Here is a 57671-nt window from a genome sequence, read left to right on the forward strand (position 1 = left end):
CTGTCCTCTGCGGAGCGAAGCCCACAGCACCTTCAGGACGGAGTACGGTTATGGCGTTTTTCACCGCTGCCAGCCAAGCGGATTTCCAACAACAACTCAAGAATGCCCTCGCGACCCATGTCGAAGGGACTACCCTCGGCCAACTGGAGCTTTTCACTGCCCAGTTCTTCGGTATCGTCCCGCTGGAGGAACTGACCCAGCGCCGTCTTTCCGATCTGGTCGGTTGTGTGCTGTCGGCTTGGCGACTGCTGGATGTCTTCGAGCCCCAGGAGCCGCGGGTACAGGTGTTCAATCCGGATTACGAGCGGCATGGTTGGCAATCGAGCCACACCGTGGTCGAGGTGCTGCATGCGGATTCGCCGTTCCTGGTGGATTCGGTGCGCATGGAACTCAATCGTCAGGGCTACAGCGTCCATACCCTACAAAACAGCGTGCTCAGCGTGCGACGGGACGCCGAGGGTCGCCTGGTCGAGTTGCTGCCCAAGGGGCAACACGGCGAGGGAGTCACGCGCGAGGCGCTGATGTTCCTCGAGATCGATCGCTGCGGGACCGCCACTGAGCTGCGCGCACTGGAGGCGGCGCTACGGGAGATCCTCGGCGAGGTAGAGCTGGCGGTGGGAGACTTCGCCGCCATGAAGGCCAAGGTCGCCGACGTGCTGGTCTGGCTGGACGAGCGTCCGGTGGGCGTCGAAGAGGGCGAGCTGGCTGAGGTCAAGGCCTTCCTCGACTGGCTGCGCAACGACCGATTCACCTTTCTCGGCTATGAAGAGTTCACCATTGAAGGGGAGGGCGAGACGGCGGTGCAACGCTATGCCGCCGACTCCCTGCTAGGCCTGTCGCGTCGTCTGCGTGGCCGTCCCGAGACCGCCGCGGTGAGCCTTTCCGGCGAGCCCTTGCGTTACCTGCGCGAGCCGGTGCTGCTGTCCTTCGCCAAGGCCGCCGATCCCAGTCGCGTGCACCGGCCGGCCTATCCCGATTTCGTTTCGCTGCGGGAAGTGGATGCCAGTGGCCGGGTGGTACGCGAGCATCGCTTCATGGGGCTCTATACCTCCAGTGTCTACAACGACAGCGTGCGCGAGATTCCCTACATCCGCCGCAAGGTCGACGAGGTACGGCGCCGCGCCGACTTCGACAGCAGTGCCCACCTGGGCAAGGAGCTGGCCCAGGTTCTCGAAGGCCTGCCCCGGGACGATCTGTTCCAGACCCCGGTGGACGAGCTGTTCAGTACCGCCATGGCCATCGTGCAGATTCAGGAGCGCAGCAAGGTGCGCGTCTTCCTGCGCCGCGATCCCTATGGCCAGTTCTTCTATTGCCTGGCCTATGTGCCACGTGACATCTATTCCACCGAAGTTCGCCAGCGCATGCAGCAGATCCTCATGGATCGCCTGCATGGCACCGACTGCGAGTTCTGGACCTTCTTCTCCGAATCGGTGCTGGCCAGGGTGCAGTTCATCCTGCGCGTTGATCCGCTACAGCCACAGGACGCCGATCCGGCGCGTCTGGAGCAGGAGATGGTGCAGGCCTGCCGCAGCTGGAAGGATGACTTCGCCAGCCTGATGGTGGACAGCTTCGGCGAAGCCCAGGGCACCTCCATCCTGGCCGACTACCCGCTGGGCTTCCCGGCCGGTTATCGCGAGCGCTTCGCCCCGCACCTGGCGGTGGTGGACATGCGCCATCTGCTGGCCCTGAGCGACGAGCGCAGCCTGGCCATGGGCTTTTACCAGCCGCTGACCCAGACCGGCGACAACATCCTGCATTGCAAGCTCTACCACGCCGATACGCCCCTGGCGTTGTCGGATGTGCTGCCGATTCTGGAAAACCTCGGCTTGCGCGTGCTCGGTGAATTCCCCTACGAGCTGCGGCATCGCAACGGTCGCCGCTATTGGATCCATGATTTCGCCTTCACCACCGTGGCAGGTCTGGAGCTGGATCTACAACAGCTCAACGACACCTTCCAGGACGCCTTCGTCCAGGTGGTGGAAGGCCAGGCGGAAAACGATAGCTTCAACCGCCTGGTGCTCACCGCCGGATTGCCTTGGCGTGACGTGGCGGTGCTGCGTGCCTATGCCCGTTATCTGAAGCAGATTCGTATCGGCTTCGACATCGGTTACATCGCCGCCACCCTCAACGCCCACGTCGACATCGCCCGGGAACTGGTGCGGCTGTTCCGCATGAAGTTCTACCTGGCACGGCGCATGACCAGCGAAGACCTGGACGACAAGCAGCAGCGCCTGGAGCAGGCCATCCTCAGCGCGCTCGACGACGTCGCGGTGCTCAACGAGGACCGCATCCTGCGGCGCTACCTGGATCTGATCAAGGCGACCCTGAGGACCAACGTCTTCCAGCCCGACGCCGCCGGCAAGGCCAAGGCCTACTTCAGCTTCAAGCTCGATCCCAAGGCCATTCCCGAGTTGCCGCGGCCAGTGCCGCGCTACGAGATCTTCGTCTACAGCCCGCGGGTGGAAGGGGTGCATCTGAGATTCGGCAACGTCGCCCGCGGTGGCCTGCGCTGGTCGGATCGCGAGGAAGACTACCGCACCGAGGTGCTCGGCCTGGTCAAGGCGCAACAGGTGAAGAACTCGGTGATCGTGCCGGTGGGCGCCAAGGGTGGCTTCGTACCCCGCCGCCTGCCGACGGGCGGCTCGCGCGATGACATCCAGGCCGAGGCCATCGCTTGCTACCGCACCTTCATCAGCGGCCTGCTGGACATCACCGACAACCTGAAGGAGGGGGAGGTAGTACCGCCTGCCGCGGTGGTGCGCTACGACCATGACGATCCCTATCTGGTGGTGGCGGCCGACAAGGGCACCGCGACCTTTTCCGACATCGCCAACGGCATCGCGCGTGACTATGGCTTCTGGCTCGACGACGCCTTCGCGTCCGGTGGCTCGGCGGGTTACGACCACAAGAAGATGGGCATCACCTCCCGTGGCGCCTGGGTCAGCGTGCAGCGCCACTTCCGCGAGCGCGGTATCGATGTGCAGACCGATCCGGTGACGGTGCTGGGCATCGGCGACATGGCCGGCGACGTCTTCGGCAACGGTCTGCTGCGGTCGCGCAGTCTGCAACTGGTGGCGGCCTTCAACCACCTGCACATCTTCATCGATCCTAATCCGGACGCCGAGCGCAGCTATGTCGAACGCGAGAGACTGTTCAACCTGCCGCGCTCCAGCTGGACCGACTACGACGCCAGTCTGATCTCTCAGGGCGGCGGCATCTTCCCGCGCAGCGCCAAGCGCATCGCCATCAGCCCCGAGATGAAGGCGCGCTTCGCTCTGCAGGCCGATCACCTGACGCCCAACGAGTTGATCCATGCGCTGCTCAAGGCGCCCGTGGACCTGATCTGGAATGGCGGCATCGGCACCTATGTCAAGGCCAGCTTCGAAAGCCACGCCGACATCGGCGACAAGGCCAACGACGCCCTGCGGGTGGATGGCTGCGACCTGCGCGCCAAGGTGGTGGGCGAGGGTGGCAACCTGGGCATGAGTCAGCTGGCGCGGGTGGAATTCGGTCTGCATGGCGGTGCCTGCAACACCGACTTCATCGACAACGCCGGCGGCGTGGACTGCTCCGACCATGAGGTCAACATCAAGATCCTGCTGGGCGACGTGGTCTCCGCGGGCGACATGACCGTCAAGCAGCGCAACACCCTGATGGTGGAGATGACCGACGAAGTCGGCGAGCTGGTGGTCGCCAACAACTATATGCAGACCGGTGCGCTGTCCCTCGCCGAATACCGGGCGCGCACCCATCTGGCCGAGTACCAGCGGCTGATCGTGGATCTCGAAGGCCGTGGCAAGTTGGACCGCACCCTCGAATTCCTGCCCAGCGACGAGGTGCTGGCCGAGCGCGCGGCCAAGGAACAGGGCCTGACCCGGGCCGAACTGTCGGTGCTGATCTCCTACAGCAAGATCGATCTCAAGGAGCAGTTGCTCGCCTCCTCGGTACCGGACGACGACTATCTCGCGCGCGATATGCAGGGGGCCTTCCCGAAGCGGCTCACCGAGCAATTCCCCGAGGCGATGGCACGGCATCGCCTCAAGCGCGAGATCGTCGCCAACCAGATCGCCAACGACCTGATCAACCACATGGGCATTACCTTCGTGCAGCGCCTGCGCGAATCCACCGGCATGAGCGCCGCGGATGTCGCCCGGGCCTACGTGGTCATGCGCGATGTCCTGCACCTGCCGCACTGGTGGCGGCAGGTGGAAGCCCTGGATCACCTGGTGCCGGCCGAGTTGCAACTGCGCCTCATGAGCGAGCTGATGCGCCTGGGGCGGCGGGCTACCCGCTGGTTCCTGCGCAGTCACCGCAGCGGCCTGGATGCCGGGGCCGCAGCGGCCTTCTTCGGGCCGCGCATCGCGGCACTGGGGGTGCGCCTGGACGAACTGTTGCAGGGGGAGCCGCGCCAGGACTGGGAAGAGCGCTTCCGGGCCTATACCGAGGCGGGCGTGCCCGAGTTGCTGGCGCGGGTCGTGGCCGGGACCAACCACATCTATACTCTGCTGCCGGTGATCCAGGCGGCGGACGTCACCGCCCAGGATCCGCTGGAAGTAGCCGCCACCTGGTTCGCGGCGGGCGATGTGCTGGATCTGACCTGGTATCAGCAGCAGCTCAACCAGCTGCCGGTCGCCAACGCCTGGCAGGCGCTGGCTCGCGAGGCCTTCCGCGACGAGGTGGACGTACAGCAGCGCTCCATCACCATTGGCATGCTCAATCTGGGCGAAGCCTCCAGCGATCCGGAGGCGCGGCTGTCGCTGTGGCTGGAGCAGCATCGGGCGGCGGTGGAACGCTGGCGTGGTCTGCTGGTGGATCTGCGTAACGCCAGTGGTCAGGACTATGCGATGTACAGCGTTGCCAGTCGTGAACTGGCGGACCTGGCCAGCAGCAGCGCCTGACCTGGGGCGGCGCTATCGCTGGCTATCGATAGCGCCTTAGGTTCTGTACGAAAAGTCGCCGAGCGAAGGTCAGGCGAGGCGAAAAAGGCTGAGGAAGCGGAGTTTACGAGTGGTAAATGAGCATTCCGAAGCCTTTTTCAACGAAGCATCACCGAGCGTAGGCATTTTTCGTACAGAACCTAGCTAGGTGATGAAAGGGCAGCGTACCTGAGGTGCGCTGCCTTTTTCTTTGCGCAAAGGAGAGGGCGCGCTACTTGGCCAGCGCTTGCAAGCCCTGCAACAGTGCCTGATGGAAACGCTCCGGCGCCTGCATCTGGGGGGCGTGGCCGAGGTCGTCGAATTCCACCAGGGTCGCATGGGGAATGCGCTTGGCTGCGGCTCTGCCCAGTTCCGGGTAGTGGCCCAGGCGTGCCTTCACCTCTGGTGGCGCCGCGTCCTTGCCAATGGCGGTGGTGTCGCGCTGGCCGATCAGCAGCAGGGTGGGCATGTGCAGCTGGTCGAATTCGTACACCACTGGCTGGGTGTAGATCATGTCGTAGAGCAGTGCCGAGTTCCAGGCGACCCTTTGCTTGCCCGGGCCTGCATTGAGGCCTGCCAGCATGTCTACCCAACGCTCGTAGCGCGGTGACCATTGGCCCGCATAGTAGGTGGTGCGTTCATAGTCGCGAATGCCCGCCGCCGAGGTTTTCAGTTCCCGTGCGTACCACTGGTCCACGCTGCGATAGGGCACGCCCAGCGCCTTCCAGTCTTCCAGGCCGATGGGATTGACCAGCACCAGTTGTTCGGTGGTATCCGGATAGAGCAGGGCGTAGCGGGTCGCCAACATACCGCCCGTCGAATGGCCGATCAGGGTGACCTTGGCGATACCCAGATGGTCGAGCAGGGCGTGGGTGTTCGCCGCCAATTGCTGGAAGCTGTATTAATAATGCGCCGGCTTGGTGGATTTGCAGAAGCCGATCTGATCGGGCGCGACCACGCGATAGCCGGCGGCGCTCAGCGTGCGAATGCTGTCCGCCCAGGTGCCGGCGCAGAAGTTCTTGCCGTGCAGCAGGACCACTGTACGGCCGTTCGCCCGACCGGTGGGCGCTACGTCAAGATAGGCCATTTCCAGCGGTTGCTGCTGGGACTGGAAGGCGAATTGCCGCACCGGGAAGTCATAGTCGAAACCTTCCAGGCGTTCACCGTAGGCAGTGGCAGCCACGACGAGCGGGCTTGCGAGCAGGGCGGCCAGTGGCAGAGCGAGACGCAGGGACATGGGCGAGATCCGATCCTAAAACAGCTCCGACCGGGTGGCGCCGACGAAGATTCCAGATCGGTCCCGGCCGTTGTGTCGCAGTCGATGTCGAAGCGAGGATTCATGCCGTATCGCTTCGCCTCCCGTGTCGGGTCTGATAGGCTGGCAGGACGCTTTTTCGTTCATGCGCACCTCCTTCATGCGCTTCTTTCCGATTACATGAGGTTTCCGGTTTGGCGCTTGAGTCCCCTTCCACGACGCAGCCCGATGCACTGGCCGACTGCGCCAATGAGCCGATCCATATTCCCGGCAGTATTCAGGAGCATGGCTTCCTGTTCGCCGTGGAAGAGCCGGATCTGCGCATCGTCCAGGCCAGCGCCAACGTGCGCGAGTACCTGGGTGTGGCGGTGGAAGAGGTGCTCGGTCGAACCCTGGGTGAATTGCTGCCGCGTATGGATCTGCCCGCCATGATCGCGGCGCTGGATCAGGAAGAGCAGAACCCTTCCTATCTGGGAGATGTGACCCTCGGTCCGCGGGACCAGGTCTTCGCCCTGTTCATGCACCGCTTCGAAAAGGTGCTGATCGTCGAATTCGAGGCGCCGGTGGACAGCAGTCTGGGCCTCAATACCCTGTATCCCATGGTGCGGGTGTTCATCGAACAACTGCATCAGGCGGAAACGGTCGAGGCCATCGCCAAGCTGGCGGTCCACGAGGCCAAGCGCATCTCTGGCTTCGATCACGCCATGATCTATCGCTTCGACGAAGACGGTCACGGTCAGGTACTGGCCGAGGAGCGTGATCCGGGCGTGCCCAGCTACCTGGGCCTGAGGTTTCCGGCATCGGACATCCCCGCCCAGGCGCGGCGGCTGTATCTGGCCAACCGCATCCGGGTGATCGGTAATGCCTACTACCAGCCCTCGCCGTTGCAGCCGCAAGACAATCCGCTGACAGGCCAGCCATTGGACCTGAGCTTCGCCCACCTGCGCAGCGTATCGCCGGTGCACCTGCAGTACATGAGGAACATGGGGACCCTGGCCTCGATGTCCGTGTCCATTGTGGTCGGCGACCGGCTCTGGGGGCTGGTGCTCTGCCATGATCGCCAGCCGCAGCGAGTGTCCTTCCAGACGCGCACCGCCTGCGAGCTGTTCGGCCGGGTGCTGTCCCTGCAACTTGACGCCGCCGAGACCCATGCCGAGTCCGACCGACGTCTCGCCTTGCGCCAGTCCATGGTGCAACTGCTGTCGAGCATGGCGGATCGCGACAGCGTCTGTCAGGGCCTGCTCGACCTGCCGCAGGTCTATCTGGATTTCGCCAGGGCCCAGGGCGCGGCCATCATTTCCTCGGATGGCACCGAACTGATCGGTCAGACGCCGCCGCGTGAACAGGTAGACGAGTTGATCGAGTGGTTGTCGACCAACGTCAAGGATCACTATGCGACCGACAACGTGGCCAAGGACATCGCCGAGCTGCCCAAGCTGGCCCAGTATGCCGCTGGCGTTCTCGCCGTACCCATCTCCGAGCTGCATTCCCACTACCTGATCTGGTTCCGCGCCGAACTCGTCCAGGTGGTGAACTGGGCTGGGCGCCCAACCAAGCAGGAGAGCGACGACGGCCGGCTCTCGCCGCGGCAGAGTTTCGTGCTCTGGCAGGAGACCGTGCGTGGCTTTTCGCTGCCCTGGTCGGCACTGGAAGTGGAGAGTGCGCTCGAATTACGCAGTGCGGTCCGCGGTATCGTGCTGCGCAAGGCGGAAGAGATGGCCGAGCTGGCCGAAGAACTGCAGCGCAGCAACAAGGAGTTGGCGGCCTTCTCCTACAGCGTGTCCCACGATCTGCGAGCACCGTTGCGTCACATCGCCGGTTATGCCGAGCTGCTCGGCGATATCGAGGGCGGCAAGCTGTCCGAGCGGGGGCGGCGCTTCCTCGAGAACATCGGTTCCTCCGCCCGTTTCGCCGGTAGCCTGGTCGATAACCTGCTGAGTTTCTCGCAGATGGGCCGGGCCGCGATCCGCTATTCCGACGTGAACCTCACGGCGCTGGTGGAGGCCATCCGCGAAGAGATGGCGCCGGACTATGCCGATCGCCAGGTGGAGTGGCGGGTTGGCGATTTACCCGTGGTGATCGCCGATGCGGCCTTCGTCCATCTCGCCTTGCGCAATCTGCTGGCCAATGCCATCAAGTACAGTCGCTACGCGGATCCCGCAGTGATCGAAATCGGCACCCAGCCGAGCGAGTCCGAGGACATCGTCTTCGTGCGTGACAACGGCGTCGGCTTCAATATGGATTACGTGGGCAAGCTGTTCGGGGTCTTCCAGCGTCTGCACCATGTCGACGAATTCGAGGGCGTCGGCATTGGCCTGGCCAGCGTGCGTCGCATCATCGAACGTCATGACGGCCGCGTCTGGGCCGAAGGCGCCGTGGGCGAGGGCGCTACCTTCTATTTCGCCTTACCCAAACAACGACCGTCGCCGGTACACAAAAGGTAGTTTTGTTCATGCTCAAACCCATTGTGCTGGTCGAAGACAATCCGCACGATCTGGAGCTCACCCTGGTGGCTCTGGAACGTAGCCAGTTGGCCAACGATGTCGTGGTGCTGCGTGACGGTGCCGAGGCGGTCGACTACCTGCTACGCCGCGGAGCCTATGCCGGCCGTGAGCCGGGCAATCCCGCCGTGATGCTGCTGGATCTCAAGCTGCCCAAGGTCGATGGCCTCGAAGTGCTCGAATTGGTCCGCGATACCCAGGAGCTGTGCAGCATCCCCGTGGTGATGTTGACCTCTTCACGCGAGGAGCCCGATCTCGAGAAGGCCTACGAACTCGGGGTGAATGCCTACGTGGTCAAGCCGGTCGAATTTCGCGATTTTGTCGCCGCCATCAGCGATCTCGGCGTATTCTGGGCTGTGCTCAACGAGCCGCCGCCAGGGTCGCGACGCGTCACTCGGCGGACTGGCCGCTGACCGGTGAGCGAGATCGCTGCATCCCCAGCCAATGATCCGCGGCAGGTAGACATCCGCGGCCCGGCTCCGCTGAGCGAACAGATTCAAGGCCGACGCCCGTTTATGCCTCTCTGCAAACAGATCAAGATCCTGCTGGTAGAAGACAGCAAGCTCGATGCGGAGCTGATCCTGATCGAGTTGGAGCGCCATGGATTCGAGCTGCAGTCGAAGATCGTCTATGAGCGCACCGGCCTTACCCTGGCCCTGAGCCAACAGACCTACGACATCATCCTCTCGGACATCATCCTGCCCGGATTTTCCGGGGCCGAGGCCCTGCGCGTGGCACGGGCCCTGGCACCGGGAACGCCGTTCATCTTCGTCTCGGGCATCTTCGGCGAGGTGCATGCGGTCGAGATGATGCGGCTGGGCGCCAACGACTACGTGCTCAAGCAGAGCATGGAACTGCTGGCCAAGGCGGTCGAGCGGGCGCTGCTGGTGGTGCACGAGCGCCGCGAGCGGCGCCGTGCGGAAGAAGCGCTGCACAGTCTCGAGGTCCGCTCGCGCCTGGCCATGGACGCCTCCCGACTCGGCATGTGGGAATACCTCCCGGCCAGCCGGACTCTGCTCTGGGATGAGCGTTGCAAAGCCATGTTCGGCTTGCCCGCGGATGCGGTGGTTGACCTGGAGACGTTCGAGCGACTGTGCGGCGCAGAGGGTCTCGCGCGTTTTCTCGATACCGTCCGCCAAGCCGGCTCCGACGAGCGCGACGACGACTACCGCAGCGAGTACCGCATTAGCCTCGACAACGGCACCCAGCGCTGGGTCGAAACCCGCGGTCAACCCTTCTTCGACGCCGGGGTCTGCACGCGCTTCCTGGGCGTCATGCTCGACATCACCCAGCAGCGCGATGCCGCGGAAAAGCTCGAACGCCTCAACGTCAGTCTCGGCGAGCGTGTCGAGGAGCGTACCCGCGAACGGGACCGGACCTGGGATCTCACCCGGGATCTGCTGCTGGTGTGCAAGCCGGACGGCATCCTGATGGCGCTCAATCCCGCCTGGGAGGACAACCTGGGCTGGTCACGGGGAGACCTGCTCAACTCCTCGCTGCTCGAGCTGGTACACCCCGACGAGCGGGGCATGACTGACAACGAGCTCCAGCAACTGGTCAAGCGCGCGGCCAGCCAGCGCTTCATCAACCGCATTCGCCATCGCGATGGCAGCTATCGCTGGATCTCCTGGACGGCGGTGCCGGATGCCGGCATGACCTATTGCTCGGGCCGGGACATCTCCTCCGAAGTCCTGGCGATGGAGGAGCTGGCGGCGGCCAACCGCCAGTTGCGCGAGCAGATCGACGAGCGGGAGCGGGTGGAAGCCACCCTGCAACAGATGCAGCGCCTGGAAGCGGTCGGTCAGCTCACCGCCGGCGTGGCCCATGACTTCAACAATCTACTCACGGTGGTGCTCAGCAGCGCCAGCTTCCTCGAACGCGACTTGGCCCGCCTGGAGGCCAGCGAAAAGACGCAAGGCCGCGTGCAGAACATTCGCGAAGCCGGGGAGCGGGGCGCCAAGCTCACCGCCCAGCTGCTGGCGTTCTCCCGGCGTCAGCGCCTCGCGCCCAAGCCGGTCAAGCTCAACGAGACGGTCGAGGGCATGCTCGAATTGCTGCGCAGCACCATGGGCGGCAGTGTCTGGATCGAGACCCACCTGCGCGCCGATTGCTGGCATGCGTTGGTCGACCCCACGCAGATCGAACTCATCATCCTCAACCTGGCGATCAACGCCCGGGATGCCATGGCCGTGGGCGGTACCCTGCGGCTGAGCACCTCCAATCAGGTCATCAGCGAGCCGCCGGAGCGCCCTGAGGAGCCCGAGCCCGGCGAATACGTACTGCTGGCCGTGCAGGACTCCGGCACGGGCATGAGCGAAGAGGTGTTGGCCAAGGCCTTCGAGCCGTTCTTCACTACCAAGGAAGTCGGCAAGGGTTCGGGCCTGGGGTTGGCCCAGGTATTCGGCTTCGCCAAGCAGTCCGGTGGCGGCGTGCGGATCGAAACCCAGATGGGGACCGGTACGACGGTCATGGTCTATCTGCCGCGCACGGCTGCGGACGATGCTGTGGCTCCCGAGGGTCAGCCGGCTCCGGGACGCGACGAACAGGCCGCCGAGCGGCGCATCCTGCTGGTCGATGACGACCACGCGGTACGCAACGTGACCGCCGCGTTGCTGGCCGACCTGGGCTACCAGGTGGTGGAGGCCAGCAACGGGTTCGCCGCCCTGAGCGCGCTGGAGCGCGATCCGCAGATCGACCTGCTGCTGGCCGACTTCGCGATGCCGGGCATGAATGGCGCCGAGCTGGCCCGGCAGGTGCGCAAGCGGTTGCCGCGCTTGCCCGTCGTCTTCATCACGGGATACGCCGAACTGGGCGAACTCGATCCCGAACAGTCATTCATCGTTCCCAAGCCTTTTCGCGAGGCGGACCTGGCAGCTCGACTGCAGGCCGCGCTGCGTGGCGACAAGCCCCAGCCTTCGCCTGCCTGAAGATGCCTTTCGAGTCGAGGTATTTGCGTGTCCACCATCCGTGAAATGCTGCGCGCCGAAGGCGTCGCCCTCCACCAGCAGGTCGATACGACCTTCGGCCACTACCAGCTCCAGACCAGGCCGCACTACGTCGCCTTCCTGCAGGCACATGCCCAGGCGTTGATGGGGCTGGAGGCACTGCTGGAGCGTTCCGGTATCCAGCGCCTGCTGCCCGACTGGGCGGAGCGCCGGCGGACGGTGGTGCTGGGCGACGATCTGCAGCGCCTGGATGCCGTCCAACCGGCACCCGTAGCGATCAAGCGGACCCTCGACGAGGGCGAGTGCTGGGGCGTCGCCTATGTCCTGGAGGGGTCTCGTCTGGGATCGCGCCTGCTGGATCGGCATGCCGGAGAAAGTACCGACGAGGCCGTGCGCGAGGCGCGTGGCTACCTCGGCCATGTTCCGCCCAAGGCGGCCTGGCCACAGTTTCTGGAACGACTGGATCAGGCTGGAAGCGATCCGGCGCTGCATCCGGGGATGTTGGCCGGCCAGCGGTTGGCCTTCGAGGTCTTTCTGGCGGCGGGACTGCAGCATTCTCCGGTTGCAGCAGGCGCGGTCGCTGCGTCCTGAGTCAGGCTACAGCTTCTCGAGGTAGCCAATGACCTCGGCTGCGCCCAGGCGGCCGAGAATGTCACCGAGGACCCGGGCGCTCGCCACCGTGTTCGGTAGCAGCAGCCACTCCAGATCCTGGCCCGGCGCCGGCAAGGGCAGGCGCGCATAGTCGAGCTTGAGACCCAGCAGCACCTGGATGAAGTCCGGGTGATTCCAGACCGCATTGGGCAAGGCGTACAGAGCGAAGGCAGCCTGTAGGCGATCAATGGCCTGGTGGTCCAGGCGTAGACATTGGACCTGTGCCGGCACCTCGACGGCGATGCCGCGGATGCGCGCATAGGCCACGATGCTGGCCAGGGCGAGGGTAGTGGGCGCTTCGTTCTCGAGGAAGAAGCGGGAGCCACGCCAGCTCGCCTGACGCAGCTTCAGCGGTTGCTCGGCCGACAGTCGCGGCAGCGCCCGGTAAAGCGCCGCCTGGAAATCACGATAGCCGATGATCCGCACCTGCTCCCGGGCGGCGGGTAACGCGGCCAGGTCCTCCAAATGTACCGCCGCCTCCAGCGGCACCTCGGGCAGACGCTGGCAAAGGCCGTCCAGCGCGCGCAGATCGAAGGTGTGCAACGCCAGGGTATCGGCTACCACCAACTGGCTCAGCAGGGCGTGGGCAGTGTCCTTGATCTCCTGCACCGGACCGGACAAGGCGGCGCGGGGCAGGCCATGCAGCAGATGCAGCGGATGGCCGTCATCCCACCAAAGACTGTCTTTTGGTGTGGGTAGCGGCGTGAAGGTGCTGGCCAGGCGTTCGAGATAGCGCTGGATGCGGCGGCTGGCCAGTGAAGGATGCAGGTGCAGGGCCAGTGACGACCAGGGGCTGCCCAGGAGGTTGGCATTGTTGCTCATGGGGTCTCCCGGGCGGATAGGAACTACGGACCGATCTTAACGTGCCAGTGACCGTATTATCGTCAAATGATTCCCGAAAGGTACGATCTCTTGCACGACCGACCGCTCGACTTCGGGAGGAGCGACATATGGCGCGTGGCAAGCCTGTATAATGCGTGCTTTCCGATTTCGCTGTGAGTCCGCCATGTACGACGCGCTCCGTCCTTTGCTTTTCAAGTTGTCCCCGGAGGGTTCTCACGAACTCGCTCTGGACCTGATCGGTGCCGCTGGGCGCCTGGGCCTGACCGGGCTCGGACGGCAGCCGGGACGGCTTCCCGTTCAGGTGATGGGGTTGGAGTTTCCCAATCCGGTAGGGCTGGCGGCCGGCCTCGACAAGAACGGTACCGCCATCGACGGCTTCGCCGGCCTGGGCTTCGGCTTCGTCGAGATAGGTACCGTGACGCCCCGGCCCCAGCCGGGCAATCCCAAGCCGCGCCTGTTCCGCCTCGAGCAGGCCGAAGCCATCATCAACCGCATGGGTTTCAATAATGCGGGTGTGGATGCGCTGATCGAGCGAGTACGGGCTGCGCGTTTCAAGGGCGTGCTGGGCATCAACATCGGCAAGAACGCCGATACCCCGGTCGAACGGGCGGTGGACGACTACCTGATCGGCCTGGACAGGGTCTATGCCCATGCCAGCTACATCACGGTGAACGTGAGTTCGCCCAATACCCCGGGGCTGCGCAGCCTGCAATTCGGCGATGCGCTCAAGAGCCTGCTGGAGTCGCTACGCCAGCGCCAGGAAGACCTGGCGGTGCGCCACGGCCGGCGGGTACCCATCGCGATCAAGATCGCACCCGACATGACCGATGAAGAAATCGTGCTGAGCGCCCAGGCGATCCGCGACGCCGGGATGGACGCCATCATCGCCACCAACACCACCCTGGGCCGTGAGGGGGTGGAAAACCTGCCCTATGCGGCCGAGGCGGGTGGGTTGTCCGGTGCGCCGGTGCGGGAGAAGAGTACCCATGTGGTCCGGGTGTTGGCGGGCGAGTTGGGTGGACGCTTGCCGATCATCGCCGCCGGCGGAATCCTGTCGGGCGAGGATGCCGCCGAGAAGATTGCCGCAGGTGCCAGCCTGGTACAGATCTACAGTGGCTTCATCTACCGCGGGCCGGCGTTGATACGCGAGGCGGTGGACGCCATAGCTGCAGCGCGGCCCTGAAGGGGTAGGGGGCTCTTCGCGAGCCCCCGAGGGTGATGATCCCAGATCCCGGAGCAGGATCTAACTGGAATAGCCAGAACACGGTGGAAGCCTCGGGCTTCCGCTAGTGAAATCGAATTAGCCTGCGGCTTGCAGTTGATTCATGCGTTGAAGACCGGCGGTGCCCACGTAGCCGTCCCATTGATCGCTACGGCCCTCGCGCCAGCCACTGAGCCAGGCCTGCCGGACGGCGTCCTGAGTGAAGGGACAGAGATCCCGGGATTTGCCCACAATGCCGTGCTGATAACCACGTTGGAAAGCTCGTTCCATTGGATCACGCTTGAGTCTTCTCATAGGGTAGTGCCCTCGTAGGTTGACTTGCAGATTGTCCATGGCCCGTTGCAGGCCTGGATGCCAGAGCCGGCGTTCTGACATCCGCCCCTCACCTTCGCGGTGCGGGTGGTCAATTACTAACCAATGGGCCGCTGACTGGGAACGACCATTTAGCTATAAGCCGTAACCTAATCGAAATGAAAAGGCGATATATCGCCGCCGAGATACCGCCACTGCGGCTTGTTGAGACGCAGTCAAACTTTCTCCGAAGCGGATATTCTGCCGGGTGATCCGACCAAAGGCAGGAAAGTTCCTTCGTGCAACCTATGGATTCAACGATGTCCGCGATGCAACAACTCATCCTCACCTGTCCCAAGGGCCTCGAGACCCTGCTGCTGGAAGAGGCCCAGGGCCTCGGCTTGCAGGAGGCGCGCAGCCAGACCGCGGCGGTGCGCGGCGAGGCGAGTCTGGCGGATGCCTATCGCCTGTGCCTCTGGTCGCGACTGGCCAACCGGGTACTGCTGGTACTGGCGCGCTTCCCGGTGGAAGACCCCCAGGCACTCTACCTGGGCGTACACGGCGTGGAGTGGGAAGAGCACCTGGCACCCAGCGGCACCCTGGCAGTGGGCTTCAGCGGCCAGGGCGCGGGCATCGATAACACCCATTTCGGTGCGCTCAAGGTCAAGGATGCCATCGTCGACCGCCTGCGCGAGCGTACCGGCCAACGGCCGACGGTGGACAAGGTCGCCCCTGACCTGCGCGTGCACCTGCACCTGGAGCGCGGCCAGGCGATCCTGTCGCTGGATCTCTCCGGCCAGAGCCTGCACCAGCGCGGCTATCGCCTACAGCAGGGCGCCGCGCCCCTCAAGGAAAACCTCGCCGCCGCGGTGCTGATCCGCGCGGGCTGGCCGGCGCTGGCAGCCGCGGGTGGCGCCCTTGCCGACCCCATGTGCGGGGTGGGTACCTTCCTGGTCGAGGCGGGCCTGATGGCGGCGGACATCGCCCCCAATCTGCGCCGCGAGCGCTGGGGGTTCTCCGGCTGGCTGGGTCATGTGCCCGCGCTCTGGCAGCAATTGCACCAGGAGGCCGAAGACCGCGCCGCGGCAGGTCTGGCCAAGACCCCGGCCTGGATCCGCGGCTACGAGGCCGATCCGCGGCTGATCCAGCCGGCGCGCAACAATATCGAGCGGGCGGGGCTGTCCGAGTGGATCAAGGTCTATCAGGGCGAGGTGGCCAGCTTCGAGCCGCGCCCGGACAAGGGCCAGACCGGCCTGGTGATCTGCAACCCGCCCTATGGCGAGCGCCTGGGCGATGAAGCCAGCTTGCTCTATCTCTACCAGAATCTCGGTGAGCGCCTGCGCCAGGCCTGCCTGGGCTGGCGTGCGGGGGTGTTCACCGGTGCCCCCGAGCTGGGCAAGCGCATGGGCATTCGCAGCCACAAGCAATACGCCTTCTGGAACGGTGCCTTGCCCTGCAAGCTGCTGATGTTCGAGATCGAGCCCCGCCAGTTCGTCACCGGCAGTCGCAGCGGCGAGCGCCCGGCCACTCCCCAGGCCACGGAACCGGCCAAGCTCAGCGAAGGCGGACAGATGTTCGCCAATCGCCTGCAGAAGAATCTCAAGCAACTGGGCAAATGGGCACGCGCCCAGGGCGTGCAGTGCTATCGCCTCTATGACGCCGACATGCCCGAATATGCCGTGGCTGTGGATCTCTACGGCGACCGGGTGCACGTGCAGGAGTACGCGGCGCCGCGCTCCATCGATCCGGAAAAGGCCCAGGCCCGGTTGCTCGATGCCCTGGCGGTCATTCCCCAGGCGCTCGGCGTCGATCCGTCCCTGGTGGTGGTCAAGCGGCGCGAACGGCAGAGCGGCACCAAGCAATACGAACGCCAGGCCGCCCAGGGCGAATTCCTGCAGGTGGACGAGGCGGGCGCCAAGCTGCTGGTCAACCTGACCGACTACCTCGACACCGGCCTGTTCCTGGACCACCGCCCCCTGCGCCTGCGGCTGCGCCAGGAAGCCCAGGGCAAGAGATTCCTCAATCTGTTCTGCTACACCGGCGCGGCCACGGTACAGGCCGCGGTGGGTGGGGCGCGCAGCACCACCAGCGTCGATCTCTCGCGGACCTATCTGGACTGGGCGCGGCGCAACCTGGCACTCAACGGTTTCTCCGAGCGCCATCGCCTGGAACAGGGCGACGTGCTGCACTGGCTGGAGAACGATCGTGGCGAATACGATCTGATCTTCGTCGATCCGCCGACCTTCTCAAACTCCAAGCGCCTGGAAGGAGTATTCGATGTCCAGCGTGACCACGTCGGTCTCATCGATTCGGCCATGGCTCATTTGAGCCGCAACGGCGTGCTTTACTTCTCCAACAACTTCCGCAAGTTCGAACTCGACGAAGGCCTGACCCAGCGCTACCGCGTCGAAGAGATCACTGCCAGCACCCTGGATCCCGACTTCGCCCGTAATCCCAAGATCCACCGTGCCTGGCGCTTCAGTCTGCAGTGATGCCGGGCTGAACTGGCGCTGAACGAGTCCGGCATCGGATTGCGCAGGGTGTGACCCGGCGCAATCCAGTCGTCCCCCATGGGTTTCTGGCCTGGCCACGCCGTCCACAATGACGGCTCGGCGCTTGGCCGTTACCTAGCGGGGCGAGGAGGGACGCGTTTTTCAATGCTGGTTTCATTGCAGGCACTCAGGGCCCTGGCCGCCTGGCTGGTGGTCTTCCATCACTTCATGCAGGTGTTCTTCGATTTCCACGCCGATAGCCTCGGCGGGCATCTGCTATCCACGCGGGGGCAAGTCGGGGTCGACATCTTCTTCGTGCTCAGCGGTTTCGTGATCCACCTGTCCACCGCGGGCCGGCCACTCAAGCGCAGCACCTTCCTCTGGCAGCGCATCGCCCGTATCGTGCCGGCCTATTGGCTGTACACCGCGGTGACGGCGCTGATCCTCTACCGGGCCAGCGACGTGATGCCGATCTACGGCGTGGCTGCCCGGGAATTGCTGCTCTCGCTGTTCTTCATTCCCAGCGAAAATCCCGGCGGCTTCGGCCATTATCCGATCCTGCCGGTGGGCTGGACGCTGAATTTCGAGATGCTGTTCTATCTGCTCTTCGCGCTGTCCTTCGGTGTGGCCGAGCGCTGGCGGATCGGGGTGGTCAGCCTGCTGGTGATCCTGGTCAGCCTGGTGCTGGCGCGCGAGTCCTTCGTCAGCAGCTTCTACCGCAATCCGATCATCTTCGAGTTCCTGCTCGGGGTCGGTCTGGCGGCGCTGTATCGGCGCGGTGCGCTGCAAGGAGCCAAGCCCCTGGCGCTGCTGGCTGCCCTGGCGGCCGTGGCCTGCCTGATGGCCTTCCCAGCGGATCATCCTTACCGCCTGCTGACCTGGGGCGTACCCAGCGCGGTACTGGTTGGCGCCTGCGTGATTCTCGAACCCTGGTTCGCCGGCTCCCGTCTGTGCAAGGCCTTGGGGGACTGGTCCTACTCGGTCTACCTGGTGCACGTCATCGTGCTCTGGCTCGGCGATTACTGGCTGCACCAGCAGTGGGGCTTCACGCCCTACCAAACCCTGGCGGTCTGCCTGCCGGTCATCCTGCTGCTGGCCTGGGCCAGCTACGAGTGGGTCGAACGGCGCCTGTCGCGCACGCTACGCCGGCTCGGCGAACACCTGGCCGACCGGCGTGCGCCCTGGGCGGCCGGTCAGTAGGCGTTACGCTCGGCAGCCGTCAGCTCGGGAACGATGGCGCAGCCTTCGCGCGAGGCGCGTTGCGCCGCTTCCAGCAGCGCCATGAGCGCGCAGGCCTGGTCAGGCGAGACCGGATTGGCGGCACGCCCGGCGAGCGCCTCGACCAAGGCCAGGTAGTAGCGCCGATGATCGCCCGCCGGGCTCGGCAGGGCCTGGCGCTCGCCGTCGCCGGTGAGGAGCCAGCCGGGCTCCGGATCCACCCCCCAGTCGGGTCCGCCCGGAATGACGCCGGCCTTGAGCGCATCCTCCTGGCGATCCGCGCCCTGCTTGATCCAGCTACCCGCCGTACCCTGGGCCAGGAAGCGTGGTACGCCACCCGCGGCCAGCATGCCGGCTTTCAAGGTCACCTGGCGAGCGCCGTAGTCCAGCTGTACCTGGAACCAGTCGTCAGTGTGCGCCCCCGGGCGCTGGCGGACCAGGCTGGCCTGTAGCCGCTGTGGCAGGCCGAACAGGCAGAGCGCCTGATCCAGCAGATGGGGGCCGAGGTCGAACCAGAGGCCGCTGCCGGGTAGGTCCGCCTCGCGCCAGCGATCCCTTACCTGGGGCCGAAAGCGCTCGATACGCGATTCCAGGCTGGTCAATTCGCCCAAGGCGCCGCTGGCCATGACCTCTTGCAGAGCGAGGAAGTCGCTGTCCCAGCGGCGATTCTGGAACACCGACAAGAGCCGACCGGCACGCTTGGCTTCCTGCGCCAATTGGCGGGCTTCGGCGAGGGTGACGGTGAAGGGTTTGTCGACCACGACGTGCTTGCCGGCGGCCAGGGCGGCACTGGCGAGCGGCGCGTGGGTCTGGTTGGGCGAGGCGATGACCACCAGGTCGATGGCCGGATCATGGACGGCCGCCAGGTAATCCGGGGTGACGCGTACAGCGGGCAGGTCGGCGTGGACGCGCGCGGCATCGCGCGAGGCGACCAGTTCCAGGGCGAGTCCGGGAATCGAACGCAGCAGCGGTCCATGGAAGGTCTGGCCGACGAAGCCATAGCCGATCAGGGCGACACGAAGAGGCGAGGGCATGGAGGCATCCTTTTGCCGGCAGTGAAAACACCGAGGCCGCTCCATGAGCGGCCTCGGGGCAAAACCTAAACTTAGTCCAGCATCACTTCAACTGATGGTCGTGGGCCAGTTGTTCCCGTTCGAGGAATTCATCCTGGCGCAAGGAATCCTTGAATTCCTCGGAGTCTTCCAGGGCGATGGGGTCGTTGAGTTCACCACCGGACAGACGCTTTTTCTCCAGCTTGCCGGACAGGTTGCTGATGGCCCGCAGCAGCTTGTCGGCCGCGCCGTCCACCGCCAAGTCGAGGGATTCGGCCTTGTGGGTCACCGACAGGGGTTGATGGCCCTTGATGCGCGCTTCCATCTGGCAGCGCTTGTCCTGGGCGCCCGACTTGCCGGCGTTCTCGTCGTTCAAATGTACTTCGACCCGGGTCAGGAGTTCGTCGAAGCGGTCCAGGCGGTCCTCCACCACGGATGCCACCCAATTCTGCAAACCGGCGCTGCTATCGATGTTGTGATCACTGTTGACTTGAACTTGCATGCGGCTTCCTCTTTTTGACGGGCCTGCTAATTGGATGAGGCCAGTCACACCGAGGTTCAAGGCTGTTCGTCTGCTGGGCGTGTCACCCGATGTTTCTATCTGGCAGTGTCTGATGACGTCGTACTAGACTGAATTACGGCGTGCAGGTCGCGGATCGCTGGCGTTTTGCTCTTATCCCCTGATAATGGTGCGCGACCTGAATCATCCGTCGCAGTGGGGATCGTCAATGCCAGATATCCAGGCGCGTGGCCGCAGTTTCGCCCGACGGCTCTGGCTTCCCCGTGCCGTTGGTCTGCTCCTGAGTTTCGGTTGTATCTCCTCGGTCCAGATCACCCAGCAGGTGTCCGCCCTGCTGTGGCTATTGCTGCTGGCCAACGCTCTGCTGTGGTCGCCGGTGGCTTATTGGTGGGCGGTACGCGCCAAGAATTCCTATCGGGCGGAGCTGCGCAATCTGTTGCTGGACTGCGTGTCCGCCGGCTTCTGGACCGCCAGCATGGCGTTCAATGTATTGCCGAGCGTGGTGTTGCTGGCCATGACCAGCATGAATACCCTGGGGGCCGGTGGCATGCGGCTGTGGCGCCGTGGGTTGCTGGCCCAGGCCGCCGGGATCCTGATCGGTGTGGTGCTGTTGCGCCACGGCTTCGCGCCGCAGACCTCTGGCTGGCAGGTCTACGCCTGCCTACCGATGATCGTCCTCTATCCCGCGGCCCTCGGGCTGGTCAGCTATCGCCTGGCGCAACAGCTCTCCCGGCGCAAGAAGGAACTGGAACTGCTCAATAAGCAGGACGGCATGACGGGGCTGCACAACCGCACGCACTGGGATCTGCTGTTGCAGCGCGAATTCGCCCGCTGCAAGCGCAGTGGCGCCAGCGCTAGCCTGGTGATGATCGACCTGGACAACTTCAAGCAGGTCAACGACCGCTTCGGGCATCAGGCCGGCGATGAGATGCTGCGCCAGTTCTCCGCACTGCTGGCGCGCACCATCCGCACCAGTGATCTCGCGGGTCGTTTCGGGGGGGATGAGTTCGGTATCCTGTTGCCCGATACCTCCCCCGCACAGGCGCTCGAGCTGGTGCGTCGCCTGCAGGAGCGCCTGCAGGCCATGCAATCGGGTGGGCCTAGCAGTGTCCGCGTAGGGCTCAGCTGTGGCATCGCCGGGTTCGACAGCGCCTACGATGACGTTGCCCATTGGCTGCAGGCGGCCGACTTCGCCCTGTACCGGGCGAAGGCGCAGGGTCGCGGTCGGGCGGAGGTGGCCGATCCCCAAGGAGTGCTGGCATGACCCCCGCGATAGACTTACTCAAGAAGACCAAGGTGCCCCATGAGGTGCTGAGCTACCACCACGATCCCAAGGCGGCCTCCTATGGCCTGGAGGCGGCGGAAAAGCTTGGCTTGGCCCCGGCAACGGTCTTCAAGACGCTGCTGGCGGCGAGCGAGAAGCAGGAGTTGCTGGTAGCCATCGTGCCGGTCGCCGGCACCCTGGATCTCAAGGCCTTGGCGCAGGCCGCCGGGGTGAAGAAGCTGGAGATGGCCAAGCCCGACCAGGCTCAGCGCAGCACCGGCTACTTGGTGGGCGGCATCAGCCCGCTGGGGCAGAAGAAGCGGCTGCGCACCTTCATCGACGACTCCGCGGCGGCGTTGCCGAGCATTCATGTCAGTGCCGGGCGCCGGGGGCTGGAAGTCGCCCTGGCACCGGCGGACCTCGCCCGTTTGCTGGATGCGCCCTTCGTACCGATCGGCAAGGCCTGAGCGCCTGTCTATCGGGTAGGGTGGAAAACCGCGTAGCGTTTTCCACGCGCGATCAGGCTGATGGTGGACAAGGCTGCGCCGTTGTCCACCCTATGACGGGTTGGTTGCCGAATTTTAGTAGGGTGGAAAACCGCATGGCGTTTTCCACCCCCTCTATCCGCTAGGCGATCCCGTAGCTATCACGCAGTTGCTGCCGATAGCGCTGGTAGGCCGCCTCGTACTCGGCGACCCGCGCAGGATCCGGCTCGGCACGGCTGGCCGGGTCCAGGTGCACGCAGCGTTCGGTGAGGCTGTCCAGGGATTCCGGGCGATCCTGCTCCCGGCTCCAACACCAGGCCGCCTGCAGGGCGCCGCCCAGGGCCGCGGCTTCGCCGTGCACCGGGCAGACCACCGGGGTGTTCATCAGATCGGCGATCAGTTGGCGCCAGACCGGACTCTTGGCCCCACCGCCGATCAGCCTCAAGGTATCGCCCGGCATGCCCAGCTCGCGCAGCAGGTCGAAGCCGTATCTCAGGGCGAAGCTCACCCCCTCGACCACCGCCCGGCACAGATTGGCGCGGGTCAGGTTGGTGGCGGTCAGGCCATGCAGGCTGGCGGTGGCGGTGGGCAGCGCCGGTACCCGCTCACCATTGAGGAAGGGCAGCATCAGCACCCCTTCGGCGCCGACCGGCGACTCCGCCACCAGGCGGGTGAATTCCGCCAGGTCCAGGCCGAGCAACTCGCGGATCTGGCCGCTGGCGTTGGTCAGGTTCATGGTGCAGATCAGCGGCAGCCAACCGCCAGTGGACGAGCAGAAGCCGGCCACGGCGGGGTGCTCGCTGATGCGCGGTTCGGCGGAATAGCCATAGAGAGTGCCCGAGGTACCCAGGCTCAGGGTGATCTGGCCGGCGCGGCTGTTGCCGGTGCCCAGGGCGCCCATCATGTTGTCGCCACCACCGCTGGAGACCAGCGCCTGGGGGTTGATACCCAGCTGGGCGGCGATCTCCGGGCGCAGGCGACCGACCGGCTGGTCGGCCTCGATCAACTCGGGCAGGGCGCGCTCCAGGCGCCCGCTGGGGTCGATATGGCGCAGCAGCTCCAGATCGTAGCGGCGGTTGCGCACGTCGAAATAGCCGGTGCCCGAGGCATCGCCGTATTCCGCCACGGCGCGGCCGGTCAGCCAGAAGTTGAGATAGTCGTGGGGCAGCAGGACGTGGGCGATGCGGGCGAACACCTCGGGGTGTTGCTCCTTGGTCCATAGCAGCTTGGAGACGGTATAGCCCGGCGCTATGGCCAGGCCCAGGCGGGCGAGGGAGCCCTCGATGCCACCCAAATAGTCCAGCAAACGCTGGTTCTCGGGCGTGGATTCGGTGTCGCACCAGAGCTTGGCCGGGCGCAGTACCTGGCCGCTCTCGTCGAGCAGTACCAGGCCGTGCTGCTGGCCGGAGACGCCGATGCCGAGGATGTCCTGGCCATCGCTGCCGGCCTGGGCTAGGGCGGTACGGGTGGCGCTCACCAGGGCGGCGATCCAGTCCGCCGGCTCCTGTTCGCGCCGGCCGTTGGCGCCTTCGGTCAGCCGGTGGGGCGCACTGCCCTCACCGAGTACGCTACCGCGCTGCGCATCCAGAACCACCACCTTGGTGCCCTGGGTGCCGCAGTCTATCCCGAGAAATCTCATGCCTGGCCGCTCCTTATTGTTGTTGGGCTTGGCGGAAAAGTTGCTGATGCCGGCCGTTTTCGGCCGCAGCCTAGTCGCCGAGCAGGGTCTGCAAGGTGGCGCTGACCCCATGGGTACGCAAGTTGTACAGCTGTCTTTCGAAGGCGGCAACGAAGGCAGCGGATTTCGGGATGTGCTTGCCGAAGATTTCCTCGGCGCCGAGCAGGCGTTCGGTCAGGTGCTTGGGATCCTGTACCAGTTCCTCGCAATAGTTGGCGCGCGGATCGGGAATGCGATAGGTCGCCCCGGTCTCGTCCACGCCCCGCAGATAGACCGCCCAGGCGGCCACCACCAAGGCAGCGCGATCCAGGTCCTTGCCGTCCTCGATCAGACGGTTGATGGTCGGCACGGTGAACTTGGGAAACTTCGACGAACCGTCGGAGCAGACCCGCTCCAGCTGGTCGGCGATGGCGCGGTTGGAGAAGCGCTCGATCAGGGTGTCCTTGTAGTCGCCGAGGTCGATGCCGGGCACCGGCGCCAGCTGGGGCGTGACGTCTTCGTCCATGTAGGTGCGGATGTAGCGCACGAACAGCGGATCGGCCATGGTCTCGTGGACGAATCTATAGCCCTTGAGGAAGCCCAGGTAGGTGAGGGCTAGGTGGCTGCCGTTGAGCAGCTTGATCTTCATCTCCTCGTAGGGGGTGACGTCATCGGTGAATTGCACGCCGACCTCCTCCCAGGCCGGGCGGCCGGCGACGAACTTGTCTTCCAGCACCCATTGCAGGAAGGGCTCGCAGACCACCGGCCAGGCATCCTCGACGCCATGTTCCGCCAGCAGCGCCGCGCGATGGGCCGTGCTGGTCATGGGGGTGATGCGGTCGACCATGGCGTTGGGGAAGCTGACCTGCTCGGCGATCCAGCCATGCAGTTCTTCGTCCACCAGGGCGGCATAGGCCAGCAGGGCCTTGCGGGTGACCTGGCCATTGTGCGGAAGGTTGTCGCAAGACATCACGGTGAAGGGGCCGGTGCCCGCGGCACGGCGCTTGGCCAGGGCCGCCAGCAGGAAGCCGAAGACGCTGCGTGGATCGCCGGGATGCTGGAGGTCGTGCTGGATCAGCGGCAGCTTGAAGTTGAACTCGCCGGTGCTGTCGTCCATGCAGTAACCGCCCTCGGTGATGGTGAGGGAGACGATGCGGGTGCTGGGATGGGCCAGCTTGTCGATCAGGGTCTGGGTGCCGTCCTCGGCCAGCAGCATGCCGCTGATGGCGCCCACCACCCGCACCTCGGTGTCCGGCTCGTCGGCCAGCACCACCTGGGTGTAGAGATAGTCCTGGCCAGCCAGGGCATCGCGCATGGCGCGGTCTTCGGCGCGCAAGCCGACGCCGCAGATGCTCCAGTCCAGGTCACGGCCCTGGTTGAGCAGGGCCTCGGTGTAGATGGCCTGGTGCGCGCGGTGGAAGCCGCCGACGCCGATATGGACGATGCCCTGGCGCAGCTCGCAGGCGGCGTAGCTGGGCTTGGCGATGTAGTCGGGGAACTGGTCGAGATTCTGGCGATTGAGTTTCATGACGACGATCCTGGAAGGCGGCGTCCCTGCCGCCGAGGACGGGCAGGGACGAAAAAGAGAGATGAAGGGCGGGTGGCCTGGGTTCAGGCGGCCTGCCGCAGCAGTGGTGCCACGGCGCGGCCCTGCTCATCGAACAGGTGGCAGAACTCCACATCCAGCGCCAGGCGCTGGCGTTCGCCATAGGCCACGGCGCAGTCGCCGGGCACCCGCACGGTCAGGGCTTCCTCGGCCTCGGTGACCATGTGGCAATAGGTGTCGCTGCCCAGGCGCTCGGCCACGTCGGTGATCACCGGTAGCTGGCCATCGGCGGCCAGGCGCAGGTGTTCCGGGCGGATACCCAGGGTCACGGGGCTGCCGACCGCCAGGCCATCGCCGCGGCGCGGCAGGCGCAGGCGCGGACCGGCGTCCAGCGCCACCTCGACGCCCTGGGCGTCGGTGGCCACCACCTTGCCCTTGAGGAAGGCCATCTTCGGCGTGCCGAGAAAGCCGGCGACGAAGAGGTTGGCCGGATGGTGATAGAGCTCCAGCGGCGAGCCGACCTGCTCGATGCGGCCGCCGTTGAGCACCACTACCTTGGTGGCCAGGGTCATGGCTTCCACCTGGTCGTGGGTGACGTAGATCATGGTCGCCTGCAGCTCCTGATGCAGCCGCGCCAGCTCCAGGCGCATCTGCACCCGCAGGGCGGCGTCCAGGTTGGACAGGGGTTCGTCGAACAGGAAGATCTTCGGTTGGCGCACGATGGCGCGGCCGATGGCCACCCGCTGGCGCTGGCCGCCGGAGAGCTGGCGCGGCTTGCGTTCCAGCAGCGGCGTCAATTCCAGGATGCGTGCGGCATCGCTGACCTTACGCTCCACCTCCTGCTTGTCGACCTTGGCCAGGTCCAGGGCGAAGGACAGATTCTTGCGCACGCTCATGTGCGGATAGAGGGCGTAGGTCTGGAACACCATGGCCAGGTCGCGCTTGGCCGGCGAGACCTCGGTGATGTCGCGGCCGTCCAGCTCCAGGGTGCCACTGGTGACCTCTTCGAGGCCGGCGATGAGCCGCAGCAGGGTGGACTTGCCGCAGCCCGAGGGGCCGACGAAGACCACGAATTCGCGGTCGTTGATGTCCAGGTCGACGCCCTTGATGATCTCGATGGAATCGAAGCCTTTGCGCAGGCTGCGGATTTTCAGATTGGCCATAGGGGAATCCTCTTGTTATTTGACGGCGCCGAAGGACAGACCGCGCACCAGCTGCTTCTGGCTGATCCAGCCGAAGATCAGGATGGGCGCGCAGGCCAGGGTCGAGACGGCCGAGAGCTTGGCCCAGAACAACCCCTGGGGGCTTGAGTAGGAGGCGATCAGGGCGGTGAGCGGGGCGGCGTTGGAGGAGGTCAGGTTCAACGACCAGAAGGCCTCGTTCCAGCACAGGATCAGCGACAGCAGCACGGTGGAGGCGATGCCGCCCTTGCTGATCGGCAGCAGCACCCGGACGATTTCCTGGAAGGTGGTGGCACCATCCAGGCGCGCGGCCTCGAGGATGTCCTTGGGGATGTCCTTGAAGTAGGTGTAGATCATCCAGACCACGATGGGCAGGTTGATCAGGGTGTAGATGACGATCAACAGCAGCTTGCTGTCCAGCACCTCGAGCTGCTTGGCCAGCAGGTAGATGGGCACCAGTACGCCCACCGCCGGCAGCATCTTGGTGGAGAGCATCCACAGCAGCAGGCGCTGGGTGTGGCGGGTCTCGTGGAAGGCCATGGAGTAGGCCGCCGGCAAGGCCAGCAAAAGGCTGAAGAGGGTGGCGCCAAAGGAGATCACCACCGAGTTCAGGGCGAAGTGGAAGTAGTCGCTGCGCGCCTGGATGGTCAGGTAATTCTCCAGCGTGGGCATGAAGAAGAACTGCGGCGGGGTGGCGAAGGCGTCGATCTCGGTCTTGAAGCTGGTCAGCACCATCCAGAAGATCGGGAAGAACAGCAGCAGTGCCACCAGCCAGGCGAGCAGGCCCAGCAGCAGGCTCTGCAGGCGCCGGGATTGCTTGAGCGTCAGCATGTCGGGGTCCTCACTGTTGGGTCAGGTTCTTGCCGAGCATCCGTACCAGGATGATGGCGGCGATGTTGGCGATGAGCACGGCGATCAGGCCGCCGGCGGAGGCCAGGCCCACATCGAATTGCAGCAACGCCTGGTTGTAGATCAGGTACGCCAGGTTGGTGGAAGCGAAGCCCGGCCCGCCGCTGGTGGTGGTGTAGATCTCGGCGAACACCGAGAGCAGGAAGATGGTTTCGATCATCACTACCACGGCGATGGGCCGGGCCAGGTGTGGCAGGGTCAGGTGCCAGAAGATCGCCAGGGGGCCGGCGCCGTCGAGGCGAGCGGCTTCCTTCTGCTCCTGGTCCAGCGACTGCATGGCGGTCATCAGGATGAGGATGGCGAAGGGCAGCCACTGCCAGGAGACGATCAGGATGATCGACAGCAATGGATGGGCAGCCAACCAGTCCACCGGGGTGGCGCCGAACACTTTCCAGACCGCGGCGAGGATGCCGGAGACCGGGTGGAAGATCAGGTTCTTCCAGATCAGCGCGCTGACCGTGGGCATGATGAAGAAGGGCGAGATCAAGAGCACCCGGACGATGCCGCGGCCGAAGAATTCGCTGGCCTCCAGCAGCGCCGAGATCAGCACGCCGAAGACCACGCTGATCGCCAGTACGCTGCCCACCAGCAGCAGGGTGTTGGTCATGCCGGGCCAGAAGCCGGCATCGGTGACGAAGTATTCGAAGTTCTCCAGGCCGACGAAGCCGTGCTCGCCGGGGTAGAGCAGGTTGTAGCGAATCAGCGAGAACCAGATGGTCATGCCCAGCGGTACCAGCATCCACACCAGCAGTAGGGCGACGGAGGGGCTGATCAGGAACCAGCCCGGACCGCCGCGACGGCGGCGGGTGCGGCGCACGGGAGCGGCGGTGGTATCGACGGCGGGCGTCTTGAGGGTGGAAGTCTGCATGGCGATACTCCGCAAGGCAGGGGGCCGTGACGGGTCGCCGACGTCTCGCGACGTCAGCGATGTAGGGGCGGTTAAACCGCTAGGCCGGGGTCCGCATGGCGCGAACCCCGCTATCCCGCACTACTTGGGATAACCAGCGCGCTTCATTTCCCGTGCGGTGGATTGCTGCGCCGCCTGCAGGGCCTGCTCGACGCTCATCTGCCCGGTGAGGGCGGCGGCGAATAGCTTGCCCACCGAGGTGCCGATGGCCTGGAACTCGGGAATGGTCACGTACTGGATGCCCACGTAGGGCACCGGCTTGGCCGAGGGGTGGGCCGGGTCGGCATGCTGCAGCATTTCCAGCGAGACCTTGGCGAAGGGCGCCGCATCCATGTAGGCCTGGCTGTAGGTGGACTTGCGGGTGCCCGGCGGTACGTTGGCGATGCCGTCCTTGTCCGCCACCAGCTTGGCGTAGTCCTTGGAGGTGGCCCAGGTCACGAAGGTCTTGGCCGCGTCCTTGTGCTTGGAGGTGGCCGGAATGCCCAGCGACCAGGCATACAGCCAGGACGAGCCCTTGTCGGTGACCTCGCGCGGCGAGGCGGCGAAGCCGACGCTGTCGGCGACCTTGCTCTGGCTCTTGTCGATGGTGAAGGAGCCGGCCACGCTGGCGTCGACCCAGATGGCGCACTTGCCACTGTTGAACAGCGCCAGGTTCTCGTTGAAGCCGTTGCTGGAGGCGCCGGGCGGGCCGTACTTCTTCAGATTGGTCACGTAGTAGTTGGCGGCGGCGGTCCACTCCGGACCAGCGAATTCCGGTTGCCACTTCTCGTCGAACCAGCGCGCGCCGAAGGCGTTGGCCATGGTGGTGACCAGGGCCATGTTCTCGCCCCAGCCAGCCTTGCCTCTCAGGCACAGGCCATACTGGTCCTTGTCCGGCTGATTGAGCTTGCCGGCGAATTCGGCGATCTGCGTCCAGGTCGGCTGGGCGGGCATGGTCAAGCCGGCCTGCTGGAACAGATCCTTGCGGTAATAGGTGATGGAGCTTTCGGCGTAGAAGGGCAGGGCATAGAGGGTACCCTTGACCGACAGGCCTTCGCGTACCGACGGAAAGAGGTCTTCCAGGTCGTAGTTGGCCGGCAGGTCCTGCATCGGCTCCAGCCAGTGCTGGGCGCCCCAGAGGCCGGTCTCGTACATGCCGATGGTGAGGACGTCGAACTGGCCGCCTTGGGTCGCGATGTCGGTGGTCAGGCGCTGGCGCAGGACGTTCTCTTCGAGCACTACCCAGTTGAGTTTGATATCGGGATGCTGCTCTTCGAAGGTCTTCGACAACCGCTGCATGCGGATCATGTCGCTGTTGTTGACGGTGGCGATGGTGACCGTCTCGGCCGCTTGCAGCGACAGGGACAGGGTCATGCCGGCAGAGAGGATGACGGCGGACACCAAGGGCGCTTTTGGTATTGTTTTCATCGTGCACTCCGCGTCCTGTGCAATAGCAACGGACGCCTTTCTTGTTGTTGTAACCCACCACGCGACCAGTCATTCCGGCCTTTGCAGCGGAAGCCATGCATCGATTACAGCCCGTTGGCGGTTGGGAAACAAATGCTCGAAGACACAAAAAGCTATACTTTTTTGCACTTCGAGCAAGACGCTCAGAGACTTTCCGCGCGCACCTTGGTGATGCCGTCTTCGCGGTAGAGCTGCAAGGTGCCCGGCGTGGATTCGATCACTCGCTCGTTTTCGATGAGGAAGGAATAGGTCGCCACCGGGCTGCCCGAAGCCCGCAGATTGCGGTACTCGTAGACCACCAGAGAATCCAGCTGCGAGATATGTTGCGGGGTGCCGAAACTTTGTTTCACCTGCTCCTGCGTGTGGCCACCGAATTGCGACGGGTCGGCCGGGGGCGTGGAGGGGGGCGAACTGCAACCCGACAGGCCGACGAGCAGGAGAACAAAGGATAGGCGTTTCATGGTGGCTCCGCGGGAACGTCAAATAGACAGTCAAATGAGCTGTCGTACAGAAGCAGACGGACCCGTAAAACCCTGAATCATTCCCAGGCTGCGGCGAAAAAGCGCCTGAGTAGCCAGTCGTTCGTCGGTAACCTTGTCACCCTTAGAAGACCCAGCGCTGCTTCGACATCAGCGGCCGTTTTTCGTCGTGCCAGTAGTCGCTGCCGGTGGCATGTCGATCGCCATTGCTGCGAGTCTTGCTCGCTGAAATCAGCGTGCCGGCAGTGACCGAGGTGACAGATAACGTCAGATCGGCGAGTTTGAGCGGGGGGACTTGCGGCAGGGTGGCTGCCTGGATATTACAGGCGGCAAGGGTTGCCAGAGCACTGGCCAGAAGACGAATTCCCATTCCTTGGGTCTCCCACTAGATCCGAGCCATGACTGTACCACCCGGTATGCCCGGGAGTTCCGATGTTAGAATTTGTAAGCTTTTCTCTGTGAGCTGGTTCCGACTGGAAAGTGCCAGGGCATCACACCCTGACCAATCCAGCCGGTCGGAGGTCTGGCGCTTCAGCAGGTAGAGGCAGTGGTGGTCTGTTGCGCGGCGAGATAGTCGAAGAGGGCCGGGCAATCCGAGACCAGGCTCAGCAGCGTCTGGCCGGACATCGGCTCCTGGCGCAGCAGCACCTTCTCTCCGCGGGCGTTCAGGTAGAGGGTGTATTCCGGCGTGCTGGATTGAGCGATGAAGCCTTCGCCCATCAGCGCGCTGCCGAGGGCCATCCGCTGGGGCAGGTCGCAGCTGCTCTGCCACTGGCAGGCGCGAATGCCGAGATTGTCCAGGGACTCCGCGACAGGACTGTCGATGAGGAGCGGTGGATGATCGAACAGCGGAAATTCGCGCGACAGCAGCTCGAGATATCGCTCCAGACCTTCGAAATGCTGCCTGGGAATCAACCGACGCAGTTGCTGCAGTTGGCTGTTGCCTTGGAATAGCGAAGTTTGTGCGGTCATGGCGTCCTCCCGGTACATCGAGCGATCAATGGTTCTGACCGGCTGCCAGCGGATTTGGTGCGGCCCGCCCTAACATTTCGCCGTATCGACTGCCCGAACAGACTGCAACAGGCAAATGACGTGCGAGTGACCGACCAGGTGAGCAGCACCTGCAGGCGCCCGGGCGTGAAAGCCCTGGTCCCAGAGTGAAGGGGATTCTTTTCCTGCAGCAGGGGTGGCAACCTGGCGCCTTTCTTCGAGAGGAGCGCCCATGACTGCCATCGAACCTGCTATCGCCGAACGCTACCTCGCTGTACAAGAGATCGCCCGGGAAGCGGCCCAACGCGGCCTGGAGTTCTATCGCCAACGCGGCGCGCTGCAGGTGGATCACAAGGGCGAAGACCTGCAAGATGTGGTCAGTATCGCTGACAAGACGCTGGAAGACCTGATTCGGCAACGGCTGAGCGAGCGCTTCCCCGAAGATGGTTTGCTGGGCGAGGAGGGTGGCGCCACCGACCTGGCCGCCGCCTATCTGTGGGTCATAGATCCCATCGACGGTACCGCGCCCTTTCTCAACGGACTGCACAACTGGTGCGTCTCCATCGGCTTGATGCACCAAGGCAAGCCCTTGCTCGGCGCGATCATGGATCCGAATCACGATGAGCTCTTTCACGGTCTCAGTGGGCACGGCGCCTTCGTCAACGATCAGCCGCTACGTGTCCATGCGGCCACCGACGTCCGCCACGGACTCACCGGGCTGGGTACCACTCATCGTCGCGGCAAGGAGCATTTCCTGCCCTTCGTGACCGGACTGCTGGCCGAGGGTGGTCAATTCTTCCGCAACGGCTCTGGCGCGCTGATGACCGCCTATGTCGCCGCCGGACGCCTGATCGGCTACTACGAAACCCTGATCCACGGCTGGGACTGCCTGGCTGGACTGGTGCTGATCCAGGAGGTCGGCGGGCGCCATAACGACTTCCTGCGTAACGATGGCCTGGTCAATGGCAACCCCTTGCTGGTCGCGGCGCCCGGTGTCTATGACCAACTCGCCGCCCTGGTGGGCCCTTCGCTGGACGGCTGAGCGGGTCGGCGGGCTAGGAATAGCAAGCCCTGAGCTGCTTCAGCGCTGCTCTTTGCGGTAGATGCTGGGTTTCCAGTAATCCTTGAGCAACAGATGCAGCGGGCCGCGCCAGCCGCGCTTGCGCAATTGCCAGGCGATCAACACGTTCATGATCCCGTGACCCATCAGCAGCACCGAGCCGTGACGCTCGGCCAGTTCGATCAATTTCTCGGCCGCCTGGCTGGCGCGGACGGACGATGAGCCGATGGATTCGGTATGGGCCGCGAAGCCCAGGAACCAGGCCGAGCGGAACAGCAGCCGCCAGGCCTTGACCGGCAGCCGGGGTGCGTCCAGCTCCAGATAGGGCAGGTGCGCCTCCGCATAGAGTTCGTTAGTGGGGCTATCCGCGTGGCCCATCAGGTATTCCAACGAGCGCACGCAGCGGCTGATCGGGCTGCTCACCAGCGCCCCCGCCTCCCGGGCCAGCCGTCGCGTCTGCGCGGGAATCCGCTCGCCCGGTACCGGAGCCTTCTGGTAGCGGGCTACCCAGTCCTTCATCTCCCGCGGAGTGCAGAGAGCCTTGCTGGAAAGATCGGGTTTGCCATGACGAACCAGGATGATGTGCATGAAAGGTGACCTGTGAAAGATGGTCACTAGACCGCAGGGCTTGCCGTTCGTCTCGCCTCGACATCATCTTGGCTAGTGATATCAAAGTGCCATTCATACGGTTCGTCAGGCCGCTTGGCTTGTTTAGCTTTAAAAGGTGATCTCATTCAAGAAAATGGCGCCAGAAAATCTGCCGATGAACGGCGAGCCTGGCCAGACTCAGGGATTCTGACGCGTCTGCCGCTAGCCTGTAGTGCCATTGAGAGCCGCTTTGTCTGAGACCGGGACGCTATGAAGAGAGCTTTGTGGGGGTTGCTGCTGTTCGGTGTGCTGTTCAGGGCACCCGGGGTCTTTGCCGATGATGCCCATGTGGCCTTGATCAAGAGCGTGTCGGGCAGCGTCAAGATCCTGCGCCAGGCTGCCATCCTGGACGCCAAGGTCGGTACGACCTTGCAGGTAGCGGATCGTCTGCAAGTGGGGCCGGAAGCCACGGCGGCCATCGTCTTTCTCGATGGCACCCTGCTCACCCTGGGCAGCGGCGCCGATGTGCAAGTGCGTGACTATCTGTTCGAGCCCAAGAACAGCCACTATGGCTTTTCGCTGTATCTGAACAAGGGCTCGGCGATCTACGCCTCCGGCAAGATCGGCAAGGTCTCTCCCGAGTCGGTGAAGATCGAAACGCCGTCCGCCATCATCGGGGTGCGTGGCACCCGCTTCCTGGTGCAGGCGCAATGAAATCCATGTTCGGAGCTTGCCGTCGTCCTTCGCTGAGCGCTCTGCTGTTTACCCTCTTGGTGCTGGGCGGCTGCGCCAGCCCGCCGCAAACCAGTGTGGTGCTGATGCCCGACGAAGACGGCCATGTCGGCGCGGTCTCGATTGCCAACCCTGGCGGGCGGCAAACCCTGGACCAGGGCTACGCTCAGGTCACCGTGGCGCAACCCGGTCAGGCACCCACGCCTTCGCAGGCGGTGAATCAAGCGGTCTTCGAACAGCAGCATCGCCAGATCCTCGCGGCTCAGCCTTCGCCTCCCAAGACCTTCACGCTCAATTTCCTCTCCGACAGCATGGAGCTCACGCCCCAGTCCAAGGCGCTGCTGCCGGAGGTGCTGGAAACGGCGCGTCAGCGCCTGCCGACCGAGATCTCGGTATTCGGGCACGCCGATGCCTCCGGTACCCCGGCCTACAATCTCGACCTCTCGGCCCAGCGCGCGCACAAGGTCGCCGCGCTGTTGCAGCGACTCGATCCTCATCTGGTCGTCAACGTCGATTTCTTCGGCGACAAGGTTCCGCTGGTGCCGTCCCGTCCCGGAAAGTCCGAACCGCGTAACCGACGTGTCGAAATCCTGATCCTCTAAGTAGAGCCTGGTTCATGAACGCCATTGCCACAGCGCTGCGCCGTCGCGCGCCCTGGATGTTTCTGGTCAGCCTCGGGCTCTCGCTGGCCTTCGGCCTGAGCGCCATGCTGCACTGGGCGCCGCTGGAATACCTTGATCGCGTCGCTTACGATCAGCTCAACAGAGTCTTCGCCAACACCGGGGAAGCCCCGGATGTCCAGGTGGTCAGCATCGACGAGGCCAGCCTCGCTGCCCTCGGCCAATGGCCCTGGCCACGTTACCGGATCGCCGAACTGCTCTCCCGTATCGCCGAAGCCCAGCCGGCGGCGATTGCCGTCGACATCCTTTTCAGCGAACCGGACCGCACTTCGCTCAGGGCGCTGCAAAACACCTTCAAAGCCGATCTCGGTCTGGACCTGAGCGTGGCGGGGATACCGCCAGAATTGCAGGACAACGATGGCTATCTCGGCCAGGTGATGGGCCAGACTGGCGCGGTGGGCGCCCGCTTCCTGAGCCAGGGGGCGGAGCTGGCGCCGGCCACCGGTCTGCGGGCCGGCGTGGGCTTCGAGGGGGCCCTGGATACCCTGCAACTGCCCAAGGCGAGTAGCGTGTTGAACAGCGTGCCGCCGATCGCCAGCCAGACGCGCTTCAGCGGTTTCATCAACAGTCAGCCGGACAGCGATGGCGTCCTGCGTCGCGTCCCGTTGCTGATGACCTATCAGGGCATCGTCCATCCCAGTCTGGCGTTGGCCGCGGTCATGCGCGCGTTGAACATGACCAGCGCTACGGTGACGTCAGGCTTCTTCGGGCCGACGCTGCGCCTGGGGACTCATCAGGTAGCGCTCGACGATCAAGGCCGGGCGCTGCTACGGCTGAACGCCGGTCCCGAGCGCTATTCGCAATTGTCGGCGCTGGACGTGCTCAGAGGCGAGGTGCCCAAGGCGTCGTTCAAGGGGCGCGTCGTCTTCGTCGGCGTTTCGGCCGTCGGCTTGAACGACAGCTATGTCACGGCACTGGGCCAGAACTTCTCCGGCGTCAGACTGCAGGCGGCCCTGGCGCAGGATCTGCTCGACGCTACCCTGGTCCGCGTTCCACCCTTCGCGGGCCCCTTGCAGCTGGCGCTCTGCCTACTAGGCGGTCTGCTGCTGTCGGTGGGTTTCTTCACCCAGCGTAGCGACCGACCTTTCGGCCTGCTGGTGGCGGCGCTCCTGATCGTTCCCTTGGGGGGCGGTGCCTGGCTGTTCGCCCGCCACGGCGTCTTCATACCCCTGGCGGCGCCGTTGTTGCTGGTGATGATCCTAGCGGGAATGGCGATGATGACGCGCGTAATGGTCGCGCGGCACCATGAGCGCCTCTGGCGTCGACAACTCGAGCGCTCCCGGCAGGTCACCATCGAGTCCATGGCTGCGGTGGCCGAAACGCGTGATCCGGAGACCGGGGCCCACATCAAGCGTACCCAGCATTACGTGCGCGCCATCGCCGAACAGCTGCAGCGAAGCGGTCAGGCAGGGGATGTCCTCACGCCGGAATACATCCAGTTGTTGTACCTCTCCGCGCCCTTGCACGACATCGGCAAGGTCGGCGTGCCCGACGCCATCCTGCTCAAACCCGGCCGCCTCACGCCGGACGAGATGGCCATCATGCAGCGCCACGCCGAATTCGGTCGGCAGATCATCCTGAATACCGCCAGTCATCTTGAGGAAGAGGACAACTTCCTCGCCCTGGCTGCCGACATCGCCGCCACCCATCATGAAAAATGGGACGGCAGCGGCTATCCGAATGGCCTGAGCGGCACGGCCATTCCCCTGGCCGGACGCATCATGGCGGTGGCCGACATCTACGACGCCCTGATCAGCCGGCGGTGCTACAAGGAGCCCTTCAGCCACGAGCACTCGTTGGAGCTGATGCGTGAGATGCGCGGGACCACCTTCGATCCGCTGATACTGGACGCCTTCCTGGCTATCGAGCCGCAGATCCTCGCCATCGCCGAGCGCTTTCACGATGAAGGCGCCGACGCTTCTCGCCGTCTGCTCTGAGCAATGCCAGTTCAGATCACGTGCGGTCCAGTCGTCCCGGTCAGCCGTTCGTTCGGGTCTTGGCTGCCAGGGCGTCCTCTCTCAATAGTCGGCTCATAGAGAATAACTGGCGGCCTACACAGAAGGGCTGCCAGATCCCCCTAATGCGACGATTGCTGCCCCGTTTTCGGCTTGCAGAAACATTTTCATCGAAAATAGCCTGAAAATTTTCTCAGATCGCGGCTTTGGCAAAGACGCCTCCTTGAGGGCTTCGTTCGCAGAAGGCGTACATGTGATGTTATTTATGATACTAATTTGCATTTACAGTTGAGGTTGATTTGCATAGCCTGCGTCCCGCCGCGCAAGACGGCACCGGATGCCGGTCCCTGGAGAGTTTCCAGCGAGTCCTTACGTAGGGTACGGACGGGTCGGTGTCTTCCTAGAGGACGACCCACGACATGCAACTCTTCTCCCTTCGCCTTCTCGCGCTTTCCGTTTCCCTGAGCGTGGCGGCCCTGGCCCAGGCCGCGCCTGTCTCGTTGGCGCAACCCGCGCAGCCGCTCGCCGCTGCCTTGCAAAGCTTCGCGCGCGCCAGTGGTTTCGAGGTGAACTACGATCCCGCGACCCTGGCCGGCAAACGCGCGCCGGCGCTGGCCGGGCGCCTGGAGCCGGACGTCGCCCTCCAGCGCCTGCTGGCGGGCAGTGGCCTGGCAGCCTCGGTCAGCGGTAACGTCGTGACCATCGTGCCCGTGGCGACCCAGGCCGCAACCGGCAGCGTGGCGCTGGATGCCACCACCATCACGGCGGACGACGGCTCCCTGGTGGGCCGCGCGACCACCGAGGGCACCCACTCCTACACCACGGGGGCGATGAGCACCTCCACCGGCCTCCCCCTGTCGATCCGCGAGACGCCCCAGTCGGTGAGCGTCATCACCCGGCAGCGCATGGAAGACCAAGGCATGACCGACCTGAACGACGTGGTCAGATATGCCCCTGGCGTGACGCTCAACAGGTTCGGCGGCGACCGTCAGGAGTTCCTCGCGCGCGGCTTCCGTATCGACAACATCATGTACGACGGTCTGCCCACCACCGCCGGTACCTTCACCCTCGACACCCTGTCCTCAGCGGACCTGGCCCTCTACGACCGCGTCGAGGTGGTCCGCGGTGCCACCGGCCTGATGACCGGCGCCGGCGACCCCTCCGCGACCCTCAACCTGGTGCGCAAGCGGCCCACGGCCTTTCCCCAGGTCAGCATCACCACCAGCGCCGGCAACTGGGATCGCTACCGCACCGAAGTCGACGCCTCCAACAAGCTCAACGAGGCCGGCACCCTGCGTGGCCGTGCGGTCGCCGCCTACGAGGATGGCAACAGCTTCCAGGACGTTCGCGAGCGCAAGCGCCAGACCTTCTACGGCGTGCTCGAAGCGGACCTGAGTGATGCCACTACCTGGACCCTCGGTGCCTCCAAGCAGCGCGAAGACAAGACTTCCGACTGGGGCAGCCTGCCCAGTGGCCCCAATGGCGAAGACCTGCACCTGCCGCGCTCCACCTTCCTGAGCGGCGACTGGTCCTACTGGGATCAGGACACCTACACCCTGTTCTCCGACATCACCCACACCTTCGCCAACGGCTGGAAAGCCAAGCTGGCGGCGCAGCAGGTCTGGGCGAATTCCGATACCTACTCCAACTACCTGACGTCCGTGGCGCCGGACTACAGCTACACCTCCGTCAGCGATCTCGGTACCGCCTCCGGCGCCTATCGCACCGACTCCGATCAGCTCAACCTCGACGCCTCGGTCAACGGCCCCTTCCAACTGCTGGGTCGGGAGCACGAGTTGATGGCCGGGATCAGTCGGCGCCAGGAGAAGTTCTATCAGCGCGGTGGCTATTCGGCGCCCACCCCGGTCGACATCTTCGACTTCCGCCCCAGCAGCATCGCCAAGCCGGCCAAGGGCAGCCTGTCACCCTATGCCAGCAAGAACACCACCACCGAAGAGGCGGTATACGCCGCGGCGCGCTTCAATCCCGCGGATCCCCTGCACATCATCGTGGGCGGCCGCGTCAGCTGGTACGACTTCGACAATCTGTACAGTGACAACGACTACAAGGCCACGCGCGAAGTCACGCCCTATGCCGGCATCATTTACGACCTGAACGACACCTATTCGGTCTACGCCAGCTACACCGAGATCTTCAAGCCACAAAGCGAGCAAGACTCGGGCGGTTCGGTCCTGCAGCCCATGACCGGCAAGAGCTACGAGATCGGCCTCAAGGGCGCCTATTTCGACGGTGCCCTGAACGCCTCCATCGCGCTGTTCGATACCCTCCAGGAGAACCGCGCCTATCTGCCGGCCAACCAGGCCACCTTCTGCCCGGGCTATCCGGCGCGCAGTTGCTACGATGCGGCCGGCGAAGTGCGCAGCCGTGGTATCGACGCGGAAATCTCCGGTCAGTTGACGCCCCAGTGGCAGGCCTCTGCGGCCTACACCCTGCTGGTGAGCGAATACACCAAGGACGTTCAATACCAGGGTCGCCGCTTCGCGCCCGATCAGCCCAAGCACCTGTTCAAGGCAGCCACCAGCTACCAACTGACCGGTGCCTTGAGCAACTGGCGCATCGGTGGAGACGTCCAGGCGCAGAGTGAAACCTTCCAACGGGTCGGCAACGGCGCAGCCAAGCAGAACAGCTATGCCCTGGTAGGCCTGATGGCGGGCTATCGCTTCAACGAGCACTGGGATGGCCGCGTCAACGTCAACAACCTCTTCGATGAGAAGTACTGGCAGGGTATCCCGGAAGGGACGGGGCAGGGCGTTTACGGCGATCCCCGCAATGTCATGTTCAGCCTGAAGTGGACGCTCTGATCCCCTGACGGCTCGCGGCGCCCTTGTCCGCGTCCCCGGACCTGGGCGAAGCTGCGGACTCCCCACTTGGAGTCCAGCCCATGTCCATCCAGTTGGAGCGCTTCGCCGAATGCCATGCCGAAGGGCTGGCCGCCCTCTATGGCGATCCGGCGGTGGCTCGGCAAGTCCTGCAGCTGCCCTACCAGACCGCCGAGCAGTGGCGGCAGCGTATGAGTGGCGATCGTGAAGGGCGGGTGGCTCTGGTCGCCTTGCAGCAGGGCCGGGTGGTGGGCAGCGCCAGCCTCGAACAGCAGCCACGCATTCGTCGCCAGCATTGCGGCGCGATCGGCATGGGCGTCGCTCGGGATTGCCAGGGGCAGGGCATCGGTAGCCAACTGCTGGCCGCCTTGCTCGATCTCGCCGACAACTGGATGAACCTGCAGCGAGTGGAGCTGACCGTGTACAGCGATAACGAGCCGGCCCTGGCGCTGTACCGCAAATTCGGTTTCGAAGAGGAAGGGCTACTGCGTCGCTATGCGGTGCGCGACGGGGTTCTCGTCGATGTCTACAGCATGGCCCGCTTCAAGCCCTGATGGCGTGTATGAGGAAAACTTGAGTTCTACACAAGAAACCTGAGTTTGTCTCATGCAGTCCTGGGTAGGACAATCTCTACTCTGTTCAGGTGGAGGTGTGCAATGGTCAAGATTCATTCCCAGGGTTCTTCGTGTAGCGAGCGACACCAGGATTCGGCCTTGGCGAACAGTCTTGAGTCTGGCGCCATCGCCGCGTTCAGCGCCGGGCAGCAAAGACGTCAGGAACACTGGCGTACTCAGCAGGCGGCAGGTATCGAGCTGCTGGCCGTGGGCGACTTCACCTGGGGCGACCGGGTCCTGGCGCACTCCTTCCTGGTAGGCCTGACCTCTGGCCAATCCTCCGTCGCCACCCGACAGGGTCAAGGCGCCCGGGCACGCTGGTTCGCTAGCGAACAGTCCTACCAGGTCCCTGAATTCGCTCGCGATCAAGCGTTCGCCATCGGTTGGGAGCAGCTGTTCGACGAGGTAACCAAGGCCCGGGCACTCGGCCTGGCCGTCAAACCCATCATCCTGGGGCCGCTGAGTTACCTCTGGCTCGGTCGCGCCCGCGACACCGACGCGGATCGACTCGATCTCCTGGAGCGCCTGCTGCCGGTCTATGGCGAGATTTTCGCCCGGTTGGCCGCTCAAGGCGTGGAGTGGATTCAGATCGATGAACCCATCCTCACTCTCGAACTGCCCCTGGCGTGGCGCAATGCCTTCGAGCGGGCCTACAACCTGCTGCAGCGCGAGCCGCTCAAGAAGCTCCTGGCCGTGAGCCACGGCGAATTGCTGGACAATCTGGGGCTGGCCACTGGCTTGCCGGTGGAGGGGCTGCACGTCGACGTGCCGCGCACGGCCCAAGCGCAACAGGCGCTGCTCGACCGCCTGCCTGCCTACAAGACACTCTCGCTTGGCCAGGTCGAGCGAGAGCCGGGGCAGCAAGAGCCTCGCCTGACCTTCATTCGCCAGGCGAGCGAGCGACTCAAGGAGCGCCTCTGGTTGGCGCCCGCCCGTACACACTCAGCCGCCGCGGACGCCGAGTTCGCGCTATGGGTACGGGCCGCCCGCGAAGCCGCAGCAGCCAAGCCAGTCCCAGCCGCGGGCAAACCTTGGTCGGCGATAGAGGCGGCCTTGGCGAAACTGGGGGCTGCCCAGGCGGGGCTGGTGTCGCGCTGATCGGCGCCGCACTAGCGGTGGGCGGTCAGCAGCAACCCGCCGGCACCGGCGAAGAAGGCGCCCGTGGCCTTATTGAGCCGGCGCACGCCGCGTGGCCCGCGGATGAAGCGCCGAATCTGCCGGCCGAAGAGGCCATAGATGAAAGCAGCGACCATTTCCGCGAACAGGTGCGTGCCGCCCAGGTAGGCGAATTGCTGCGCCGTGGGCCGATTGGGATCGATGAACTGCGGAAAGATCGCGGCGAACAGCAGGATCGCCTTGGGATTGCTGATGCCGATCAGGAACTCCTGCAGCATCAAGCGGTGTAGCGCGCGCGGCTGCACCGTGCTCGTCTCGGCCAGGTCCAGCCCTTCGAAGGCTCGGCTGCGCCAACTTTTCACGCCCAGATAGAGCAGGTAGAGCGCGCCGATCCACTTGATGACGGTGAAGGCCAGCTCCGAAGCCAGCAGCATGGCGCCCAGGCCCACCGCCGAAATCACCAGGAAGACCGTGAAGGCCACGTTGCGACCCAAGGCGGCCAGCCCCGCCGTGACCGCGCCATAGCGGATGCCATTGCTCAGCGAGCAGAAGTTGTTGGGTCCCGGTGTCAGGGCGATGAGCAGGGCGACTGGAAAGAACAGCAGGGCATCGATGAGATTCATGGCGATCGCCTGGGGCGCGGCCAGGCCGCGCGGGAGAAGGAGGGGCTATTTGAACCGTCTTTCCACGCCTTTCTCCACCAGAATCTTCGCCGAGATCTCTTCCACGGAAAAATGCGTGGTGTTGATGAAGGAAATATTCTCGCGGCGGAACAGACTCTCCACCTCGCGCAACTCGAATTCGCACTGGGCGAAGCTGGCATAGCGGCTGTTCGGTCGGCGTTCATGGCGGATCGCCGCCAGGCGCTCCGAGTCGATGGTCAAGCCGAACAGCTTGTCGCGGTAGGTCTTGAGCGAGGCGGGGAGCTGCAGGCGCTCCATGTCCTCTTCGGTCAGCGGATAGTTGGCGGCGCGGATGCCATATTGCAGGGCCATGTAGAGGCAGGTCGGCGTCTTGCCGCACCGCGAGACCCCCACCAGGATGAGATCGGCCTGGGCATAGTGGGTCGTGCGGGCACCGTCGTCGTTTTCGAGTGCGAAATTGACGGCCTCGATGCGCTCCATGTAGTGGCTGTTGTGCATGATCGAATGTGACTTCCCTACCGAATACGAAGATTCGGCGGAAAGTTCCCGTTCGAGCGGGGATAAAAAGGTGGAGAAGATGTCGATCATGAACCCGTTCGACTGGTCCAGAATGGCCCGGATGTCACGGTTGACGATGGTGTCGAAGATGATCGGCCGGGCGCCGTCCTGAACGGCGGCGGCATTGATCTGCTGTACCATGGCCCTGGCCTTGTCCAGCGTATCCACGTAGGGGCGGGTGACCTTCCTGAAGGTGATGTCCCCGAACTGGGCCAGGAGGCTTTGACCGAGGGTTTCGGCCGTGATGCCGGTACCGTCGGAGATGAAAAAGGCGGTTCGTTGCATGGCATGGACGTCCTGGTGGCGTACGGAGCAGGGATCGCTGCACTGTAACCCACCGCCGTCCACTGTCCATGGGGCGAGCGCCCAGGCGTACTGCTTTCCCACAAAGACACAAGATGGAGAGAAGACCTTGGACGAGTATGTAATTTCACTGGAGCAGCTCGGCGTACATGACGTCGAGCGCGTGGGCGGCAAGAACGCATCCCTCGGCGAGATGATCGCCAATCTGGCCGGTGCGGGCGTCTCCGTACCGGGCGGGTTCGCCACCACGGCCCAGGCCTACCGCGATTTCCTCGAGCAGAGCGGGCTGAACGATCGCATTCATGCCGCCCTCGATGCGTTGGACGTCGACGACGTCAACGCCCTGGCCAAGACCGGCGCCCAGATTCGCCAATGGGTCATGGACGCGCCTTTCCCGGAGCGCCTGGACAGCGAAATCCGCAAGGCCTTCGCCCAGCTCTCGGCGGGCAACGCCAATCTGGCCGTTGCCGTACGCTCCTCGGCCACCGCCGAAGACCTGCCGGATGCCTCCTTCGCCGGCCAGCAGGAAACCTTCCTCAACATCCGTGGCGTCGACAACGTCATCCGCGCCGCCAAGGAAGTCTTCGCCTCCCTCTTCAATGACCGCGCCATCGCCTACCGTGTGCACCAGGGCTTCGATCACAAGCTGGTCGCCCTGTCCGCCGGCGTGCAGCGCATGGTCCGCTCCGAGACCGGCGCCGCCGGCGTGCTCTTCACCCTGGATACCGAGTCGGGTTTCCGCGATGCGGTCTTCGTCACCGCCGCCTATGGCCTGGGCGAGACCGTGGTGCAGGGCGCCGTCAACCCGGATGAGTTCTACGTTCACAAACCCACCCTGGAAGCCGGCCGCCCGGCCATCCTCAGGCGCAACCTGGGCAGCAAGGCCATTAAGATGGTCTACGGCGAAGAAGCCAAGGCCGGTCGCTCCGTCCGTACCGTCGACGTCGAGCCCGCCGACCGCGCTCGCTTCTCGATTTCCGACGCCGAGGTCACCGAGCTGGCCAAGCAGGCATTGATCATCGAGCGCCACTACGGTCGTCCGATGGACATCGAATGGGCCAAGGACGGTGATGACGGCAAGCTCTACATCGTCCAGGCCCGCCCCGAGACGGTGAAGAGCCGCGCCAGCGCCACCGTCATGGAGCGCTACCTGCTCAAGGAAAAAGGCCAGGTGCTGGTCGAAGGCCGCGCCATCGGTCAGCGCATCGGCGCCGGCAAGGTCAAGATCATCCGCGACGTCAGTGAGATGGATCGCGTCCAGCCCGGCGACGTCCTGGTGTCCGACATGACCGACCCCGATTGGGAACCGGTGATGAAGCGCGCCAGCGCCATCGTCACCAACCGCGGCGGTCGTACCTGCCACGCCGCCATCATCGCCCGCGAGCTGGGCATCCCGGCGGTCGTCGGTTGCGGTAATGCCACCAGCCTGCTCAAGGATGGCCAGACCGTCACCGTCTCTTGCGCCGAAGGCGATACCGGCCTGATCTACGAAGGCGAACTGGGCTTCGATATTCGCCAGAGCTCGGTGGATGCCATGCCCGAACTGCCGTTCAAGATCATGATGAACGTCGGCAACCCCGACCGCGCCTTCGACTTCGCCCAATTGCCCAATGCCGGCGTGGGCCTGGCGCGGCTCGAATTCATCATCAACCGCATGATCGGCGTGCACCCCAAGGCCCTGCTCAACTACCACAGCCTGCCGCTGGACGTAAAAGAGAGCGTCGACAAGCGTATCGCCGGCTATCCCGATCCGGTCGGCTTCTATGTCGAGAAGCTGGTGGAGGGCGTGTCCACCCTGGCTGCCGCCTTCTGGCCGAAGAAGGTCATCGTGCGGCTGTCGGACTTCAAGTCCAACGAATACGCCAACCTCATCGGCGGCAAGCTCTACGAGCCCGAGGAAGAGAACCCCATGCTGGGCTTCCGCGGCGCTTCGCGCTACATCAGCGAAAACTTCCGCGACTGCTTCGAGCTGGAATGCCGCGCCATGAAGAAGGTGCGCGAAGAGATGGGTCTGACCAACGTCGAACTCATGGTGCCCTTCGTGCGGACCCTGGACGAGGCGGCGCGCGTGGTCGAGTTGCTAGGCGAGAATGGCCTCAAGCGTGGTGAGAACGACCTGCGTGTCATCATGATGTGCGAGCTGCCTTCCAACGCGCTGCTGGCGGACGAATTCCTCGAACACTTCGACGGCTTCTCCATCGGCTCCAACGACCTGACCCAGCTCACCCTGGGCCTGGACCGCGATTCCGGCATCATCGCCCACCTGTTCGACGAGCGGAATCCGGCGGTCAAGAAGCTGCTGGCCAATGCCATCGCCGCCTGTAACCGGGCCGGCAAGTACATCGGCATCTGCGGTCAGGGTCCCTCGGACCATCCCGATCTGGCCAAGTGGCTGATGGAGCAGGGTATCGAGAGCGTTTCCCTCAACCCCGACTCCGTCCTCGACACCTGGTTCTTCCTGGCCGAAGGCAACGCCTGATCCAGCGGCTCGCCCCGTCGCCCAGGTGGCGGGGTGAGCCTAGCCCGGAAGCAAGCCTACTCCCACGATCGCCTCTCCCGTTCCAATCCCAGGGTGTACAGCCTTCGCCGGATCGCTATACCGTATCGTCGTGATCCTCGCACGAGACGATAGATGCAGCAGTACGACAGCGATGTGGAGCAGGGCCTCATCTATGGCTATCTACTCGATGGCCGCGGCGGCGGACGACGACTGAGCCGTCGAGAGCTGGAAGACGTCGAGCCGTCGCCCAACGAGGTGCTGTGGCTCCATTGGGATCGCAGCGTTCCGGAAGCCCAGGCCTGGCTGCGCCAGTCCAGTGGCCTGAGCGAGTTCGCCTGCGACCTGTTGCTCGAAGAGGCGACGCGTCCGCGCCTGGTCACTCAGCCCGACGACAGCCTGTTGCTGTTCCTGCGCGGGGTGAATCTCAACCCCGGTGCCGTTCCTGAAGACATGGTCTCGCTCCGCGTATTCGTCGAAAAGCGGCGGGTCATCTCCCTGCGCATGAGACCCATGAAAGCCGCCGCCGAGGTCCAGGAAGATATCGAGGCGGGTATCGGCGCCCAGAGTGCCGAAGATCTGGTTCTCTACCTGGCGAGCTACATGACCAGCCGGGTGGACGACCTGGTTCGCGACCTTTCCGAGCATCTCGACAGCCTCGAAGAGCAGAGCGATCAGGACGACAAGACGCTACCCGATCACGGTCGGGTGCTCGCCCTCAGGCGTCGTGCCACGGGCTTGCGGCGCTACCTCGCTCCCCAGCGCGACATCTATGCGGATCTATCACGCGGCAAACCCGCCTGGTTCGTCGCCACGGCAAGCCAGGGTTATTGGAGCGAATTGCACAACAGCCTGGTCCGTAACCTGGAAGAGCTGGAGCTGATGCGTGAGCGCGTCGCCTTGCTGCAGGAGGCTGAGCAACGGGCGACCACCGAGCGCACCAACCGCACCCTCTATCTGCTCGCCATCATCACCGGGTTCTTCCTGCCCATCAGCTTCATCACCGGTCTGCTCGGAATGAACATGGGCGGGCTGCCGGGTTCTTCCTCGCCCTTCGGCTTCCTGGCGGCTTGCCTGTTGATCGGCGCTGTGGCGGTATTCCAGGTCTGGCTGTTCCGTCGGCTGCGCTGGCTGTGACCCGTCTCCACCTCGTTGCGTCAAGAGACAATGACCAGCGAGGTGCTCATGCACGATCCCTTCGAAGCGTCCCTCAAGGCGCTGCTCAATACCCCGGCTCGGCCGCAAGACGAGGAGGGCGATGACCAGGCCCGCTTGCATCGGGTACTCAAGACGGCCAACCGCCAGGTCGGTGCCGGCGCGCTCTTCGATCTGATCGGACGGCACTGGGTATCCGCGCTGCTGGTGGCGCTGGGCAATGGGGCGCCTCATCTGAAGCCGCGGTCACGCCGCTCCGGGCGTACCGGTCCTTCTTCGCGGAGATCTTGAACTAGATGGAATTCGATATCTGGACCCAGAGCCTGCTATCCGCCATGACCACCCTGTGGAGCAAGGTAGCCGGCTTCATTCCCAACGTCTTCGGTGCCCTGGTGGTGATCCTGGCTGGCTTCGCGGTCGCCAAGATCCTCGATACGGTGCTGTCCAAGGTGCTGGCCAAGCTCGGCCTGGACCGGGTGCTCGCAGGCGCGGGAGTCACCAAGCAACTGGCCAAGATCGGTATCCGCATGCCGGTCACCACCCTGATCGGCCGGATCGTCTACTGGTTCGTCCTGCTGGTGTTCCTGGTCTCGGCGGCCGAGTCCCTGGGCCTGCAGCGGGTGTCGTCCACGCTGGACGTCATGGCCCTGTACGTGCCGAAGATCTTCGGCGCTGCGCTGGTCCTCATCGTCGGCGTGCTGCTGGCGCAACTGGTCAGCGGGCTGGTCCATGGCGCAGCCGAGAGCGTCGGCCTGGACTACGCAGCCGGCCTTGGACGTCTGGCCCAAGGCCTGGTCATCATCATCTCGATTTCGGTCGCCGTCGGTCAGCTGGAGATCAAGACCGAACTGCTCAATATGGTCATCGCCATCGTCCTCACCGCCTTCGCCCTGGCTGCGGCGCTGGCGCTGGGGCTTGGTAGCCGTGGGCTGGTTGCGCAAATTCTGGCCGGCATCTACGTACGTGAGCTCTATGAAGTGGGTCAGTGGGTGACCTTGGCCGAGGTCGAGGGCGAAATCGAGGAGATCGGTACTGCTAAGACCCTCATCCTGACCGAGGAGGGTGATATCGTATCGGTACCGAATCGTCTATTGCTGGAGGCGCAGGTTCGCAGTCGCTGACAGGGGGCGCGGAGATGGCTATCATGCCCGCCAATTTTTGGTAGCCATCTTCCGACTTGAATAAGCCCGCCCCCCATGCCTACGACCCGACTGCGCTCAGCGATGAAGAGCTGGTGCAGCGTGCGCATGGCGAACTCTTCCATGTGACGCGGGCCTACGAGGAACTGATGCGCCGTTACCAGCGCACCCTGTTCAACGTCTGTGCGCGTTACCTGGGGAACGACCGGGATGCGGACGATGTCTGCCAGGAGATCATGCTGAAGGTGCTTTACGGTTTGAAGAATTTCGAAGGCAAATCGAAATTCAAGACCTGGTTGTACAGCATTACCTACAATGAGTGCATCACCCAGTACCGCAAGGAGCGCCGCAAGCGGCGCCTGGTGGAGGCATTAAGCCTGGATCCGATGGAAGAAGCCTCGGAAGAGCGGGCGCCGAAGCTGGAGGAGAAGGGAGGAATGGATCGCTGGTTGATCCATGTGGGGCAGATCGATCGGGAGATCCTGGTACTGCGTTTCGTCGCGGAACTGGAGTTCCAGGAGATTGCCGACATCATGCACATGGGGCTCAGCGCCACCAAGATGCGCTACAAGCGGGCACTCGACAAACTGCGTGACAAGTTCGCAGCTGAAGTTGAGGGTTGACGGAATGAGTCTGCCGTAAGTTTTTGAACTTCACGAAAACTTGTTGTCGAAGCCTCCGGAGATTGCCGGAATTAGTACCACTAAAATGGGGATACAAAGGATGAAACTGAAGAGCACCTTGGGCGTCGTGATCGGCTCCCTGCTGGCAAGCGCCTCGCTGAGCGCCCTGGCACAAGGTCAAGGCGCCGTCGAGACCGAACTGTTCGGTAGCCGTCTGTTCACTGACAGCCAGCGCAACATGACCAACGCTGACCTGTACGGTGGCTCCGTTGGCTACTTCCTGACCGATGACGTTGAGCTGGCGCTGTCCTACGGCGAGTACCACAACGCTCGTGGCGACCACGACCTGGGCCACAAGAACATCAAGGGTAGCCTGGCTGCGCTGGATGCCTACTACCACTTCGGTCAGCCCGGCGTTGGCCTGCGTCCGTACGTGTCCGGTGGCTTCGCTCACCAGTCCATCAGCAACCGCGACATCAACCAGGGTGGCCGTGACCGTTCCACCTACGCTAACGTTGGTGCCGGCCTGAAGTACTACTTCACCGAGAACCTGTATGCCCGTACCGGCGTACAAGCCAACTACAACATCGACTACGGCGATACCGAGTGGAGCGCTGCTGTTGGTGTGGGTCTGAACTTCGGTGGTTCCACCAAGAAAGCTGTTGCCCCGGCTCCGGCCCCGGCTCCCGTTGCCGACGTCTGCACCGACTCCGACAACGATGGCGTCTGCGACAACGTCGACAAGTGCCCGAACACCCCGGCCAACGTCACCGTTGACGCCAATGGCTGCCCGGCTGCCGCCGAAACCGTTCGCGTCGAGCTGGACGTGAAGTTCGATTTCGACAAGGCCGTTGTTAAGCCCAACAGCTATGCCGACATCAAGAACCTGGCTGATTTCATGCAGCAGTACCCGCAGACCTCGACCACTGTTGAAGGCTACACCGACTCCGTCGGCACCGAAGCCTACAACCAGAAGCTGTCCGAGCGTCGTGCTAACGCCGTGCGTAACGTGCTGGTCAACCAGTACGGCGTGCAGGGCAGCCGCGTGAACGCCGTTGGTTACGGTGAGGCCCATCCGGTTGCTGACAACGCCACCGAAGCCGGTCGCGCTGTCAACCGTCGCGTAGAGGCCTCGGTCGAAGCTCAGGCCAAGTAATTCGCCTGATCCAGACACAAAGAAGCCCGCCTAGTGCGGGCTTTTTTGTGTCTGGGGTATTTAGGGGGGGTGTCAGGCGGGTATTAAAAAAACCCCGCCGAGGCGGGGCTTTCAATAAGAGCGGGATCAGCCGCGATCGTCTGGAATGTCGCGCTGAGTCACGCCGGTGTACAGCTGACGCGGACGGCCGATCTTGTAGGGGCCGGACAGCATTTCCTGCCAGTGCGAGATCCAGCCAACGGTACGGGCCATGGCGAAGATCACGGTGAACATGCTGGTCGGAATGCCAATGGCCTTGAGGATGATGCCGGAGTAGAAGTCCACGTTCGGGTAGAGGTTGCGCTCGACGAAGTAGGAATCCTTGCGTGCCAGTTCTTCCAGGCGCATGGCCAGTTCCAGCTGCGGATCGTTGATGCCGAGTTCGACCAATACCTCGTCGCAGGTCTTCTTCATCACCGTGGCGCGCGGATCGAAGTTCTTGTACACGCGATGGCCGAAGCCCATCAGCTTGAAGGGGTCGTTCTTGTCCTTGGCCTTGGCGACGAACTTGTCGATGTTGGAGACATCGCCAATCTCGTCCAGCATCTTCAGCACGGCTTCGTTGGCACCGCCGTGGGCCGGGCCCCAGAGTGCGGCGATACCGGCAGCGATACAGGCGAAGGGGTTGGCGCCCGAAGAACCGGCCAGGCGGACGGTGGAGGTGGAGGCGTTCTGCTCATGGTCCGCATGCAGGATGAAGATGCGGTCCATGGCACGGGCCAGCACCGGGCTGATCGGCTTTTCCTCACATGGCGTGTTGAACATCATGTGCAGGAAGTTTTCCGCGTACCCCAGGTTGTTGCGGGGATACATCATCGGCTGGCCCATGGAGTACTTGTGCACCATCGCTGCCAGGGTCGGCATCTTGGCGATCAGGCGCATCGCCGAGATCTCGCGGTGCTGCGGATCGGTGATGTCCAGGGAGTCATGATAGAAGGCCGAAAGGGCACCGACCACGCCGCACATGATGGCCATGGGGTGGGCGTCGCGACGGAAGCCGTTGAAGAAGTTCTTCAGTTGCTCATGAACCATGGTGTGGTTCTTGATGGTGTCAACGAACTGCGTCTTTTCTTGCGCGTTCGGCAACTCACCCTTGAGCAGCAGGTAACAGGTCTCGAGATAGTCGGATTTTTCCGCCAGTTGCTCGATGGGATAGCCGCGGTGCAGCAGGATGCCCTTGTCACCATCGATGTAGGTGATCTTGGACTCGCACGAGGCAGTGGACATAAAGCCCGGGTCGAAGGTGAACACACCAGTGGAGGTGAGGTTGCGAACATCGATCACGTCCGGGCCGAGGGTGCCGGACATAACGGGCAGGTCAACCGGATCCGCTCCCGAGATGATCAACTGCGCTTTCTTGTCAGCCATTAGGCCTCCTTATTTTGCTTTGAAATCATCAATAAACCCTCCACTCAGGGCCTCGCCCACTATAGAGGGATAAATTTGAAAGTCAATTTACGAAAATATCACCCTAAAGGCTCTTTCTGGGCGGATTGTGCGGCGAAAAGACATTAACACGCAGGCTTCTGAATATCAGCTGGCGACGTCGGAATCGGGCATCCACGTTTGTCATGAGTAGGCTAACTGTCTATAATTCCCGCCCGACCGTACCGGGTCGGCGAGCCTGATGCCGAGCGGTCGCCGCTTCGATCCAGAAGCGTGTAGCAGATGTGGGATCTCCTATAACTAGCCCGACCGCAATTGGGCCCTCAGTGTGAAAGAAGCCGTGAATAGCAAACGACCTGTAAACCTAGATCTCAGGACCATAAAACTTCCTATCACAGCTTATACCTCGATCCTTCACCGTATCTCCGGCGTCATCCTGTTTCTCGGCATCGCGGTAATGCTCTATGGGCTGCACCTGTCGCTGGGTAGCGAGGAAGGCTTCGGTCAGGTGAAAGCTTTTCTGGCCTATCCGCTGGTCAAGCTGGTGATCTGGGGTCTGCTGTCCGCGTTGCTCTACCACCTGGTCGCCGGCATCCGGCACCTGATCATGGACGGCGGCGCCGGCGAAACCCTGCAGGGCGGCAAGCTGGGTGCGCAGCTAGTGCTGGTCATTTCCGCAGTTCTGATCATTCTGGCAGGGGTTTGGGTATGGTAACCAACGTCACCAATCTTTCGCGTTCCGGTCTCTACGACTGGATGGCTCAACGGGTTTCGGCAGTCGTTCTCGCGGCTTATTTCCTCTTCCTGATCGGCTTCCTGATCCTTCACCCAGGGCTCACCTTCGAGCAATGGCACGGCCTGTTCTCCCACACCCTGATGCGCATCTTTAGCCTGTTGGCGCTGGTGTCCATCTGCGTTCATGCGTGGGTCGGTATGTGGACCATCTCCACCGACTACCTGACCACCATGGCGCTCGGTAAGGGTGCCACCGCCGTGCGTTTCCTCTTCCAGGCGGTATGCGGGTTCGCGATGTTCGCGTTCTTCGTCTGGGGCGTGCAGATCTTCTGGGGTGTTTGATCAATGTCCACAATTCGTCATATTTCGTTTGATGCCATCATCGTAGGTGGCGGCGGCGCCGGTATGCGCGCGGCCCTGCAACTGGCCCAGTCCGGTCACAAGACCGCGGTGATCACCAAGGTTTTCCCGACCCGTTCCCACACCGTGTCCGCCCAGGGCGGCATCACCTGCGCCATCGCTTCGGCCGACCCGAACGATGATTGGCGCTGGCACATGTACGACACCGTCAAGGGGTCGGACTACATCGGTGACCAGGACGCCATCGAATACATGTGCTCCGTCGGCCCGGAAGCGGTCTTCGAACTCGAGCACATGGGGCTGCCGTTCTCTCGTACCGAGCAGGGCCGTATCTATCAGCGCCCCTTCGGCGGTCAGTCCAAGGACTACGGCAAGGGCGGCCAGGCCGCGCGTACCTGTGCCGCAGCCGACCGTACCGGTCACGCCCTGCTGCACACCCTCTATCAGGGCAACCTGAAGAACAACACGGTGTTCCTCAACGAGTGGTACGCCGTGGACCTGGTCAAGAACCAGGATGGCGTCGTGGTCGGCGTCATCGCCATCTGCATCGAGACCGGCGAAACCGTCTACGTCAAATCCAAGGCGACCGTGCTGGCTACCGGCGGTGCCGGTCGTATCTATGCCTCCACCACCAATGCCCTGATCAATACCGGTGACGGCGTGGGCATGGCCCTGCGCGCCGGCGTGCCGGTGCAGGACATCGAAATGTGGCAGTTCCACCCGACCGGCATCGCCGGCGCCGGGGTACTGGTCACCGAGGGTTGCCGCGGTGAAGGTGGCTATCTGATCAACAAGCACGGCGAGCGCTTCATGGAGCGTTATGCGCCCAACGCCAAGGATCTGGCTGGCCGCGACGTGGTCGCCCGTTCCATGGTCAAGGAAGTACTGGCCGGCAACGGTTGCGGCCCCAATGGCGACCACGTGCTGCTGAAGCTGGACCACCTCGGCGAAGAGGTGCTGCACAGCCGCCTGCCTGGCATTTGCGAGCTATCCAAGACCTTCGCCCACGTCGATCCGGTCGTCGCTCCGGTCCCCGTGATCCCCACCTGCCACTATATGATGGGCGGCATTGCCACCAACATCCATGGTCAGGCCATCACTCAGGACGCCAACGGTAACGACAAGATCATCGAAGGCCTGTTCGCCGTCGGCGAAGTGGCTTGCGTGTCCGTGCATGGCGCCAACCGCCTGGGCGGCAACTCGCTGCTGGACCTGGTGGTCTTCGGTCGTGCGGCTGGCCTGCACCTGGAAAAGGCCCTGAAGGACGGTATCGAGCACCGTGGTGCTTCGGAAACCGATCTGGAGGCCTCGCTGCAGCGGCTGTCGGGCGTCAACGAACGCACCACCGGCGAAGACGTCGCTACCCTGCGCAAGCAGCTGCAGACCTGCATGCAGAACTACTTCGGTGTATTCCGTACCGGCGAATACATGCAGAAGGGCATTGCCGAGCTGGCACAGCTGCGCGAGCGTATCGCCAAGGTCAAGATCAACGACAAGAGCCAGGGCTTCAACACCGCCCGTATCGAAGCGCTCGAGCTGCAGAACCTGCTCGAGGTGGCCGAAGCGACCGCCATCGCCGCCGAGAACCGCAAGGAGTCCCGTGGTGCTCACGCTCGCGAAGACTTCGAAGAGCGTGACGACGAGAACTGGCTGTGCCACACCCTCTATTTCCCCGGTGAAAAGCGGGTCAGTAAGCGTGGAGTCAACTTCGCGCCCAAGACCGTACCGATGTTCGAACCCAAGGTTCGGACTTACTAAAGGTGACCACCATGTTGAAAGTCAGCGTATATCGTTACAACCCGGATCAGGACGGCCTGCCGTCCATGCAGGAGTTCCAGGTCGATACCGGTGGGAAGGACCTCATGGTGTTGGACGTCCTGGCTCTGATCAAAGAGCAGGATGAAGGCTTCTCCTACCGTCGTTCCTGCCGCGAAGGCGTCTGCGGCTCCGACGGTATGAACATCAATGGCAAGAACGGCCTGGCGTGTATCACCCCGCTGTCGTCCGTGGTCAAGAACGGCAAGCTGGTCGTGCGTCCGCTGCCCGGTCTGCCGGTCATCCGTGACCTCGTCGTCGACATGAGCATCTTCTACAAGCAATACGAGAAGGTGAAACCGTTCCTGCAGAACGAGACGCCGGCACCGGCCATCGAGCGTCTGCAGAGCCCGGAAGATCGCGAGAAGATCGACGGCCTGTACGAGTGCATCCTGTGTGCCTGCTGCTCGACGTCCTGCCCGTCCTTCTGGTGGAACCCCGACAAGTTCCTCGGTCCGGCCGCGTTGCTGCAAGCCTATCGTTTCCTGGCTGACAGCCGCGATACCAAGACCCAGGAGCGCCTGGCTGCCATGGACGATCCGTTCAGCGTGTTCCGCTGCCGTTCGATCATGAACTGCGTGGCGGTCTGTCCCAAGGGGCTGAACCCGACCAAGGCCATTGGCCATGTGCGGGCGATGCTGCTGCAGAGCGGTACCTGATCCACGTCCCGCCCGGCCAGTTGTGCCGGGCGGGTTCGTTAGCGACCTTGATAGCTTGATTCAACCAACGTCCATTCAGGGATACCCGGAACAGCATCCGGGCATCGGCGCAGCCGCAGTGAGGCCGGGTTCCACGCAGGAACCGGCCATCGGCTGACGTTATCTCTGCCGAAGGGGTGATCTAGATGCACGAAAGTCAGATGCAGCAACTGTGGGACAGCGCTCACCTGTCCGGCGGCAACGCTGCTTACGTGGAAGAGCTCTATGAGCTGTTTCTGCACGATGCGAATGCCGTTCCGGAAGAGTGGCGCACCTACTTCCAGAAGTTGCCCGCGGTAACCGGTAACTCGCCGGACGTCGCGCATTCCGCGATTCGCGATCACTTCGTCCTGCTGGGCAAGAACCAGCGCCGAGCTCAACCGGTCTCTGCCGGTACCGTCAGCTCTGAACACGAGAAGAAGCAGGTCGAAGTCCTGCGTCTGATCCAGGCGTTCCGTCTGCAAGGCCATCAGGCGGCCCAACTCGACCCGCTGGGTCTGTGGAAGCGTCAGCCGCCTGCCGATCTGCTGCTGAACCACTACGGCTTGACCGATGCCGACCTGGATACCACCTTCCGTACCGGTGAATTGTTCATCGGCAAAGAGGAAGCAACTCTCCGCGAAATCCGGGATGCGCTGCAAGAGACATATTGCCGCACAGTGGGTGCGGAGTTCATGCACATCGTCGATTCCGAAGAGCGTCGCTGGTTCCTCCAGCGCCTCGAAAGCGTCCGCGGTCGTCCCCAGTATTCCGCCGAAGTGCGCACCCATCTGCTGGAGCGTCTGACCGCCGCCGAGGGCCTGGAAAAGTACCTGGGCACCAAGTACCCGGGCACCAAGAGGTTCGGTCTGGAAGGCGGCGAGAGTCTGATCCCGCTGATCGACGAGATCATCCAGCGTTCCGGTTCCTATGGCGTGAAGGAGCTGGTGATCGGCATGGCCCACCGTGGCCGCCTCAACGTCCTGGTCAACACCCTGGGCAAGAACCCGCGCGACCTGTTCGACGAGTTCGAAGGCAAGAAGCTCGTCGAGCTGGGCTCGGGTGACGTGAAGTATCACCAGGGCTTCTCGTCCAACGTCATGACCCAGGGCGGTGAAGTCCACCTGGCGCTGGCGTTCAACCCCTCGCACCTGGAGATCGTCTCTCCGGTGGTGGAGGGTTCGGTGCGGGCACGTCAGGATCGTCGTGGCGATCGTACGGGTGACAAGGTCGTGCCCATCGCCATCCACGGCGACGCCGCCTTCGCTGGCCAAGGCGTGGTCATGGAAACCTTCCAGATGTCGCAGACCCGTGCCTACAAGACCGGTGGCACCCTGCACATCATCATCAACAACCAGGTGGGCTTCACCACCAACCGCCAGGAAGACGCGCGCTCCACCGAGTACGCCACCGACGTCGCCAAGATGATCCAGGCGCCGATCTTCCACGTGAATGGCGACGATCCCGAAGCGGTGCTGTTCGTCACCCAACTGGCGGTCGACTACCGCATGCAGTTCAAGCGTGACGTGGTCATCGACCTGGTGTGCTACCGCCGCCGTGGTCACAACGAGGCCGATGAGCCGAGCGGCACCCAGCCGCTGATGTACCAGCAGATCGCCAAGCAGCGCACCACCCGCGACCTCTACGCCGATGCCCTGACCCAGGCTGGCGTCGTGTCCAGCGAGCAGGTTCAAGAGCAGTTCGAAGCCTACCGCGGCGCGCTGGACGAAGGTCGCCACGTGGTGGCCAGCCTGGTCAAGGAGCCCAATCGCGATCTGTTCGTCGACTGGAAACCCTATCTGGGCCACGCCTGGACCGCGCGCCACGACACCCGCTTCGACCTGAAGACCCTGCAGGAGCTGGCCAACAAGCTGCTGCAGATTCCAGAAGGCGTCGTGGTACAGCGCCAGGTCGGCAAGATCCTCGAGGATCGGCAGAAGATGACCGCTGGCGGCCTGCCGCTGAACTGGGGCTTCGCCGAGACCATGGCTTACGCCACCCTGCTGCACGAAGGCCATCCGATCCGTATCACCGGTCAGGACGTTGGTCGTGGCACCTTCTCCCACCGTCATGCGGTGCTGCACAACCAGAAGGACGCCGTGCCTTATGTGCCCCTGCAACATCTGACGGATAACCAGCCTTCGTTCGAAATCTACGACTCCTTCCTCTCCGAGGAAGCGGTGCTGGGCTTCGAATACGGCTACGCCACCACCACGCCCAATGCGCTGGTGATCTGGGAAGCCCAGTTCGGTGACTTCGCCAACGGTGCCCAGGTCGTCATCGACCAGTTCATCACCAGCGGCGAAATCAAGTGGGGCCGCCTGTGTGGCCTGACCATGCTGCTGCCCCACGGCTACGAGGGCCAGGGCCCGGAACACTCCTCGGCGCGCCTGGAGCGTTACCTGCAACTCTGTGCCGAGCAGAACATCCAGGTGTGTGTGCCGACCACCCCGGCGCAGATCTACCACCTGCTGCGTCGCCAGGTGATCCGCCCGCTGCGCAAGCCGCTGGTGGTGCTCACGCCCAAGTCGCTGCTGCGTCACAAGCTGGCCATCTCGACCCTGGAAGACCTGGCCCATGGCTCCTTCCAGACCGTGATCAACGAGCTGGACCCCATCGATGCCCAGCAGGTCAAGCGCCTGGTGCTGTGCAGCGGCAAGGTCTACTACGACCTGCTGGAAAAGCGCCGCAGCGAGAATCGCCAGGACATCGCCATCGTCCGTCTGGAACAGCTCTACCCGTTCCCGGAAGACGACCTGGCCGAAGTCCTGGCTGGCTATCCGAACCTCGAGCGCGTGGTCTGGTGCCAGGAAGAGCCGATGAACCAGGGCGCCTGGTACTGCAGCCAGCATCACATGCGCCGCGCCGTCTCCGCCTACAAGGCCGGTCTCGGCCTGGAGTACGCCGGTCGCGATGCCTCGGCAGCCCCGGCTTGCGGCTATGCCTCCATGCACGCCGAACAGCAGGAAAAGCTGCTGTCGGATGCCTTCACCGTTTGATTCGCCACGCGACTACCACAGATCACTAAGGAAATTCATAGAATGGCTATCGAGATCAAAGCCCCTACCTTCCCTGAATCGGTCGCCGATGGCACCGTCGCCACCTGGCACAAGAAGCCGGGCGAGGCCGTCAAGCGTGACGAGCTGCTGGTGGACATCGAGACCGACAAGGTCGTCCTGGAAGTAGTGGCTCCTGCCGATGGTGTCCTGGCCGAAGTCATCAAGAACGAAGGCGATACCGTGCTGAGCGAAGAAGTCATCGCTCGCATCCAGGAGGGCGCCGCTGCTGCCGCCCCGGCCGCTCAGCCGGCGGCTGCCAGTGCCCCGGCAGCCGCTCCGGCGGCCGCTGGTAGCGACGAGGATCCGATCCTGGCCCCTGCCGCGCGCAAGATCGCCGAAGAGAACGGCATCGATCCGGCCACCCTGGTCGGTACCGGCAAGGGTGGTCGCGTCACCAAGGAAGACGCCGTCGCCGCTGTCGAGGCCAAGAAGTCCGGCGCTGCCGCTCCGGCTGCCAAGCCTGCCGCTGCCGCCGCTCCGGTGGTGACCGCTGCGGGCGACCGCACCGAGAAGCGCGTGCCCATGACCCGTCTGCGGGCCAAGGTCGCCGAGCGCCTGGTTGAAGCCCAGTCCAGCATGGCCATGCTGACCACCTTCAACGAAGTCAACATGAAGCCGATCATGGACCTGCGTTCCAAGTACAAGGACATGTTCGAGAAGAAGCACAATGGCGTGCGTCTGGGCTTCATGTCCTTCTTCGTCAAGGCCGCTACCGAGGCGCTCAAGCGTCAGCCGGGCGTCAATGCCTCCATCGACGGCAACGACATCGTCTACCACGGCTACCAGGACATCGGCGTGGCCGTGTCCAGCGACCGTGGCCTGGTGGTTCCGGTGCTGCGCAACGCCGAGTTCATGAGCCTGGCGGAAGTGGAAGGCACCATCGCCGACTTCGGCAAGAAGGCCAAGGCCGGCAAGCTGACCATGGAAGACATGCAGGGCGGTACCTTCACCATCTCCAACGGTGGTGTCTTCGGTTCGTTGCTGTCCACCCCCATCGTCAACCCGCCGCAGACCGCGATCCTGGGCATGCACAAGATCCAGGAACGCCCCATGGCGGTGAACGGCCAGGTCGTCATCCTGCCGATGATGTATCTTGCCCTGTCTTATGATCATCGCCTGATCGATGGCAAGGAAGCCGTGACCTTCCTGGTCACCATGAAGGACCTGCTG

The 57671-nt window shown here is 63.8% G+C and carries 46 protein-coding genes and 1 pseudogene (1 of these 47 cut by a window edge); 29 read left to right on the top strand and 18 right to left on the bottom strand.

Features of this window, described 5'->3' with window-relative positions:
- Positions 1-50 precede the first annotated feature (50 nt).
- A complete protein-coding gene (locus tag CCZ28_RS23380; RefSeq protein WP_140221112.1) occupies positions 51-4898 on the top strand; it encodes an NAD-glutamate dehydrogenase in 4848 nt (1615 codons plus the stop codon).
- Between the two features lie 250 nt (positions 4899-5148).
- Here the strand turns inward: CCZ28_RS23380 and CCZ28_RS23385 are convergent.
- A pseudogene (locus tag CCZ28_RS23385) lies at positions 5149-6153 on the bottom strand (alpha/beta fold hydrolase).
- Positions 6154-6365: 212 nt separating this feature from the next.
- Between CCZ28_RS23385 and CCZ28_RS23390 the strand changes: the two are divergent.
- From CCZ28_RS23390 to CCZ28_RS23405, 4 genes are all read left to right on the top strand, one after another.
- The gene (locus CCZ28_RS23390; RefSeq protein ID WP_140221113.1) at positions 6366-8615 is read left to right on the top strand and encodes an ATP-binding protein; all 2250 of its coding nucleotides are present in this window, start codon (positions 6366-6368) and stop codon (positions 8613-8615) included.
- A gap of 8 nt (positions 8616-8623) precedes the next feature.
- Positions 8624-9085 (top strand): response regulator, encoded by a 462-nt coding sequence (locus CCZ28_RS23395; protein ID WP_140221114.1) that lies wholly within the window; start codon positions 8624-8626, stop codon positions 9083-9085.
- Positions 9086-9187: 102 nt separating this feature from the next.
- Complete coding sequence (locus CCZ28_RS23400; protein ID WP_140221115.1) at positions 9188-11599, top strand: response regulator; 2412 nt, start codon at positions 9188-9190, stop codon at positions 11597-11599.
- Between the two features lie 27 nt (positions 11600-11626).
- Positions 11627-12208 (top strand): biliverdin-producing heme oxygenase, encoded by a 582-nt coding sequence (locus tag CCZ28_RS23405; protein WP_205894616.1) that lies wholly within the window; start codon positions 11627-11629, stop codon positions 12206-12208.
- Between the two features lie 6 nt (positions 12209-12214).
- Here the strand turns inward: CCZ28_RS23405 and CCZ28_RS23410 are convergent, their stop codons facing one another.
- A complete protein-coding gene (locus tag CCZ28_RS23410; RefSeq protein ID WP_140221116.1) occupies positions 12215-13090 on the bottom strand; it encodes a hypothetical protein in 876 nt (291 codons plus the stop codon).
- A gap of 184 nt (positions 13091-13274) precedes the next feature.
- On the opposite strand from CCZ28_RS23410, the gene CCZ28_RS23415 reads away from it, so the two are divergent.
- Positions 13275-14294 carry a quinone-dependent dihydroorotate dehydrogenase gene (locus CCZ28_RS23415; RefSeq protein ID WP_140221117.1) on the top strand — a complete coding sequence of 340 codons (1020 nt, stop codon included), beginning with the start codon at positions 13275-13277 and terminating at the stop codon, positions 14292-14294.
- A 117-nt stretch (positions 14295-14411) separates the two neighbouring features.
- Here CCZ28_RS23415 and rmf read toward each other — a convergent pair whose 3' ends face one another.
- Positions 14412-14627, bottom strand: coding sequence for a ribosome modulation factor (gene rmf / locus CCZ28_RS23420; RefSeq protein ID WP_074529880.1), 216 nt, complete (start codon positions 14625-14627; stop codon positions 14412-14414).
- Between the two features lie 317 nt (positions 14628-14944).
- Here rmf and rlmKL point away from each other — a divergent pair, with 317 nt between their 5' ends.
- A complete protein-coding gene (gene rlmKL / locus CCZ28_RS23425; RefSeq protein ID WP_140221118.1) occupies positions 14945-17116 on the top strand; it encodes a bifunctional 23S rRNA (guanine(2069)-N(7))-methyltransferase RlmK/23S rRNA (guanine(2445)-N(2))-methyltransferase RlmL in 2172 nt (723 codons plus the stop codon).
- A 165-nt stretch (positions 17117-17281) separates the two neighbouring features.
- Positions 17282-18316, top strand: coding sequence for an acyltransferase family protein (locus tag CCZ28_RS23430; protein ID WP_140221119.1), 1035 nt, complete (start codon positions 17282-17284; stop codon positions 18314-18316).
- Here the strand turns inward: CCZ28_RS23430 and CCZ28_RS23435 are convergent.
- On the bottom strand, positions 18310-19368 hold the full coding sequence (locus tag CCZ28_RS23435; RefSeq protein ID WP_140221120.1) for an oxidoreductase: 1059 nt from the start codon (positions 19366-19368) through the stop codon (positions 18310-18312). The genes CCZ28_RS23430 and CCZ28_RS23435 overlap by 7 nt on opposite strands.
- An 82-nt stretch (positions 19369-19450) precedes the next feature.
- Positions 19451-19888, bottom strand: coding sequence for an HPF/RaiA family ribosome-associated protein (locus CCZ28_RS23440; RefSeq protein WP_058760573.1), 438 nt, complete (start codon positions 19886-19888; stop codon positions 19451-19453).
- A gap of 226 nt (positions 19889-20114) precedes the next feature.
- Here CCZ28_RS23440 and CCZ28_RS23445 point away from each other — a divergent pair, with 226 nt between their 5' ends.
- Both CCZ28_RS23445 and ybaK read left to right on the top strand, forming a co-directional pair.
- Positions 20115-21170, top strand: coding sequence for a diguanylate cyclase (locus CCZ28_RS23445; RefSeq protein WP_140221121.1), 1056 nt, complete (start codon positions 20115-20117; stop codon positions 21168-21170).
- A complete protein-coding gene (gene ybaK / locus CCZ28_RS23450; RefSeq protein WP_140221122.1) occupies positions 21167-21637 on the top strand; it encodes a Cys-tRNA(Pro) deacylase in 471 nt (156 codons plus the stop codon). Before CCZ28_RS23445 ends, ybaK begins: the two co-directional genes overlap by 4 nt.
- A 160-nt stretch (positions 21638-21797) precedes the next feature.
- Here ybaK and xylB read toward each other — a convergent pair whose 3' ends face one another.
- The 9 genes from xylB to CCZ28_RS23495 all read right to left on the bottom strand — a co-directional run bounded on the left by xylB (position 21798) and on the right by CCZ28_RS23495 (position 30752).
- A complete protein-coding gene (xylB, locus tag CCZ28_RS23455; protein ID WP_140221123.1) occupies positions 21798-23294 on the bottom strand; it encodes a xylulokinase in 1497 nt (498 codons plus the stop codon).
- A gap of 70 nt (positions 23295-23364) precedes the next feature.
- Positions 23365-24840: a mannitol dehydrogenase family protein gene (locus tag CCZ28_RS23460; protein ID WP_140221124.1), complete on the bottom strand. Its 1476-nt coding sequence runs from the start codon at positions 24838-24840 to the stop codon at positions 23365-23367.
- Between the two features lie 83 nt (positions 24841-24923).
- Positions 24924-26021 carry an ABC transporter ATP-binding protein gene (locus CCZ28_RS23465; RefSeq protein WP_140221125.1) on the bottom strand — a complete coding sequence of 366 codons (1098 nt, stop codon included), beginning with the start codon at positions 26019-26021 and terminating at the stop codon, positions 24924-24926.
- Positions 26022-26036: 15 nt separating this feature from the next.
- On the bottom strand, positions 26037-26870 hold the full coding sequence (locus CCZ28_RS23470) for a carbohydrate ABC transporter permease (RefSeq protein ID WP_140221126.1): 834 nt from the start codon (positions 26868-26870) through the stop codon (positions 26037-26039).
- Between the two features lie 10 nt (positions 26871-26880).
- Entirely contained in the window at positions 26881-27816 is a 936-nt protein-coding gene (locus tag CCZ28_RS23475; RefSeq protein WP_140221127.1) for a carbohydrate ABC transporter permease, read from the bottom strand.
- Positions 27817-27936: 120 nt separating this feature from the next.
- Positions 27937-29208 (bottom strand): ABC transporter substrate-binding protein, encoded by a 1272-nt coding sequence (locus CCZ28_RS23480; protein WP_240795316.1) that lies wholly within the window; start codon positions 29206-29208, stop codon positions 27937-27939.
- A gap of 236 nt (positions 29209-29444) precedes the next feature.
- Positions 29445-29762 carry a hypothetical protein gene (locus CCZ28_RS23485; protein ID WP_140221128.1) on the bottom strand — a complete coding sequence of 106 codons (318 nt, stop codon included), beginning with the start codon at positions 29760-29762 and terminating at the stop codon, positions 29445-29447.
- A gap of 142 nt (positions 29763-29904) precedes the next feature.
- Positions 29905-30150 (bottom strand): hypothetical protein, encoded by a 246-nt coding sequence (locus CCZ28_RS23490; RefSeq protein ID WP_140221129.1) that lies wholly within the window; start codon positions 30148-30150, stop codon positions 29905-29907.
- A gap of 161 nt (positions 30151-30311) precedes the next feature.
- A complete protein-coding gene (locus tag CCZ28_RS23495) occupies positions 30312-30752 on the bottom strand; it encodes a hypothetical protein (RefSeq protein WP_140221130.1) in 441 nt (146 codons plus the stop codon).
- A 250-nt stretch (positions 30753-31002) separates the two neighbouring features.
- Between CCZ28_RS23495 and CCZ28_RS23500 the strand changes: the two genes are divergently transcribed.
- A complete protein-coding gene (locus CCZ28_RS23500; RefSeq protein ID WP_140221131.1) occupies positions 31003-31812 on the top strand; it encodes an inositol monophosphatase family protein in 810 nt (269 codons plus the stop codon).
- A gap of 39 nt (positions 31813-31851) precedes the next feature.
- Here CCZ28_RS23500 and CCZ28_RS23505 read toward each other — a convergent pair whose 3' ends face one another.
- Positions 31852-32418 carry a fructose-2,6-bisphosphatase gene (locus tag CCZ28_RS23505; RefSeq protein WP_140221132.1) on the bottom strand — a complete coding sequence of 189 codons (567 nt, stop codon included), beginning with the start codon at positions 32416-32418 and terminating at the stop codon, positions 31852-31854.
- Positions 32419-32688: 270 nt separating this feature from the next.
- On the opposite strand from CCZ28_RS23505, the gene CCZ28_RS23510 reads away from it, so the two are divergent.
- The 6 genes from CCZ28_RS23510 to CCZ28_RS23535 all read left to right on the top strand — a co-directional run bounded on the left by CCZ28_RS23510 (position 32689) and on the right by CCZ28_RS23535 (position 40337).
- Positions 32689-33132, top strand: a complete 444-nt coding sequence (locus CCZ28_RS23510; protein WP_140221133.1) for a FecR family protein — start codon at positions 32689-32691, stop codon at positions 33130-33132.
- A complete protein-coding gene (locus CCZ28_RS23515; RefSeq protein WP_140221134.1) occupies positions 33129-33752 on the top strand; it encodes an OmpA family protein in 624 nt (207 codons plus the stop codon). Before CCZ28_RS23510 ends, CCZ28_RS23515 begins: the two co-directional genes overlap by 4 nt.
- A 14-nt stretch (positions 33753-33766) precedes the next feature.
- A complete protein-coding gene (locus CCZ28_RS23520) occupies positions 33767-35767 on the top strand; it encodes a CHASE2 domain-containing protein (RefSeq protein ID WP_140221135.1) in 2001 nt (666 codons plus the stop codon).
- 437 nt (positions 35768-36204) lie between these two features.
- Positions 36205-38607, top strand: a complete 2403-nt coding sequence (locus CCZ28_RS23525) for a TonB-dependent siderophore receptor (protein WP_140221136.1) — start codon at positions 36205-36207, stop codon at positions 38605-38607.
- Between the two features lie 80 nt (positions 38608-38687).
- A complete protein-coding gene (locus CCZ28_RS23530) occupies positions 38688-39179 on the top strand; it encodes a GNAT family N-acetyltransferase (RefSeq protein ID WP_140221137.1) in 492 nt (163 codons plus the stop codon).
- Positions 39180-39338: 159 nt separating this feature from the next.
- On the top strand, positions 39339-40337 hold the full coding sequence (locus CCZ28_RS23535) for a hypothetical protein (protein WP_240795198.1): 999 nt from the start codon (positions 39339-39341) through the stop codon (positions 40335-40337).
- An 11-nt stretch (positions 40338-40348) separates the two neighbouring features.
- Here CCZ28_RS23535 and CCZ28_RS23540 read toward each other — a convergent pair whose 3' ends face one another.
- Entirely contained in the window at positions 40349-40978 is a 630-nt protein-coding gene (locus tag CCZ28_RS23540; RefSeq protein ID WP_140221139.1) for a LysE family translocator, read from the bottom strand.
- A gap of 45 nt (positions 40979-41023) precedes the next feature.
- Positions 41024-41842, bottom strand: a complete 819-nt coding sequence (gene ppsR, locus CCZ28_RS23545) for a posphoenolpyruvate synthetase regulatory kinase/phosphorylase PpsR (RefSeq protein ID WP_140221140.1) — start codon at positions 41840-41842, stop codon at positions 41024-41026.
- A gap of 127 nt (positions 41843-41969) precedes the next feature.
- On the opposite strand from ppsR, the gene ppsA reads away from it, so the two are divergent.
- The 6 genes from ppsA to CCZ28_RS23575 all read left to right on the top strand — a co-directional run bounded on the left by ppsA (position 41970) and on the right by CCZ28_RS23575 (position 48430).
- Positions 41970-44339 (top strand): phosphoenolpyruvate synthase, encoded by a 2370-nt coding sequence (gene ppsA / locus CCZ28_RS23550; RefSeq protein ID WP_140221141.1) that lies wholly within the window; start codon positions 41970-41972, stop codon positions 44337-44339.
- 153 nt (positions 44340-44492) lie between these two features.
- Positions 44493-45494, top strand: coding sequence for a zinc transporter ZntB (locus CCZ28_RS23555; protein ID WP_140221142.1), 1002 nt, complete (start codon positions 44493-44495; stop codon positions 45492-45494).
- 48 nt (positions 45495-45542) lie between these two features.
- Positions 45543-45803 carry a CrfX protein gene (locus CCZ28_RS23560; RefSeq protein WP_140221143.1) on the top strand — a complete coding sequence of 87 codons (261 nt, stop codon included), beginning with the start codon at positions 45543-45545 and terminating at the stop codon, positions 45801-45803.
- 5 nt (positions 45804-45808) lie between these two features.
- A complete protein-coding gene (locus tag CCZ28_RS23565; RefSeq protein WP_140221144.1) occupies positions 45809-46633 on the top strand; it encodes a mechanosensitive ion channel family protein in 825 nt (274 codons plus the stop codon).
- 56 nt (positions 46634-46689) lie between these two features.
- Positions 46690-47274 carry an RNA polymerase sigma factor SigX gene (gene sigX / locus CCZ28_RS23570; protein WP_058782216.1) on the top strand — a complete coding sequence of 195 codons (585 nt, stop codon included), beginning with the start codon at positions 46690-46692 and terminating at the stop codon, positions 47272-47274.
- 100 nt (positions 47275-47374) lie between these two features.
- Positions 47375-48430, top strand: a complete 1056-nt coding sequence (locus tag CCZ28_RS23575; RefSeq protein ID WP_140221145.1) for an OmpA family protein — start codon at positions 47375-47377, stop codon at positions 48428-48430.
- 126 nt (positions 48431-48556) lie between these two features.
- Here CCZ28_RS23575 and gltA read toward each other — a convergent pair whose 3' ends face one another.
- Positions 48557-49837, bottom strand: coding sequence for a citrate synthase (gene gltA / locus CCZ28_RS23580; protein ID WP_058762474.1), 1281 nt, complete (start codon positions 49835-49837; stop codon positions 48557-48559).
- A 346-nt stretch (positions 49838-50183) separates the two neighbouring features.
- Here gltA and sdhC point away from each other — a divergent pair, with 346 nt between their 5' ends.
- From sdhC to odhB, 6 genes are all read left to right on the top strand, one after another.
- Entirely contained in the window at positions 50184-50570 is a 387-nt protein-coding gene (gene sdhC, locus CCZ28_RS23585; protein WP_167348559.1) for a succinate dehydrogenase, cytochrome b556 subunit, read from the top strand.
- Positions 50564-50932: a succinate dehydrogenase, hydrophobic membrane anchor protein gene (gene sdhD / locus CCZ28_RS23590; protein ID WP_140221146.1), complete on the top strand. Its 369-nt coding sequence runs from the start codon at positions 50564-50566 to the stop codon at positions 50930-50932. Before sdhC ends, sdhD begins: the two co-directional genes overlap by 7 nt.
- A 3-nt stretch (positions 50933-50935) precedes the next feature.
- The gene (sdhA, locus tag CCZ28_RS23595) at positions 50936-52708 is read left to right on the top strand and encodes a succinate dehydrogenase flavoprotein subunit (protein WP_140221147.1); all 1773 of its coding nucleotides are present in this window, start codon (positions 50936-50938) and stop codon (positions 52706-52708) included.
- 11 nt (positions 52709-52719) lie between these two features.
- The gene (locus tag CCZ28_RS23600) at positions 52720-53424 is read left to right on the top strand and encodes a succinate dehydrogenase iron-sulfur subunit (protein ID WP_140221148.1); all 705 of its coding nucleotides are present in this window, start codon (positions 52720-52722) and stop codon (positions 53422-53424) included.
- Between the two features lie 185 nt (positions 53425-53609).
- Positions 53610-56441: a 2-oxoglutarate dehydrogenase E1 component gene (locus CCZ28_RS23605; protein WP_140221149.1), complete on the top strand. Its 2832-nt coding sequence runs from the start codon at positions 53610-53612 to the stop codon at positions 56439-56441.
- A 42-nt stretch (positions 56442-56483) separates the two neighbouring features.
- Positions 56484-57671, top strand: partial view of a 2-oxoglutarate dehydrogenase complex dihydrolipoyllysine-residue succinyltransferase gene (gene odhB / locus CCZ28_RS23610; RefSeq protein ID WP_058762468.1) — the 5' portion only. Its footprint extends 33 nt past the window's final position; the window shows 1188 of its 1221 coding nt (coding positions 1-1188); it begins with the start codon at positions 56484-56486; its stop codon lies off the right edge, out of view.

Origin of the sequence: Pseudomonas oryzihabitans (assembly GCF_006384975.1) — a bacterium.
Lineage (GTDB): Bacteria > Pseudomonadota > Gammaproteobacteria > Pseudomonadales > Pseudomonadaceae > Chryseomonas > Chryseomonas psychrotolerans_B.

What these genes read in the sequence shown, in the direction of transcription:
- rlmKL (WP_140221118.1), top strand. Translation starts at nt 14,945, where the DNA reads ATGTCCGCGATGCAACAACTCATCCTCACCTGTCCCAAGGGCCTCGAG.
- CCZ28_RS23490 (WP_140221129.1), bottom strand. Translation starts at nt 30,150, where the DNA reads ATGGGAATTCGTCTTCTGGCCAGTGCTCTGGCAACCCTTGCCGCCTGT.
- CCZ28_RS23600 (WP_140221148.1), top strand. Translation starts at nt 52,720, where the DNA reads ATGTTGAAAGTCAGCGTATATCGTTACAACCCGGATCAGGACGGCCTG.
- CCZ28_RS23415 (WP_140221117.1), top strand. Translation starts at nt 13,275, where the DNA reads ATGTACGACGCGCTCCGTCCTTTGCTTTTCAAGTTGTCCCCGGAGGGT.
- CCZ28_RS23470 (WP_140221126.1), bottom strand. Translation starts at nt 26,870, where the DNA reads ATGCTGACGCTCAAGCAATCCCGGCGCCTGCAGAGCCTGCTGCTGGGC.
- CCZ28_RS23480 (WP_240795316.1), bottom strand. Translation starts at nt 29,208, where the DNA reads ATGACCCTGTCCCTGTCGCTGCAAGCGGCCGAGACGGTCACCATCGCC.
- CCZ28_RS23515 (WP_140221134.1), top strand. Translation starts at nt 33,129, where the DNA reads ATGAAATCCATGTTCGGAGCTTGCCGTCGTCCTTCGCTGAGCGCTCTG.
- CCZ28_RS23500 (WP_140221131.1), top strand. Translation starts at nt 31,003, where the DNA reads ATGACTGCCATCGAACCTGCTATCGCCGAACGCTACCTCGCTGTACAA.
- CCZ28_RS23475 (WP_140221127.1), bottom strand. Translation starts at nt 27,816, where the DNA reads ATGCAGACTTCCACCCTCAAGACGCCCGCCGTCGATACCACCGCCGCT.
- sdhD (WP_140221146.1), top strand. Translation starts at nt 50,564, where the DNA reads ATGGTAACCAACGTCACCAATCTTTCGCGTTCCGGTCTCTACGACTGG.
- CCZ28_RS23410 (WP_140221116.1), bottom strand. Translation starts at nt 13,090, where the DNA reads ATGAGCAACAATGCCAACCTCCTGGGCAGCCCCTGGTCGTCACTGGCC.
- CCZ28_RS23605 (WP_140221149.1), top strand. Translation starts at nt 53,610, where the DNA reads ATGCACGAAAGTCAGATGCAGCAACTGTGGGACAGCGCTCACCTGTCC.
- CCZ28_RS23440 (WP_058760573.1), bottom strand. Translation starts at nt 19,888, where the DNA reads ATGCAAGTTCAAGTCAACAGTGATCACAACATCGATAGCAGCGCCGGT.
- CCZ28_RS23485 (WP_140221128.1), bottom strand. Translation starts at nt 29,762, where the DNA reads ATGAAACGCCTATCCTTTGTTCTCCTGCTCGTCGGCCTGTCGGGTTGC.
- CCZ28_RS23520 (WP_140221135.1), top strand. Translation starts at nt 33,767, where the DNA reads ATGAACGCCATTGCCACAGCGCTGCGCCGTCGCGCGCCCTGGATGTTT.
- ppsR (WP_140221140.1), bottom strand. Translation starts at nt 41,842, where the DNA reads ATGCAACGAACCGCCTTTTTCATCTCCGACGGTACCGGCATCACGGCC.
- sdhA (WP_140221147.1), top strand. Translation starts at nt 50,936, where the DNA reads ATGTCCACAATTCGTCATATTTCGTTTGATGCCATCATCGTAGGTGGC.
- CCZ28_RS23435 (WP_140221120.1), bottom strand. Translation starts at nt 19,368, where the DNA reads ATGCCCTCGCCTCTTCGTGTCGCCCTGATCGGCTATGGCTTCGTCGGC.
- CCZ28_RS23460 (WP_140221124.1), bottom strand. Translation starts at nt 24,840, where the DNA reads ATGAAACTCAATCGCCAGAATCTCGACCAGTTCCCCGACTACATCGCC.
- CCZ28_RS23465 (WP_140221125.1), bottom strand. Translation starts at nt 26,021, where the DNA reads ATGGCCAATCTGAAAATCCGCAGCCTGCGCAAAGGCTTCGATTCCATC.
- CCZ28_RS23400 (WP_140221115.1), top strand. Translation starts at nt 9,188, where the DNA reads ATGCCTCTCTGCAAACAGATCAAGATCCTGCTGGTAGAAGACAGCAAG.
- CCZ28_RS23540 (WP_140221139.1), bottom strand. Translation starts at nt 40,978, where the DNA reads ATGAATCTCATCGATGCCCTGCTGTTCTTTCCAGTCGCCCTGCTCATC.
- rmf (WP_074529880.1), bottom strand. Translation starts at nt 14,627, where the DNA reads ATGAGAAGACTCAAGCGTGATCCAATGGAACGAGCTTTCCAACGTGGT.
- CCZ28_RS23555 (WP_140221142.1), top strand. Translation starts at nt 44,493, where the DNA reads ATGCAGCAGTACGACAGCGATGTGGAGCAGGGCCTCATCTATGGCTAT.
- CCZ28_RS23505 (WP_140221132.1), bottom strand. Translation starts at nt 32,418, where the DNA reads ATGCACATCATCCTGGTTCGTCATGGCAAACCCGATCTTTCCAGCAAG.
- CCZ28_RS23380 (WP_140221112.1), top strand. Translation starts at nt 51, where the DNA reads ATGGCGTTTTTCACCGCTGCCAGCCAAGCGGATTTCCAACAACAACTC.
- xylB (WP_140221123.1), bottom strand. Translation starts at nt 23,294, where the DNA reads ATGAGATTTCTCGGGATAGACTGCGGCACCCAGGGCACCAAGGTGGTG.
- CCZ28_RS23565 (WP_140221144.1), top strand. Translation starts at nt 45,809, where the DNA reads ATGGAATTCGATATCTGGACCCAGAGCCTGCTATCCGCCATGACCACC.
- ybaK (WP_140221122.1), top strand. Translation starts at nt 21,167, where the DNA reads ATGACCCCCGCGATAGACTTACTCAAGAAGACCAAGGTGCCCCATGAG.
- CCZ28_RS23530 (WP_140221137.1), top strand. Translation starts at nt 38,688, where the DNA reads ATGTCCATCCAGTTGGAGCGCTTCGCCGAATGCCATGCCGAAGGGCTG.
- CCZ28_RS23560 (WP_140221143.1), top strand. Translation starts at nt 45,543, where the DNA reads ATGCACGATCCCTTCGAAGCGTCCCTCAAGGCGCTGCTCAATACCCCG.
- CCZ28_RS23525 (WP_140221136.1), top strand. Translation starts at nt 36,205, where the DNA reads ATGCAACTCTTCTCCCTTCGCCTTCTCGCGCTTTCCGTTTCCCTGAGC.
- CCZ28_RS23575 (WP_140221145.1), top strand. Translation starts at nt 47,375, where the DNA reads ATGAAACTGAAGAGCACCTTGGGCGTCGTGATCGGCTCCCTGCTGGCA.
- gltA (WP_058762474.1), bottom strand. Translation starts at nt 49,837, where the DNA reads ATGGCTGACAAGAAAGCGCAGTTGATCATCTCGGGAGCGGATCCGGTT.
- CCZ28_RS23445 (WP_140221121.1), top strand. Translation starts at nt 20,115, where the DNA reads ATGCCAGATATCCAGGCGCGTGGCCGCAGTTTCGCCCGACGGCTCTGG.
- CCZ28_RS23495 (WP_140221130.1), bottom strand. Translation starts at nt 30,752, where the DNA reads ATGACCGCACAAACTTCGCTATTCCAAGGCAACAGCCAACTGCAGCAA.
- CCZ28_RS23430 (WP_140221119.1), top strand. Translation starts at nt 17,282, where the DNA reads ATGCTGGTTTCATTGCAGGCACTCAGGGCCCTGGCCGCCTGGCTGGTG.
- CCZ28_RS23510 (WP_140221133.1), top strand. Translation starts at nt 32,689, where the DNA reads ATGAAGAGAGCTTTGTGGGGGTTGCTGCTGTTCGGTGTGCTGTTCAGG.
- CCZ28_RS23395 (WP_140221114.1), top strand. Translation starts at nt 8,624, where the DNA reads ATGCTCAAACCCATTGTGCTGGTCGAAGACAATCCGCACGATCTGGAG.